65 protein-coding genes and 2 rRNA genes (2 of these 67 cut by a window edge) are annotated in these 57173 nt (G+C 41.6%); 61 read left to right on the top strand and 6 right to left on the bottom strand.

Going from position 1 to position 57173, the window contains the following annotated elements:
* The 54 genes from QE429_RS00685 to nhaC form a co-directional block, all read left to right on the top strand.
* On the top strand, positions 1-248 hold the 3' portion of the coding sequence (locus QE429_RS00685) for a class I SAM-dependent methyltransferase (protein ID WP_307282844.1). The gene continues 352 nt to the left of window position 1, outside the view; 248 of the gene's 600 nt are visible here — the last part of the coding sequence; its start codon lies beyond the left edge, outside the window; its stop codon occupies positions 246-248.
* Between the two features lie 258 nt (positions 249-506).
* A complete protein-coding gene (gene rpoB / locus QE429_RS00680) occupies positions 507-4067 on the top strand; it encodes a DNA-directed RNA polymerase subunit beta (RefSeq protein ID WP_307282841.1) in 3561 nt (1186 codons plus the stop codon).
* A 107-nt stretch (positions 4068-4174) separates the two neighbouring features.
* On the top strand, positions 4175-7774 hold the full coding sequence (gene rpoC, locus QE429_RS00675; protein WP_307282838.1) for a DNA-directed RNA polymerase subunit beta': 3600 nt from the start codon (positions 4175-4177) through the stop codon (positions 7772-7774).
* Between the two features lie 248 nt (positions 7775-8022).
* Positions 8023-8271: a 50S ribosomal protein L7ae-like protein gene (locus tag QE429_RS00670; RefSeq protein ID WP_307282836.1), complete on the top strand. Its 249-nt coding sequence runs from the start codon at positions 8023-8025 to the stop codon at positions 8269-8271.
* 103 nt (positions 8272-8374) lie between these two features.
* On the top strand, positions 8375-8797 hold the full coding sequence (gene rpsL, locus QE429_RS00665) for a 30S ribosomal protein S12 (protein WP_026565517.1): 423 nt from the start codon (positions 8375-8377) through the stop codon (positions 8795-8797).
* 41 nt (positions 8798-8838) lie between these two features.
* The gene (gene rpsG, locus QE429_RS00660) at positions 8839-9309 is read left to right on the top strand and encodes a 30S ribosomal protein S7 (RefSeq protein WP_307282828.1); all 471 of its coding nucleotides are present in this window, start codon (positions 8839-8841) and stop codon (positions 9307-9309) included.
* Between the two features lie 53 nt (positions 9310-9362).
* Complete coding sequence (fusA, locus tag QE429_RS00655) at positions 9363-11444, top strand: elongation factor G (RefSeq protein ID WP_307282825.1); 2082 nt, start codon at positions 9363-9365, stop codon at positions 11442-11444.
* Between the two features lie 129 nt (positions 11445-11573).
* Positions 11574-12761 (top strand): elongation factor Tu, encoded by a 1188-nt coding sequence (gene tuf, locus QE429_RS00650; RefSeq protein WP_307282823.1) that lies wholly within the window; start codon positions 11574-11576, stop codon positions 12759-12761.
* 582 nt (positions 12762-13343) lie between these two features.
* Complete coding sequence (rpsJ, locus tag QE429_RS00645; protein WP_003156464.1) at positions 13344-13652, top strand: 30S ribosomal protein S10; 309 nt, start codon at positions 13344-13346, stop codon at positions 13650-13652.
* Between the two features lie 37 nt (positions 13653-13689).
* Positions 13690-14316, top strand: coding sequence for a 50S ribosomal protein L3 (gene rplC / locus QE429_RS00640; RefSeq protein WP_307282820.1), 627 nt, complete (start codon positions 13690-13692; stop codon positions 14314-14316).
* Between the two features lie 28 nt (positions 14317-14344).
* Positions 14345-14968 (top strand): 50S ribosomal protein L4, encoded by a 624-nt coding sequence (gene rplD, locus QE429_RS00635; RefSeq protein WP_307282817.1) that lies wholly within the window; start codon positions 14345-14347, stop codon positions 14966-14968.
* On the top strand, positions 14965-15252 hold the full coding sequence (gene rplW / locus QE429_RS00630; protein WP_307290695.1) for a 50S ribosomal protein L23: 288 nt from the start codon (positions 14965-14967) through the stop codon (positions 15250-15252). Before rplD ends, rplW begins: the two co-directional genes overlap by 4 nt.
* Positions 15253-15281: 29 nt before the next feature.
* Positions 15282-16112 (top strand): 50S ribosomal protein L2, encoded by an 831-nt coding sequence (rplB, locus tag QE429_RS00625; RefSeq protein WP_307282815.1) that lies wholly within the window; start codon positions 15282-15284, stop codon positions 16110-16112.
* A 60-nt stretch (positions 16113-16172) separates the two neighbouring features.
* A complete protein-coding gene (rpsS, locus tag QE429_RS00620) occupies positions 16173-16451 on the top strand; it encodes a 30S ribosomal protein S19 (protein ID WP_098573673.1) in 279 nt (92 codons plus the stop codon).
* A gap of 17 nt (positions 16452-16468) precedes the next feature.
* Positions 16469-16810, top strand: coding sequence for a 50S ribosomal protein L22 (gene rplV / locus QE429_RS00615; RefSeq protein WP_042453964.1), 342 nt, complete (start codon positions 16469-16471; stop codon positions 16808-16810).
* A gap of 3 nt (positions 16811-16813) precedes the next feature.
* Complete coding sequence (gene rpsC / locus QE429_RS00610; protein ID WP_307282805.1) at positions 16814-17470, top strand: 30S ribosomal protein S3; 657 nt, start codon at positions 16814-16816, stop codon at positions 17468-17470.
* Positions 17471-17472: 2 nt separating this feature from the next.
* Positions 17473-17907: a 50S ribosomal protein L16 gene (gene rplP, locus QE429_RS00605; protein ID WP_307282803.1), complete on the top strand. Its 435-nt coding sequence runs from the start codon at positions 17473-17475 to the stop codon at positions 17905-17907.
* Positions 17897-18097 (top strand): 50S ribosomal protein L29, encoded by a 201-nt coding sequence (gene rpmC, locus QE429_RS00600; RefSeq protein ID WP_040203247.1) that lies wholly within the window; start codon positions 17897-17899, stop codon positions 18095-18097. The genes rplP and rpmC overlap by 11 nt, the downstream gene beginning before the upstream one ends.
* Before the next feature lie 23 nt (positions 18098-18120).
* Entirely contained in the window at positions 18121-18384 is a 264-nt protein-coding gene (gene rpsQ, locus QE429_RS00595; RefSeq protein ID WP_023626421.1) for a 30S ribosomal protein S17, read from the top strand.
* 39 nt (positions 18385-18423) lie between these two features.
* Entirely contained in the window at positions 18424-18792 is a 369-nt protein-coding gene (gene rplN / locus QE429_RS00590; RefSeq protein WP_149868112.1) for a 50S ribosomal protein L14, read from the top strand.
* Positions 18793-18828: 36 nt separating this feature from the next.
* Entirely contained in the window at positions 18829-19137 is a 309-nt protein-coding gene (rplX, locus tag QE429_RS00585; RefSeq protein WP_307282796.1) for a 50S ribosomal protein L24, read from the top strand.
* A gap of 27 nt (positions 19138-19164) precedes the next feature.
* Positions 19165-19704, top strand: a complete 540-nt coding sequence (gene rplE, locus QE429_RS00580) for a 50S ribosomal protein L5 (RefSeq protein ID WP_307282794.1) — start codon at positions 19165-19167, stop codon at positions 19702-19704.
* Positions 19705-19728: 24 nt separating this feature from the next.
* Positions 19729-19914, top strand: a complete 186-nt coding sequence (locus QE429_RS00575; RefSeq protein WP_034676107.1) for a type Z 30S ribosomal protein S14 — start codon at positions 19729-19731, stop codon at positions 19912-19914.
* A gap of 31 nt (positions 19915-19945) precedes the next feature.
* Positions 19946-20344, top strand: a complete 399-nt coding sequence (gene rpsH / locus QE429_RS00570; protein ID WP_307282791.1) for a 30S ribosomal protein S8 — start codon at positions 19946-19948, stop codon at positions 20342-20344.
* A 31-nt stretch (positions 20345-20375) separates the two neighbouring features.
* A complete protein-coding gene (gene rplF, locus QE429_RS00565; protein ID WP_307282789.1) occupies positions 20376-20912 on the top strand; it encodes a 50S ribosomal protein L6 in 537 nt (178 codons plus the stop codon).
* 32 nt (positions 20913-20944) lie between these two features.
* Positions 20945-21307 carry a 50S ribosomal protein L18 gene (gene rplR / locus QE429_RS00560; protein WP_307282786.1) on the top strand — a complete coding sequence of 121 codons (363 nt, stop codon included), beginning with the start codon at positions 20945-20947 and terminating at the stop codon, positions 21305-21307.
* Between the two features lie 24 nt (positions 21308-21331).
* Complete coding sequence (gene rpsE, locus QE429_RS00555; RefSeq protein WP_307282783.1) at positions 21332-21832, top strand: 30S ribosomal protein S5; 501 nt, start codon at positions 21332-21334, stop codon at positions 21830-21832.
* Between the two features lie 13 nt (positions 21833-21845).
* The gene (gene rpmD / locus QE429_RS00550) at positions 21846-22028 is read left to right on the top strand and encodes a 50S ribosomal protein L30 (protein ID WP_307282778.1); all 183 of its coding nucleotides are present in this window, start codon (positions 21846-21848) and stop codon (positions 22026-22028) included.
* Positions 22029-22060: 32 nt separating this feature from the next.
* Positions 22061-22501 carry a 50S ribosomal protein L15 gene (gene rplO / locus QE429_RS00545; protein ID WP_307282775.1) on the top strand — a complete coding sequence of 147 codons (441 nt, stop codon included), beginning with the start codon at positions 22061-22063 and terminating at the stop codon, positions 22499-22501.
* Positions 22501-23796: a preprotein translocase subunit SecY gene (gene secY, locus QE429_RS00540; RefSeq protein ID WP_307282773.1), complete on the top strand. Its 1296-nt coding sequence runs from the start codon at positions 22501-22503 to the stop codon at positions 23794-23796. Before rplO ends, secY begins: the two co-directional genes overlap by 1 nt.
* Positions 23797-23853: 57 nt before the next feature.
* Positions 23854-24504, top strand: coding sequence for an adenylate kinase (locus QE429_RS00535; protein ID WP_307282770.1), 651 nt, complete (start codon positions 23854-23856; stop codon positions 24502-24504).
* The gene (map, locus tag QE429_RS00530) at positions 24504-25250 is read left to right on the top strand and encodes a type I methionyl aminopeptidase (protein WP_307282767.1); all 747 of its coding nucleotides are present in this window, start codon (positions 24504-24506) and stop codon (positions 25248-25250) included. Before QE429_RS00535 ends, map begins: the two co-directional genes overlap by 1 nt.
* A gap of 191 nt (positions 25251-25441) precedes the next feature.
* Entirely contained in the window at positions 25442-25660 is a 219-nt protein-coding gene (gene infA, locus QE429_RS00525; protein ID WP_034676129.1) for a translation initiation factor IF-1, read from the top strand.
* Positions 25661-25697: 37 nt separating this feature from the next.
* A complete protein-coding gene (gene rpmJ / locus QE429_RS00520; RefSeq protein WP_000868344.1) occupies positions 25698-25811 on the top strand; it encodes a 50S ribosomal protein L36 in 114 nt (37 codons plus the stop codon).
* A 23-nt stretch (positions 25812-25834) separates the two neighbouring features.
* Positions 25835-26200 carry a 30S ribosomal protein S13 gene (rpsM, locus tag QE429_RS00515; RefSeq protein ID WP_307282761.1) on the top strand — a complete coding sequence of 122 codons (366 nt, stop codon included), beginning with the start codon at positions 25835-25837 and terminating at the stop codon, positions 26198-26200.
* A gap of 21 nt (positions 26201-26221) precedes the next feature.
* On the top strand, positions 26222-26611 hold the full coding sequence (rpsK, locus tag QE429_RS00510; protein WP_026574109.1) for a 30S ribosomal protein S11: 390 nt from the start codon (positions 26222-26224) through the stop codon (positions 26609-26611).
* Positions 26612-26787: 176 nt separating this feature from the next.
* Positions 26788-27732, top strand: a complete 945-nt coding sequence (locus tag QE429_RS00505) for a DNA-directed RNA polymerase subunit alpha (protein WP_307282759.1) — start codon at positions 26788-26790, stop codon at positions 27730-27732.
* A gap of 55 nt (positions 27733-27787) precedes the next feature.
* Positions 27788-28150, top strand: a complete 363-nt coding sequence (gene rplQ, locus QE429_RS00500) for a 50S ribosomal protein L17 (RefSeq protein WP_307282758.1) — start codon at positions 27788-27790, stop codon at positions 28148-28150.
* 351 nt (positions 28151-28501) lie between these two features.
* Positions 28502-29341 carry an energy-coupling factor ABC transporter ATP-binding protein gene (locus QE429_RS00495; protein ID WP_307282754.1) on the top strand — a complete coding sequence of 280 codons (840 nt, stop codon included), beginning with the start codon at positions 28502-28504 and terminating at the stop codon, positions 29339-29341.
* A complete protein-coding gene (locus tag QE429_RS00490) occupies positions 29317-30186 on the top strand; it encodes an energy-coupling factor ABC transporter ATP-binding protein (protein ID WP_307282752.1) in 870 nt (289 codons plus the stop codon). The genes QE429_RS00495 and QE429_RS00490 overlap by 25 nt, the downstream gene beginning before the upstream one ends.
* Positions 30183-30980: an energy-coupling factor transporter transmembrane component T family protein gene (locus QE429_RS00485; RefSeq protein WP_307282750.1), complete on the top strand. Its 798-nt coding sequence runs from the start codon at positions 30183-30185 to the stop codon at positions 30978-30980. The genes QE429_RS00490 and QE429_RS00485 overlap by 4 nt, the downstream gene beginning before the upstream one ends.
* A gap of 12 nt (positions 30981-30992) precedes the next feature.
* Positions 30993-31733, top strand: a complete 741-nt coding sequence (gene truA / locus QE429_RS00480; RefSeq protein WP_307282748.1) for a tRNA pseudouridine(38-40) synthase TruA — start codon at positions 30993-30995, stop codon at positions 31731-31733.
* Between the two features lie 251 nt (positions 31734-31984).
* Positions 31985-32422 carry a 50S ribosomal protein L13 gene (rplM, locus tag QE429_RS00475; protein ID WP_307282747.1) on the top strand — a complete coding sequence of 146 codons (438 nt, stop codon included), beginning with the start codon at positions 31985-31987 and terminating at the stop codon, positions 32420-32422.
* Positions 32423-32442: 20 nt separating this feature from the next.
* A complete protein-coding gene (rpsI, locus tag QE429_RS00470) occupies positions 32443-32835 on the top strand; it encodes a 30S ribosomal protein S9 (protein ID WP_098533175.1) in 393 nt (130 codons plus the stop codon).
* 315 nt (positions 32836-33150) lie between these two features.
* The gene (locus QE429_RS00465; protein ID WP_307282745.1) at positions 33151-35067 is read left to right on the top strand and encodes an outer membrane protein assembly factor BamB family protein; all 1917 of its coding nucleotides are present in this window, start codon (positions 33151-33153) and stop codon (positions 35065-35067) included.
* A gap of 42 nt (positions 35068-35109) precedes the next feature.
* Positions 35110-35574: a hypothetical protein gene (locus tag QE429_RS00460; protein WP_307282743.1), complete on the top strand. Its 465-nt coding sequence runs from the start codon at positions 35110-35112 to the stop codon at positions 35572-35574.
* Between the two features lie 262 nt (positions 35575-35836).
* Entirely contained in the window at positions 35837-35911 is a 75-nt protein-coding gene (gene pqqA / locus QE429_RS24400; RefSeq protein WP_373463227.1) for a pyrroloquinoline quinone precursor peptide PqqA, read from the top strand.
* 56 nt (positions 35912-35967) lie between these two features.
* Complete coding sequence (locus tag QE429_RS00455; protein ID WP_307282741.1) at positions 35968-36216, top strand: hypothetical protein; 249 nt, start codon at positions 35968-35970, stop codon at positions 36214-36216.
* Complete coding sequence (gene pqqB, locus QE429_RS00450) at positions 36198-37130, top strand: pyrroloquinoline quinone biosynthesis protein PqqB (RefSeq protein ID WP_307290693.1); 933 nt, start codon at positions 36198-36200, stop codon at positions 37128-37130. Before QE429_RS00455 ends, pqqB begins: the two co-directional genes overlap by 19 nt.
* A complete protein-coding gene (pqqC, locus tag QE429_RS00445) occupies positions 37130-37870 on the top strand; it encodes a pyrroloquinoline-quinone synthase PqqC (protein ID WP_307282739.1) in 741 nt (246 codons plus the stop codon). The genes pqqB and pqqC overlap by 1 nt, the downstream gene beginning before the upstream one ends.
* Positions 37871-37891: 21 nt before the next feature.
* Positions 37892-38230, top strand: a complete 339-nt coding sequence (gene pqqD / locus QE429_RS00440) for a pyrroloquinoline quinone biosynthesis peptide chaperone PqqD (protein ID WP_307290692.1) — start codon at positions 37892-37894, stop codon at positions 38228-38230.
* On the top strand, positions 38211-39353 hold the full coding sequence (gene pqqE, locus QE429_RS00435) for a pyrroloquinoline quinone biosynthesis protein PqqE (protein WP_307282737.1): 1143 nt from the start codon (positions 38211-38213) through the stop codon (positions 39351-39353). The genes pqqD and pqqE overlap by 20 nt, the downstream gene beginning before the upstream one ends.
* Before the next feature lie 336 nt (positions 39354-39689).
* On the top strand, positions 39690-40934 hold the full coding sequence (locus QE429_RS00430; protein ID WP_307282735.1) for an MFS transporter: 1245 nt from the start codon (positions 39690-39692) through the stop codon (positions 40932-40934).
* A gap of 547 nt (positions 40935-41481) precedes the next feature.
* Positions 41482-42912: a Na+/H+ antiporter NhaC gene (gene nhaC / locus QE429_RS00425; protein ID WP_373463167.1), complete on the top strand. Its 1431-nt coding sequence runs from the start codon at positions 41482-41484 to the stop codon at positions 42910-42912.
* A 42-nt stretch (positions 42913-42954) separates the two neighbouring features.
* On the opposite strand, the gene QE429_RS00420 is transcribed toward nhaC, so the two are convergent.
* The 4 genes from QE429_RS00420 to QE429_RS00405 form a co-directional block, all read right to left on the bottom strand.
* Positions 42955-44016, bottom strand: a complete 1062-nt coding sequence (locus QE429_RS00420) for a Ger(x)C family spore germination protein (protein ID WP_307282733.1) — start codon at positions 44014-44016, stop codon at positions 42955-42957.
* The gene (locus tag QE429_RS00415) at positions 44013-45101 is read right to left on the bottom strand and encodes a GerAB/ArcD/ProY family transporter (protein WP_307282731.1); all 1089 of its coding nucleotides are present in this window, start codon (positions 45099-45101) and stop codon (positions 44013-44015) included. Before QE429_RS00415 ends, QE429_RS00420 begins: the two co-directional genes overlap by 4 nt.
* A 16-nt stretch (positions 45102-45117) precedes the next feature.
* A complete protein-coding gene (locus tag QE429_RS00410; protein WP_307282729.1) occupies positions 45118-46605 on the bottom strand; it encodes a spore germination protein in 1488 nt (495 codons plus the stop codon).
* Positions 46606-46738: 133 nt separating this feature from the next.
* Positions 46739-48121, bottom strand: coding sequence for an N-acetylmuramoyl-L-alanine amidase (locus tag QE429_RS00405; RefSeq protein WP_307282727.1), 1383 nt, complete (start codon positions 48119-48121; stop codon positions 46739-46741).
* A gap of 159 nt (positions 48122-48280) precedes the next feature.
* Here QE429_RS00405 and QE429_RS00400 point away from each other — a divergent pair, with 159 nt between their 5' ends.
* The 3 genes from QE429_RS00400 (at position 48281) to QE429_RS00390 (ending at position 50991) form a co-directional block, all read left to right on the top strand.
* Positions 48281-48724 carry a YbaK family protein gene (locus QE429_RS00400; RefSeq protein WP_307282725.1) on the top strand — a complete coding sequence of 148 codons (444 nt, stop codon included), beginning with the start codon at positions 48281-48283 and terminating at the stop codon, positions 48722-48724.
* A gap of 167 nt (positions 48725-48891) precedes the next feature.
* Positions 48892-49617 (top strand): N-acetylmuramoyl-L-alanine amidase CwlD, encoded by a 726-nt coding sequence (gene cwlD / locus QE429_RS00395; protein WP_307282723.1) that lies wholly within the window; start codon positions 48892-48894, stop codon positions 49615-49617.
* 321 nt (positions 49618-49938) lie between these two features.
* Positions 49939-50991 carry an Mrp/NBP35 family ATP-binding protein gene (locus tag QE429_RS00390; protein WP_307282720.1) on the top strand — a complete coding sequence of 351 codons (1053 nt, stop codon included), beginning with the start codon at positions 49939-49941 and terminating at the stop codon, positions 50989-50991.
* Positions 50992-51033: 42 nt separating this feature from the next.
* Here the strand turns inward: QE429_RS00390 and gerD are convergent, their stop codons facing one another.
* Positions 51034-51669 carry a spore germination lipoprotein GerD gene (gene gerD, locus QE429_RS00385; protein ID WP_307282716.1) on the bottom strand — a complete coding sequence of 212 codons (636 nt, stop codon included), beginning with the start codon at positions 51667-51669 and terminating at the stop codon, positions 51034-51036.
* Between the two features lie 150 nt (positions 51670-51819).
* On the opposite strand from gerD, the gene QE429_RS00380 reads away from it, so the two are divergent.
* Positions 51820-52497: a KinB-signaling pathway activation protein gene (locus QE429_RS00380; protein WP_307282713.1), complete on the top strand. Its 678-nt coding sequence runs from the start codon at positions 51820-51822 to the stop codon at positions 52495-52497.
* 19 nt (positions 52498-52516) lie between these two features.
* Here QE429_RS00380 and pdaB read toward each other — a convergent pair whose 3' ends face one another.
* Positions 52517-53269, bottom strand: coding sequence for a polysaccharide deacetylase family sporulation protein PdaB (gene pdaB, locus QE429_RS00375; RefSeq protein ID WP_307282710.1), 753 nt, complete (start codon positions 53267-53269; stop codon positions 52517-52519).
* Between the two features lie 138 nt (positions 53270-53407).
* Here pdaB and QE429_RS00370 point away from each other — a divergent pair, with 138 nt between their 5' ends.
* From QE429_RS00370 to QE429_RS00360, 3 genes are all read left to right on the top strand, one after another.
* Positions 53408-53638, top strand: a complete 231-nt coding sequence (locus QE429_RS00370; protein ID WP_307282708.1) for a hypothetical protein — start codon at positions 53408-53410, stop codon at positions 53636-53638.
* 261 nt (positions 53639-53899) lie between these two features.
* A 16S ribosomal RNA gene (locus QE429_RS00365) occupies positions 53900-55437 on the top strand.
* A 200-nt stretch (positions 55438-55637) separates the two neighbouring features.
* Positions 55638-57173, top strand: a 23S ribosomal RNA gene (locus QE429_RS00360); it runs 1400 nt beyond the window's last position.
* Together the 16S and 23S rRNA genes form the textbook arrangement of a ribosomal RNA operon.

Below are 57173 nucleotides of genomic sequence, written 5' to 3'. Positions count from 1 at the left end.
TGTTAAGTGTGAAAGAATCGCAATTTGCTGCCATACTAACCAACCCGCCAATTCGAGCAGGTAAAAAGACTGTGCATGAAATCTTTGAACAAAGCTACAATCATCTTGTTTCAAATGGAGAGCTGTGGGTAGTTATTCAAAAGAAGCAAGGTGCACCATCTGCCATTGAAAAATTAAAGACACTATTTTCCGACGTAGAGACTATTGACAAAACCAAAGGCTATTTTATTATAAAAGCAATAAAGTAGTTGACTTGGTATTTTCGTTGTGTTAGCATTATAAAATGCCATCATAATAATTTCCGAATTATTCCTTAAAAAATACTTATGTTTTAAGTATAAAAAGCGGATAAGAAGGAAATGATGACAAAATAATAGTCAAAATGTGAAAATGTGGTTTTTGAGTAAAAAACCCTTTTTCTTTTTGTCTAATGTGAAGGTATATTTTACCTTCCGCTAGACGTTAATAGATTTAATAAAAAACGCTTGATTTGAGGGGTGAATCAGTTGACAGGTCAACTAGTTCAGTATGGACGACACCGCCAACGAAGAAGTTACGCACGAATCAGTGAAGTTTTAGAATTACCAAATCTTATTGAAATCCAAACCTCTTCATATCAATGGTTTCTGGATGAGGGATTGCGTGAAATCTTCCAAGATATTTCACCAATTGAAGACTTTACTGGTAACCTATCACTGGAATTTATTGATTACAGCCTTGGCGATCCAAAGTATTCTGTAGAAGAATCAAAAGAACGGGACGTTACATATTCTGCTCCATTACGTGTAAAAGTACGTCTTGTAAACAAAGAAACAGGCGAAGTAAAAGATCAAGATGTATTCATGGGTGATTTCCCACTTATGACTGAAACGGGTACGTTCGTCATCAATGGAGCTGAACGCGTTATTGTTTCCCAATTAGTGCGTTCACCGAGCGTTTACTTTAGTGGAAAACTTGATAAAAATGGTAAAAAGGGTTTTACAGCGACTGTAATTCCGAACCGCGGCGCTTGGCTTGAGTATGAAACAGATGCCAAAGATGTCGTATATGTGAGAATAGATCGTACTCGGAAACTGCCCGTTACGGTTCTTTTGCGTGCATTAGGCTTCGGATCTGATCAAGAAATCATTGAATTGATCGGTGACAACGAGTACATTCGTAATACGCTAGAGAAGGATAACACGGAAGGTGTAGATAAAGCGCTCCTTGAAATCTATGAGCGTCTACGTCCAGGTGAACCGCCTACTGTAGAAAATGCGAAGAGTCTATTAGTTTCACGCTTCTTTGATCCAAAGCGCTACGACCTTGCAAATGTAGGACGCTATAAAATTAACAAGAAGCTTCATATTAAAAATCGTCTATTTAACCAACGTTTAGCAGAATCACTTGCTGATCCTGAAACAGGTGAAATTATCGCAGAAAAAGGAACAGTTCTAGATAGAAGAAACCTTGATAGAATTATTCCTGCTCTTGAAAAGAACGTTAATTTCAAAGGCTTTAATCCTGCTGGCGGTGTGGTTGAAGATGAAATCATCCTACAGGGCATCAAGATTTATGCACCTGGTGATGAGAACGAAAAAGTAATTAATGTATTGGGTAATGCCTATGTGGCAGAACCAATTAAAAATATCACTCCTGCAGATATCATTGCATCAATCAGCTATTTCTTCAACTTATTACATGGAGTAGGCGATACTGATGATATCGATCACTTAGGTAACAGACGTCTTCGTTCTGTTGGTGAATTGCTGCAAAACCAATTCCGTATTGGTTTATCCCGTATGGAACGTGTTGTTCGCGAAAGAATGTCCATTCAAGATACGGCAACAATCACACCACAACAGTTAATTAATATTCGTCCTGTTATCGCATCAATTAAAGAGTTCTTCGGAAGCTCTCAGTTATCTCAGTTCATGGATCAAACGAATCCACTTGCTGAGTTAACACATAAGCGTCGTCTATCAGCACTAGGACCTGGTGGTTTAACACGTGAGCGTGCAGGCTTTGAAGTACGTGACGTTCACTACTCTCACTATGGCCGTATGTGTCCGATTGAGACACCGGAAGGTCCGAACATCGGATTGATTAACTCACTTTCATCCTATGCAAAAGTAAACCGTTTCGGCTTTATTGAAACACCTTACCGTCGTGTAGATCCTGACACAGGCAAGGTAACAAGCCGTATCGATTACTTAACAGCGGATGAAGAAGATAACTATGTAGTAGCACAGGCGAATTCCCGTCTTGGTGATGACGGTTCGTTCATTGATGCAGATATTGTTGCACGTTTCCGCGGTGAGAACACAGTGGTAAACCGTGACCGTATCGACTACATGGATGTATCACCTAAACAGGTTGTTTCTGCGGCAACAGCTTGTATTCCATTCCTTGAAAACGATGACTCCAACCGTGCTTTGATGGGTGCGAACATGCAACGTCAAGCAGTACCTCTTATGCAGCCAGAGGCTCCAAGAGTGGGTACAGGTATGGAATATGTATCCGGAAAAGACTCCGGTGCAGCCGTTATTTGTAAGACTGACGGTATCGTGGAGCACGTAGAAGCCCGTGAAGTTTGGGTTCGTGAAATGAAAGAAGTAGATGGCCAAGAAGTAAAAGGCGATCTTAAAAAATATCGATTGTTAAAATTCATTCGTTCTAACCAAGGAACTTGTTACAACCAACGTCCGATTGTGGCTGTTGGCGACCGAGTGAAAAAAGGCGAAATTCTTGCTGATGGTCCTTCTATGGAACTTGGTGAGTTAGCGCTTGGACGTAACGTTCTAGTTGCCTTCATGACTTGGGATGGTTACAACTATGAAGATGCGATCATTATGAGTGAACGTCTTGTAAAAGATGATGTATATACATCCATTCATATTGAAGAATACGAGTCAGAATCTCGTGATACAAAGCTAGGGCCTGAAGAAATAACTCGTGATATTCCAAACGTTGGTGAAGATGCACTTCGTAACTTGGATGAACGCGGTATTATTCGTACAGGTGCGGAAGTAAAAGATGGTGACCTTCTAGTTGGTAAAGTAACACCTAAAGGTGTAACGGAATTAACGGCTGAAGAACGTCTATTACATGCAATCTTTGGAGAAAAAGCTCGTGAAGTACGTGATACATCATTACGTGTGCCACATGGCGGCGGCGGTATTGTTCATGATGTTAAAGTCTTCAATCGTGAAGATGGCGATGAACTGCCACCAGGTGTTAACCAGCTTGTCCGCGTTTATATCGTTCAGAAGCGTAAGATTCATGAAGGAGATAAAATGGCGGGTCGACATGGTAACAAAGGGGTAATCTCAAGAATTTTACCAGAAGAAGATATGCCTTATTTACCAGATGGTACACCAGTTGATATCATGTTAAACCCATTAGGGGTACCTTCACGTATGAACATCGGACAGGTGCTGGAGCTTCACCTTGGTATGGCTGCAAGAGCACTTAATATTCACGTTGCTACACCGGTATTTGATGGAGCGCGTGAGGAAGATGTTTGGGGAACAATTGAAGAAGCAGGTATGGCTCGAGATGCGAAAACTGTCTTATATGATGGCCGCTCCGGAGAACCATTCGATAACCGTGTATCCGTTGGTGTCATGTATATGATCAAACTTGCGCACATGGTTGACGATAAACTTCATGCTCGTTCAACTGGACCATACTCTCTTGTTACGCAGCAGCCACTTGGTGGTAAAGCACAATTTGGTGGACAGCGTTTCGGTGAGATGGAGGTTTGGGCACTTGAAGCTTACGGTGCTGCATATACTCTTCAAGAAATTCTTACAGTTAAGTCTGATGACGTGGTTGGTCGTGTGAAAACGTATGAAGCCATTGTCAAAGGTGAAAATGTTCCGGAACCAGGGGTTCCAGAATCATTCAAAGTATTAATCAAAGAACTTCAAAGCTTAGGTATGGATGTTAAAATCCTATCTGGTGATGAAGAAGAAATAGAAATGCGCGATATGGAAGACGAGGATGACTTACAACAAGTCGATACGTTGAACATTATCCAAGATGCTCCAAGCCTTGAATCTGAAAAAGTAGGTTCGAAAGAGTAATCAAATCAATATCTAAGCTACAGCGCACAACAAATATGTGTGTGCGCTGTATTTTTTTAAAAACGCACTAAGGGTAGAACCTGAAGATCGAAAGGGAGGTAGGCCCCTTGCTTGACGTTAATAATTTTGAGTATATGAAAATTGGTCTTGCTTCACCGGATAAAATCCGTTCATGGTCATTCGGAGAAGTCAAAAAGCCAGAAACCATTAACTATCGTACGTTGAAGCCAGAAAAGGACGGTTTATTCTGTGAGCGCATTTTCGGTCCAACAAAGGATTGGGAATGTCACTGTGGTAAATATAAGCGTGTCCGTTACAAAGGTGTCGTTTGTGACCGTTGTGGAGTTGAAGTAACTCGTGCAAAGGTTCGCCGTGAGCGTATGGGTCACATCGAACTTGCAGCACCAGTATCACATATTTGGTATTTCAAAGGAATCCCAAGCCGAATGGGACTTGTTCTTGATATGTCCCCTCGTGCATTAGAGGAAGTTATTTATTTTGCTTCTTATGTTGTAACTGAATCAGGAGATACAGCTCTTGATAAAAAGCAACTTTTATCAGAGAAAGAATATCGTGCCTATCGTGAAAAGTACGGAAACAAATTCCAAGCTTCCATGGGTGCAGAGGCGATTAAAAAGCTTCTTTCGGATATCGACTTAAATAAAGAAGTAGACATTTTAAAGGAAGAACTTAAAACAGCACAAGGTCAACGCCGTACACGTGCAATTAAACGCCTTGAAGTTTTAGAAGCATTCCGTGGTTCTGGTAATGAGCCTGATTGGATGATTCTTGACGTACTGCCTGTTATTCCTCCTGAACTTCGTCCAATGGTTCAATTGGATGGTGGTAGATTTGCTACTTCTGACTTAAACGATTTGTATCGTCGAGTAATTAACCGTAACAACCGATTAAAGCGTTTATTAGACCTTGGTGCACCTAGCATTATCGTTCAAAACGAAAAGCGTATGCTCCAAGAAGCAGTAGATGCATTGATTGATAACGGTCGTCGTGGCCGTCCTGTTACAGGTCCTGGTAACCGTCCATTAAAATCTCTTTCACATATGTTAAAGGGTAAACAAGGACGTTTCCGTCAAAACTTACTTGGTAAACGTGTTGACTATTCTGGTCGTTCGGTTATCGTAGTAGGTCCAAACTTAAAAATGTACCAATGCGGTCTTCCTAAAGAAATGGCTCTTGAACTTTTCAAACCATTTGTTATGAAGGAGCTTGTTGAAAAAGGCTTAGCGCATAATATTAAATCAGCTAAGCGTAAAATTGAACGAGTATCGCCCGATGTGTGGGATGTCCTTGAAGATGTCATTAGAGAGCATCCAGTTCTCTTAAACCGTGCCCCTACTTTGCATAGATTAGGGATCCAGGCATTTGAACCAACACTTGTTGAAGGAAGAGCAATTCGTCTACACCCTCTTGTATGTACAGCGTACAATGCGGACTTCGATGGTGACCAAATGGCTGTTCACGTACCACTATCATCTGAAGCGCAAGCAGAAGCAAGACTTCTAATGCTTGCTGCACAAAACATCCTAAACCCTAAGGATGGTAAACCGGTTGTTACTCCTTCACAGGATATGGTATTAGGTAATTATTACTTAACACTAGAGCGTGAAGGCGCAGTCGGCGAGGGTATGATTTTCAAAGATACAAATGAAGCTATTCTTGCGTATCAAAACGGTTTCGTACATTTCCATACACGTGTAGCTGTACATGCTGGATCGTTAGGAAATGAGACATTCACTGAAGAACAAAATAATAAGCTATTAATCACTACAGTTGGTAAGCTTATTTTTAACGAGATTCTTCCAAAGTCATTCCCATATATCAATGAGCCTACTCGACATAATCTTGAAGTGGAAACACCTGCGAAATATTTCGTGGAAAAAGGTGAGGACGTTCAAGCTAAGATTAAAGAGATGCCATTGGTAGATCCATTTAAAAAGAAAATCCTTGGTAATATTATTGCTGAAGTATTTAAGCGATTCAAAATCACTGAAACGTCCAAAATGCTTGACCGCATGAAAGACCTTGGATTTAAACATTCAACAAAAGCGGGTATTACTGTTGGTGTTGCTGATATCGTCGTACTTGGTGAGAAACAGCAAATCCTACAAGAAGCTCAAGGTAAAGTAGATAACGTGACGAAGCAATTCAGACGCGGTCTTATCACTGAAGATGAGCGTTATGATCGTGTTATTGCGATTTGGTCTCAAGCAAAGGATGTTATTCAAGGAAAACTGATGAAATCCTTAAATAAGACAAACCCAATCTTCATGATGAGTGACTCTGGTGCCCGTGGTAACGCATCTAACTTTACACAGCTTGCTGGTATGCGTGGTCTGATGGCCAACCCGGCTGGTCGTATCATTGAGTTACCAATCAAATCAAGTTTCCGTGAAGGCTTAACAGTATTAGAGTACTTTATCTCTACACACGGTGCGCGTAAAGGTCTTGCCGATACAGCACTTAAAACAGCTGACTCTGGTTACTTAACACGTCGTCTTGTTGACGTTGCTCAAGATGTTATTGTTCGTGAAGATGATTGTGGAACTGACCGTGGCTTTACAATCAGCGCATTAAAGGATGGTACAGAAATCATCGAAGGTCTGGATGAACGTTTAATTGGACGTTATGCACGTAATGCTATTAAACACCCAGAAACAAAAGAAGTACTTGTTCCTGAAAATGGCTTGATTACTGAAGACCTAGCGGAAATCATCGTCGGAGCAGGAATTGATACAGTAAAAATTCGTTCAGCATTTACTTGTAATACACGCCATGGTGTATGTAAGAAGTGTTATGGCCGTAACTTAGCGACTGGTCAAGAGGTTGAAGTGGGTGAAGCAGTAGGTATTATTGCAGCCCAATCTATCGGTGAACCAGGAACACAGTTAACCATGCGTACTTTCCATACCGGTGGTGTTGCTGGAGACGATATTACCCAAGGTTTACCGCGTATTCAAGAGATCTTCGAAGCGCGTAACCCTAAAGGTCAAGCTGTTATCTCTGAAATCGATGGTGTGGTTGTTGGAATTAATGAAGGACGTGACCGTCAACATGAAATCGTCGTTCAAGGCGAAGTTGAATCACGTACTTACAATGCTCCATATACAGCACGCTTAAAAGTAGCGATCAACGACCAGGTTGCTCGTGGTCAAGAACTAACTGAAGGTTCTATTGATCCAAAAGAGTTAATCAAAGTGAAAGACGTGACGTCTGTTCAAGAATACCTATTGCGAGAAGTACAAAAAGTATACCGTATGCAAGGGGTAGAAATTGGCGATAAGCACGTTGAAGTTATGGTTCGTCAGATGCTACGTAAAATCCGTGTAAGTGATGCAGGTGAAACAGATGTACTTCCAGGTACACTTCTTGATATTCACCAATTTACTGATGCAAATGAAAAGGCGTTACTTGAAGGCAAGATGCCGGCAACAGGACGTCCAGTATTGCTTGGTATTACAAAAGCATCTCTTGAAACTGATTCATTCTTGTCTGCAGCATCCTTCCAAGAAACAACAAGAGTTCTTACAGATGCAGCGATCAAAGGCAAGCGCGATGAATTACTCGGCTTGAAGGAAAATGTTATCATCGGTAAGCTTGTTCCTGCTGGTACAGGTATGCAACGCTACCGTAAAGCGGAGCCAGTCCTTCGTGATACCACTTCTGAAGAGACCGTTGCAATTGATTAATTAACATAGTGGTACCTGCATACTGCAGGTACCCTATTTTAAGAATATGCTGTGTTAAAGAAGATTTTTATTATATATCTCCTATTGATTGGAGCGGAAATCAACAGACAATTTAACAGAGCATAAGAATAAAATTTACCAATTGCTGTCTTGAATAAAATATCGAAACATTTGTTGACATCTATTTGGTAAGATGATACTATATCAAAGGTGCTCCTATTCACCTGATACTTTGGAGGATATACTCTATGTCTTATGAAAAAGTATTACAGGCACATAAGTTTGTAATAGGAACGAAACAAGCAGTTAAAGCACTTAAGGAAGGTAATGTACAAGAGTTAATCGTTGCAAGCGATGCTGAAACAAAGGTTACAGCAAAAGTCGTTGAAGTAGCTCTTGGCATGGAAGTTCCGGTTCTACATGTAGATTCGATGAAAAAACTCGGAAGATCATGTGGAATTGAAGTTGGTGCGGCAGCTGTTGCAATTATCCGTTAAAAACTGTTTTTGTAGATAGAGTAGTCTGCAAAAACTTTGTTTTTGCAAAAAAATGAACCACCTGGATGTGTGGGCTTACAAATAATGAAGGGAGGAAAATGAAATGCCTACTATTAACCAATTAGTGCGCAAGCCTCGTCAATCTAAAGAGGAAAAGTCAAAATCACCTGCGTTAAACAAAGGTTATAACAGCTTCAAGAAATCACAAACAAATGTATCTTCACCACAAAAACGCGGAGTATGTACTCGTGTTGGTACAATGACTCCAAAGAAACCAAACTCAGCGTTACGTAAATATGCGCGTGTACGTTTGACAAATGGTATCGAGGTGACTGCATACATTCCTGGTATCGGCCACAACCTTCAAGAGCACAGTGTTGTTCTTATCCGCGGAGGACGTGTAAAAGACTTACCAGGGGTACGTTATCACATCGTACGTGGGGCACTTGATACTGCTGGTGTAAACAACCGTATGCAAGGTCGCTCTAAATATGGTACTAAGAGACCAAAAGCTGCTAAGAAATAATAATTACATTAATAAAAGCTTCTTTGAAAGGAGGAAAAAATATGCCACGTAAAGGTCCTGTAGCAAAAAGAGACGTGTTACCAGATCCACTTTACAATTCAAAATTAGTTACTCGTTTAATCAACAAAATGATGGTTGACGGTAAAAGAGGTAAATCTCAAGAAATTCTTTACTCTGCGTTCGATACTATTCGCGAACGTACTGGCAAAGAGCCAATGGAAACTTTTGAAGCAGCTATGAAAAACATCATGCCTGTATTAGAAGTTAGAGCTCGCCGTGTAGGTGGTGCAAACTACCAAGTACCAGTTGAGGTGCGTCCTGATCGCCGTACAACACTTGGTCTTCGTTGGTTAGTAAACTACGCTCGTCTTCGTGGAGAAAAAACGATGGAAGAGCGTTTAGCTAATGAAATCATGGATGCAGCTAACAACACTGGTGCATCTGTTAAGAAGCGTGAAGATACACACAAAATGGCTGAAGCAAATAAAGCATTTGCTCACTATCGTTGGTAATCTAACCTTCAATATAAAAAATTTCATTCCAAACTAGGAAGGAGAAAGACCCAATGGCAAGAGAGTTCTCCTTAGCAAACACACGTAATATCGGTATCATGGCTCACATCGATGCCGGTAAAACGACTACCACTGAGCGTGTTCTTTATTACACTGGTAAGATTCATAAAATCGGTGAAACACATGAAGGCGCTTCTCAGATGGACTGGATGGAGCAGGAGCAAGAACGCGGAATCACAATCACTTCCGCAGCAACAACTGCACAATGGAAAGGCCACCGCGTAAACATCATCGATACACCAGGACACGTAGACTTCACGGTTGAAGTTGAACGTTCCCTACGTGTACTTGATGGTGCGGTAGCTGTACTAGATGCACAGTCTGGTGTTGAGCCTCAAACTGAAACAGTTTGGCGCCAAGCAACAACTTACGGTGTACCACGTGTAGTATTCGTAAACAAAATGGACAAAATTGGTGCTGATTTCTTATACTCAGTAGGTACAATTCATGACCGTTTACAAGCGAATGCACACCCAATTCAGTTACCAATCGGTGCTGAAGATCAATTCGAAGCTATCATTGACCTTGTGGAAATGAATGCAGTATTCTACGGTAACGATTTAGGAACTGATATTGAAGTTCGTGAAATCCCTGAAGAATTCATGGCGCAAGCTGAAGAATATCGTGAAAAGCTAGTTGAAGCAGTAGCTGAATTAGATGAAGAGTTAATGGAAAAATACCTTGGCGGAGAAGAAATCTCTAAAGAAGAGATTAAAGCTGCAATTCGTAAAGGTACTGTTAACGTTGAATTCTATCCAGTAATCTGTGGATCAGCTTTCAAAAACAAAGGTGTTCAGTTAATGTTAGATGCTGTTATTGATTACCTTCCATCTCCACTAGATGTACCTGCAATCAAAGGTCATGCAGTTGATGATGAAGAAGATGTAATTGAACGTCATTCTAGCGATGAAGAGCCATTCTCAGCTCTTGCATTTAAAGTTATGACTGACCCTTATGTTGGTAAATTAACGTTCTTCCGCGTTTACTCTGGTACTTTAGAATCTGGATCATACGTTCAGAACTCAACTAAAGGCAAGCGTGAGCGTATCGGACGTATCCTACAAATGCACGCGAATAGCCGTCAAGAAATCTCTAAGGTTTATGCTGGTGACATCGCTGCTGCAGTAGGTTTGAAAGATACAACTACTGGTGATACTCTATGTGATGACAAAAACCCTGTTATCCTTGAGTCTATGCAATTCCCAGAGCCAGTAATTCAACTTTCTGTTGAACCTAAGTCAAAAGCTGACCAAGACAAGATGACTACTGCACTACAAAAGCTACAAGAAGAAGATCCAACATTCCGTGCGCACACTGACCAGGAAACTGGACAAGTTATCATCGCTGGTATGGGTGAACTTCACCTAGATATCATCGTTGACCGTATGCGTCGTGAATTCAAAGTTGAAGCTAATGTAGGTGCTCCACAGGTTGCTTACCGCGAAACTTTCCGTGCTTCTGCACAAGTTGAAGGTAAATTCGCTAGACAATCTGGTGGTCGTGGACAATACGGTCACGTTTGGATTGAATTCTCACCTAACGAAGAAGGTAAAGGATTCGAGTTCGAAAACGGTATCGTCGGTGGTGTGGTTCCTCGTGAATACATCCCTGCTGTTCAAGCTGGTCTTGAAGATGCTCTAGATCGTGGAGTTCTTGCTGGATTCCCGTTAGTAGACATCAAAGCTCGTCTATTTGACGGTTCTTACCATGATGTTGACTCATCTGAAATGGCGTTTAAGATTGCCGCTTCTATGGCACTTAAGAATGCTGCGTCTAAGTGTAGCCCAGTAATCCTTGAACCTATGATGAGGGTTGAAGTTGTTATCCCTGAAGAATATTTAGGTGATATCATGGGTCAAATCACTGCACGTCGTGGCCGCGTTGAAGGTATGGAAGCTCGTGGTAATGCTCAAGTAGTTCGTGCAATGGTTCCACTTTCAGAAATGTTTGGTTATGCAACTGCACTTCGTTCAAGTACACAAGGACGTGGAGTATTCTCTATGCACTTCGATCACTACGAAGAAGTTCCAAAATCAGTTTCTGAAGAAATTATCAAAAAAAATAAAGGTGAATAATTGATTTTCACCTTTGTTTAAAGTATAACTACTTATGTAAGAATAGAAACTGTGAAATATGGATACATATATTCACAGTTTCTACCTAATATACTTAAATTTTTATAATCCAAAGGAGGATTTTCCAAAATGGCAAAAGCTAAATTCGACCGTTCAAAGCCACACGTTAACATTGGTACAATCGGACACGTTGACCATGGTAAAACTACTTTAACTGCTGCAATCACTTCTGTACTTGCGAAATCAGGTAAAGCAGAAGCTCGTGCATACGATCAAATCGATGGTGCTCCAGAAGAAAAAGAGCGTGGTATCACAATCTCTACTGCGCACGTTGAATACGAAACTGACGCTCGTCACTACGCACACGTAGACTGCCCAGGACACGCTGACTATGTTAAAAACATGATCACTGGTGCTGCACAAATGGACGGCGGTATCTTAGTAGTATCTGCTACTGATGGTCCAATGCCACAAACTCGTGAGCACATCCTTCTTTCTCGTCAGGTAGGCGTACCTTACCTTGTTGTATTCATGAACAAGTGTGATATGGTTGATGACGAAGAACTACTTGAATTAGTAGAAATGGAAATTCGTGACCTATTATCAGAATACGATTTCCCTGGCGATGACACTCCAGTTATCAAAGGTTCTGCTCTTAAAGCATTAGAAGGTGAAGCAGCATGGGAAGAAAAAGTTCTTGAACTTATGGCTGCTGTTGACGAATTCATCCCAACTCCAACTCGTGACACTGACAAGCCTTTCATGATGCCAGTTGAGGACGTATTCTCAATCACTGGTCGTGGAACAGTTGCTACAGGACGTGTTGAGCGTGGTGTAGTTAAAGTTGGTGACGTAGTTGAAATCGTAGGTTTCACTGAAGAGCCAAAATCTACTACTGTAACAGGTGTAGAAATGTTCCGTAAGCTTCTTGATTACGCTGAAGCTGGTGACAACATTGGTGCCCTTCTTCGTGGTGTTGCTCGTGAAGAAATCGAGCGTGGACAAGTTTTGGCTAAGCCAAAATCAATCACTCCACACACAAAGTTCAAAGCACAAGTTTACGTTTTAACTAAAGAAGAAGGTGGACGTCACACTCCATTCTTCTCAAACTACCGTCCACAATTCTATTTCCGTACTTCTGATATCACTGGTATCTGTAACCTTCCAGAAGGTACTGAAATGGTAATGCCTGGTGACCACATCGAAATGACTGTTGAGCTTATCGCTCCAGTTGCGATCGAAGAAGGAACTAAGTTCTCTATTCGTGAAGGTGGCCGTACAGTAGGTTCAGGTTCAATCACTTCAATCACTGAGTAATTTTAATATAGAAAAGCAGATGGGTGACGATCCATCTGCTTTTTTGTGTCTTCATATCTAGAAAAATTCGAGTTTCTTCTATATAAATAGAATAAAACTTAAACTATGAAAATTGTCCAGCTCCAACGCCTAGCCAGTTTTCCTCCTGGATAATCTCCCGTGAGTATCTTGTAACAATCATGGCTTGATAAAGCGATGATTGTTACACCTCGGGTCAAATGTTCTTCAGCAATAAAAGTCAAAGTGCGGACTTTTCTTGCTGAAGAACATTTTCCTATCGGGGCTGACCAAGGCGTTTCCGCATTTCAAATTAGGATATTATTGGAGATTGATATTAATAGTTGAAAAAGTATTTTTCAGCCGCTATAATAGGAAAAGTGTTCGATACAAAAACATAATTAAAAAAATCGTAATTAATGTTGCGTTTGTTTTATGTTTTATGTATAATAGACAATGTTGGTCTTTGACTGCGATGAGGTGGAAGGTTGCTGACACACCCGGCCGCTTTGCCATGGCGAGTGTGTGGGAAATTTTCACTGAGAATGTCTATTTTTAAAATAGGCGAATAAAGGAGGGAAAATAATGGCAAAACAAAAGATTCGTATCCGTTTAAAAGCTTATGATCACAGAATTCTTGATCAATCTGCAGAAAAAATCGTTGAAACAGCAAAACGTTCTGGTGCGTCAGTATCTGGTCCGATTCCGTTACCAACTGAAAAGTCTGTTTACACGATCCTTCGTGCGGTGCATAAGTACAAAGATTCTCGTGAGCAGTTCGAAATGAGAACTCATAAGCGTCTAATCGATATCGTTAACCCAACTCCACAAACAGTTGATGCGTTAATGCGTTTAGACTTACCATCTGGCGTTGATATTGAAATTAAACTTTAATCAAATAAACATATAATTTACAGGAGGTGTGACTTAAATGACCAAAGGAATCTTAGGAAGAAAGATTGGTATGACTCAAGTATTTGCAGAAAACGGCAACTTAATCCCTGTAACTGTAGTTGAGGTAGCTCCAAACGTTGTTCTTCAAAAGAAATCAGTTGATACTGATGGATACACAGCTGTTCAAGTTGGTTTTGAAGACAAGCGTGAGAAGTTAGCTAACAAACCTGAAAAAGGACATGTTGCTAAAGCAAGTACTGCTCCTAAGCGCTTCATTCGCGAATTCCGCGGAGACGACTTAGCAGCATATGAAGTTGGTCAAGAAGTCAAAGTTGATATTTTCGCAGCAGGCGATATCGTAGATGTAACAGGAATCTCAAAGGGTAAAGGTTTCCAAGGCTCAATCAAGCGCCACGGACAATCACGCGGCCCAATGGCTCACGGTTCTCGTTATCACCGTCGTCCTGGTTCAATGGGACCTGTTGCTCCAAACCGTGTATTCAAAGGTAAATTATTACCAGGACGCATGGGTGGAGAGCAAGTTACTGTTCAAAACCTTGAAATCGTAAAAGTTGATGCTGAACGCAACTTACTTTTAATCAAAGGTAACGTCCCAGGTGCGAGAAAAGCATTATTAAAAATTAAAGGTGCGGTAAAAGCATAAATAGTTCTTAAGAAAGGAGGAACAAGGAATGCCTAAAGTAGCATTATTAAACCAAAACGGTTCACAAGTTGGTGAAATCGAACTTAATGAAACAGTTTTTGGTATTGAGCCTAACCAACACGTATTATTTGAAGCAATTGTTATGCAAAGAGCTTCATTACGTCAAGGTACTCATAAAACTAAAATTCGTTCTGAAGTACGCGGCGGTGGTCGTAAACCATGGCGTCAAAAAGGAACTGGCCGTGCACGTCAAGGGTCAATTCGTTCTCCACAATGGCGCGGAGGTGGTACTGTATTCGGTCCAACACCACGCAGCTACAGCTATTCATTACCAAAGAAAGTACGTCGCTTAGCGATTAAATCTGCATTATCTTCTAAAGTACAAGAAGAAAATATCTTAGTATTAGAAAGCTTAGCATTCGAAGCTCCAAAAACAAAAGAATTCAAGGCTGTATTAGCTGGTCTTTCTGTTGAAAAGAAAGCTTTGATTGTAACTGCTGACCTAGATGAGAATGTAGCACTTTCTGCACGTAACATTCCTGGTGTAACAGTAGTAACAGCTAATGGAATTAACGTATTAGATGTTGTTAATCATGATCAATTAATCATGACTAAAGCAGCGGTTGAAAAAGTAGAGGAGGTGCTTGCATAATGGATGCACGCGATATCATTAAGCGCCCCGTTATCACTGAGCGTTCTACTGACCTAATGGCTGAAAAGAAATATACGTTTGAAGTAGATGTTAGAGCTAACAAAACTCAAGTCAAAGATGCAATTAAAGAAATCTTCGGCGTTGAAGTTGAGAAAGTAAACATCATGAACTACAAAGGTAAGTTCAAGCGTATGGGTAAATTCGGCGGATACACAAACAAACGTCGTAAAGCAATCGTAAAATTAACTGCTGATAGCAAAGAAATCGAATTCTTTGAAGCATAAGAACCTATCAAGAAGAGGAGGGAAATAAAATGGCGATTAAAAAGTACAAACCTACCTCTAATGGTCGTCGCGGAATGACAGTTTCTGATTTCGCTGAAATCACAACTAGCACTCCAGAAAAGTCTCTTTTAGCTCCGTTAACGAGAAAAGGCGGCCGTAATAACCAAGGTAAGTTAACTGTTCGTCATCAAGGTGGCGGCCATAAGCGTCAATATCGTATTATCGATTTTAAACGTAACAAAGATGGCATTCCAGGACGCGTTGCCACTATCGAGTACGATCCAAACCGTTCTGCAAATATTGCATTAATCAATTACGTAGATGGAGAAAAGCGTTATATCTTAGCTCCTAAAAATCTACAAGTTGGCATGGAAGTAATGTCAGGTCCTGAAGCTGATATTAAAGTGGGTAACGCACTTCCACTAGCTAACATTCCTGTTGGTACGGTAGTACACAACATCGAATTAAAACCAGGTAAAGGTGGTCAGTTAGTTCGTTCTGCTGGTACATCTGCTCAAGTACTTGGTAAAGAAGGTAAATACGTACTAGTACGTTTAACTTCTGGTGAAGTTCGTATGATCCTTTCTGAGTGCCGTGCATCTATCGGTCAAGTAGGTAACGAACAACACGAACTTATTAACATTGGTAAAGCTGGTCGTTCTCGTTGGTTAGGCAAACGCCCAACTGTACGTGGATCAGTTATGAACCCTAACGATCACCCACACGGTGGTGGTGAAGGACGTTCACCAATCGGACGTAAGTCTCCAATGACTCCTTGGGGTAAACCAACTCTTGGTTACAAAACTCGCAAGAAGAAAAACAAATCAGATAAGTTTATTGTACGTCGTCGTAAAAAATAACGGGACTTTACTACGGTTCAAAGAACGAACCGTAGAACAGTCACGAAGGGAGGTTCCTTCATGGGTCGCAGCTTAAAAAAAGGACCATTTGTTGATGATCATTTAATGGTTAAGGTCGAAAAGTTAAATGAAACTGACAGTAAACAAGTTATTAAAACTTGGTCTCGTCGTTCTACGATCTTCCCACAATTTATCGGCCACACAATCGCTGTTTATGATGGTCGCAAACACGTGCCTGTATATGTTACTGAAGACATGGTAGGACACAAGCTTGGAGAATTCGCTCCAACACGTGCTTACAAAGGCCACGGTAACGATGATAAGAAAACAAGACGTTAAGAGAGGAGGGCATCCAAATGCAAGCTAAAGCTGTTGCAAGAACAGTTCGTATTGCTCCTCGTAAAGCACGTTTAGTCGTTGATTTAATCCGAGGAAAGCAAGTTGGTGAAGCGGTGGCGATTTTAAATCTCACTCCTAAGGCTGCTTCTCCAATCGTAGAAAAAGTATTAAAATCAGCTATGGCAAATGCTGAGCACAACTATGAAATGGACGTTAACAATCTAGTTGTTGCACAAGCATTCGTTGATGAAGGACCGACACTTAAACGTTTCCGTCCTCGCGCTATGGGCCGTGCAAGCCAAATCAACAAGCGCACTAGCCACATTACAATCGTTTTATCAGAAAAGAAGGAGGGATAAGCTGTGGGTCAAAAAGTAAATCCAGTCGGTTTGCGTATCGGAATCATCCGTGATTGGGAATCTAAATGGTACGCAGGTAAAGACTTCGCTACTCTTTTACACGAAGACCTTAAAATTCGTGAGTATATCACGAAACGTTTAAAAGATGCTTCTGTTTCTAAAGTTGAAATCGAACGTGCTGCTAACCGTGTGAATGTTACAATCCATACAGCTAAGCCTGGTATGGTTATCGGTAAAGGCGGTACTGAAGTTGAAGCACTTCGTAAAGCTTTAAATCAACTAACTGGCAAACGTGTTCACATCAACATTCTTGAAATCAAGAGAGCTGATCTTGATGCGAAACTAGTTGCTGAAAATATTGCTCGTCAATTAGAAAACCGTGTATCTTTCCGTCGTGCACAAAAGCAAGTTATTCAACGTGCTATGCGTGCTGGTGCGAAAGGTATCAAAACAATGGTATCTGGTCGTCTTGGCGGCGCTGATATCGCTCGTTCTGAACAATACAGCGAGGGCACTGTTCCACTTCATACTCTTCGCGCTGATATTGACTATGCTACAGCTGAAGCTGATACAACATATGGTAAGCTTGGCGTAAAAGTATGGATCTATAAGGGAGAAGTCCTTCCTACTAAGAAGAAAAATGCGGAAGGAGGCAAATAATCATGTTATTGCCAAAACGCGTAAAATATCGCCGTCAACACCGTGGTAACATGCGTGGGAACGCTAAAGGCGGTACTGAAGTAACATTCGGTGAATATGGCCTACAAGCTCTTGAAGCTTCTTGGATCACAAACCGTCAAATCGAAGCAGCTCGTATTGCGATGACACGTTACATGAAACGTGGCGGTAAAGTTTGGATTAAAATTTTCCCTCACAAGCCATACACTGCTAAGCCATTAGAAGTCCGAATGGGTTCCGGTAAAGGTGCTCCTGAAGGCTGGGTAGCTGTTGTTAAGCCTGGAAAAATCATGTTCGAAATTGCTGGCGTTTCTGAAGAAATCGCTCGTGAAGCACTTCGACTTGCAATGCACAAACTTCCAGTTAAATGTAAGTTTGTAAAACGAGAAGAAATTGGTGGTGAATCAAGTGAAAGCTAATGAACTACGTGACCTTACCACTGCAGAAATTGAACAAAAAGTAAAATCTTTAAAAGAAGAGCTTTTCAACCTTCGCTTTCAATTGGCGACAGGACAACTTGAAAATACAGCTCGTATTCGTGAAGTACGCAAATCGATTGCTCGCATGAAGACTGTTGTTCGTGAAAGAGAAATCAGCGTTAATAAGTAATTACCTGAGAGGAGGTTCACAGAATGAGTGAACGTAACCAACGTAAGGTTTACACTGGACGCGTAGTTTCTGACAAGATGGATAAGACTGTTACTGTTCTTGTTGAAACTTACAAAAAGCATCCATTATACGGTAAACGCGTTAAGTACTCTAAAAAGTTCAAAGCTCATGATGAGCAAAACGAGGCAAAGATCGGCGATGTAGTTCGTATCATGGAAACTCGCCCACTTTCAGCTACTAAACGCTTCCGTTTAGTCGAAGTAGTAGAAAAAGCCGTTATTATTTAATTGTTCGGATAAGCTTCATTCCGAAGGGAGGTTACACACATGATTCAACAAGAATCACGTTTGAAAGTTGCTGACAACTCTGGTGCTCGTGAAGTACTTACGATTAAAGTTCTAGGTGGTTCAGGTCGCAAAACTGCTAATATTGGTGATGTGATCGTTTGTACAGTAAAACAAGCAACACCTGGTGGCGTTGTTAAAAAAGGTGACGTTGTCAAGGCTGTTATTGTTCGTACAAAGAGCGGTGCTCGCCGTCCAGATGGTTCTTACATCCGTTTTGATGAAAACGCATGTGTAATTATCAAAGATGATAAGAGCCCACGCGGAACTCGTATCTTCGGACCAGTTGCACGTGAACTTCGTGACAACAACTTTATGAAAATCGTTTCTCTAGCTCCAGAAGTATTATAATTTTAAAATCAATTGCCTTTAAGGAGGTGCGCACAGATGCATGTAAAAAAAGGTGATAAAGTAAAGGTCATCTCTGGCAAGGATAAAGGCAAAACAGGTGTAATCCTAGCTGCTTATCCTAAAGAAAGCCGTGTACTAGTAGAAGGTGTTAACATCGTGAAAAAACACGCTAAACCTTCTCAAGCGAATCCACAAGGCGGAATTTTAAGCTTTGAGGCTCCTATTCATGTATCAAACGTAATGCCTATCGATCCTAAATCAGGTAACCCAACTCGTGTAGGTTACAAAACGGTTGATGGAAAGAAAGTACGCGTAGCAAAATCCGGTGAAGTTTTAGATAAATAGTTTAAATTAAGAAGGGAGGTACAATAAGTGAACCGCCTAAAAGAAAAATTTGTTAAAGAAGTTACTCCTGCTCTAATGAGCAAGTTCAACTATAAATCAGTTATGGAAGTTCCTAAACTTGAAAAAATCGTTGTGAACATGGGTGTTGGTGATGCAGTTGCAAACGCAAAAGCACTTGATAATGCTGTTGAAGAGCTTACAACTATCACAGGTCAAAAACCATTAGTAACTCGTGCGAAAAAATCTATCGCTGGCTTCCGTCTTCGTGAAGGTATGCCTATCGGTGCAAAAGTTACCCTTCGCGGTGAGCGTATGTACGAATTCTTGGATAAATTAGTTTCAGTATCGTTACCTCGTGTTCGTGACTTCCGTGGAGTTTCTAAAAAGGCTTTCGATGGCCGCGGTAACTATACATTAGGGATTAAAGAACAATTAATCTTCCCTGAAATTGATTATGATAAAGTAACCAAGGTTCGCGGTATGGACATCGTTATCGTAACGACTGCTAAGACCGACGAAGAATCTCGTGAACTTTTAACTCAATTTGGAATGCCATTCCAAAAGTAATCGTTAAATAATGGAGGCGAAAACGTGGCTAAAAAGTCAATGATTGCGAAACAAAAGCGCACGCCTAAATATGCAGTACAAGAGTATACACGCTGCGAACGTTGTGGCCGTCCACACTCTGTATACCGTAAATTTAAGCTTTGTCGTATTTGTTTCCGCGAATTAGCGTACAAAGGACAAATTCCTGGTGTTAAGAAAGCTAGCTGGTAAAACCCAAAGTCTGGGAAGGAGGTAAAATACAATGGTCATGACAGATCCAATTGCAGATATGCTTACTCGCATTCGTAATGCGAACATGGTACGTCACGAAAAATTAGAAGTACCTGCTTCTAATCTTAAAAAAGAAATCGCTGAAATCCTAAAGCGCGAAGGTTTCGTACGTGACGTTGAGTATATTGAAGACAACAAACAAGGTATTATCCGTATCTTCTTAAAGTACGGTGCGAATAACGAACGTGTTATTACTGGTCTTAAGCGCATAAGCAAGCCTGGACTTCGTGTTTACGCTAAGTCAAACGAAGTACCTCGTGTACTTAACGGTCTTGGTATCGCATTAGTATCAACATCACAAGGTGTTATTACAGATAAAGAAGCTCGTGCAAAGCAAGTCGGCGGAGAAGTTTTAGCTTACGTTTGGTAATCGAGTTTTTGAATGAATGGAGGTGCACTAAATGTCTCGCGTAGGAAAAAAACCAATTGAAATTCCAGCAGGAGTTACTGTTACTTTAAACGGTAGTACTGTTACTGTAAAAGGACCTAAAGGCGAATTAACTCGTACTTTTAATCCTGATATCACAATCAACGTTGAAGAGAACGTTGTATCGATCACTCGTCCATCTGACGTTAAAGAACACCGCGCATTGCACGGTACTACTCGTGCAGTGATCGCGAACATGGTTGAGGGTGTATCCAACGGATTCACAAGAAGCCTAGAACTAATCGGGGTTGGATATCGTGCGCAAAAGCAAGGTAACAAACTTGTATTAAACGTAGGTTATTCTCACCCAGTTGAAATTGAACCTGAAGCTGGCCTTGAAATCGAAGTACCTGCTAATACAAAAGTTATTGTAAAAGGTACTGATAAGGAACGTGTTGGTGCTCTTGCAGCCAATATCCGTCAAGTTCGTCCTCCAGAGCCTTATAAAGGTAAAGGAATTCGTTACGAAGGCGAAAACGTTCGTCGTAAAGAAGGTAAAACAGGTAAGTAATGCCGCATAGGTAAACGAAAGGAGTGACGTAAATGATTACGAAGCAAGATAAAAACGCTACTCGCAAGAAGAGACATGCTCGTGTTCGTGCGAAACTTAGCGGTACTGCTGCTCGTCCACGTCTAAATGTGTTTCGTTCAAATAAGCATATTTATGCTCAATTAATCGATGACATGGCTGGAGTAACTTTAGCAAGTGCTTCTACTAAAGAAAAAGATTTCGGTCTTGAATCTACTAGTAACGTTGAAGCAGCGAAAAAGGTCGGAGAATTAGTCGCTAAACGTGCGGTAGAAAAAGGTATCACTTCTATTGTCTTTGATCGTGGAGGATACCTATACCACGGACGTGTGCAAGCATTAGCTGATGCTGCTCGCGAAAACGGCTTACAATTTTAATAGACAAAGGAGGGACACAAAAAGATGCGTCGTATTGATCCAAACAAACTTGAACTAGAAGAACGCGTAGTAACGGTTAACCGTGTTGCGAAAGTTGTTAAAGGTGGACGTCGTTTCCGTTTCTCTGCTCTTGTAGTAGTTGGGGATAAAAACGGTCATGTAGGATTTGGTACTGGTAAAGCCCAAGAGGTTCCAGATGCAATCCGTAAAGCCATCGAAGATGCAAAGAAAAACTTAGTGGAAGTACCAATGGTTGGAACTTCAATTCCTCACCAAGTACTAGGACGTTTTGGTGCTGGCGAAATTCTTCTAAAGCCTGCTTCTGAAGGTACAGGAGTTATCGCTGGTGGCCCAGTTCGTGCGGTTCTTGAATTAGGTGGAGTTGCTGATATCCTTTCAAAATCATTAGGAACTAACACACCAATCAATATGGTTCGTGCAACTATTGACGGATTAAAACAACTAAAACGTGCTGAAGACGTAGCGAAATTACGTGGTAAATCAGTAGAAGAACTGTTAGGATAAGGAGGGAAATCAAATGGCGAATAAACTATTAGTTACCCTCAGCCGTAGTGTAATTGGTCGCCCTGAGGACCAACGCGCGACAGTTACTGCACTAGGTTTACGTAAATTAAATCAAACAGTTGAGCATCAAGATAACGCTGCGATTCGCGGTATGATTAACAAAGTTGCTCACCTTGTAACAGTTAAAGAACAATAATTGATTCTTTTCTTTAATAAGGAGGTGCCAATATGAAACTTCATGAATTAAAACCTGCCGAAGGTTCTCGTAAAGAGCGTAAGCGTCTTGGACGTGGTATCGGTTCTGGTCAAGGGAAGACTGCGGGTAAAGGTCATAAAGGACAAAACGCTCGTTCAGGCGGTGGTGTACGTGTAGGTTTTGAAGGTGGTCAAACACCTTTATACCGTCGTTTACCAAAGCGCGGATTTACAAATATCAGCCGCAAAGAATATGCAATTGTCAATCTTGATGTATTAAATCGCTTTGAGGAAGGTACAGAAGTTACTCCAGAACTTCTTATCGAAACAGGCGTTGTAAGTAACGAAAAAGCAGGAATCAAAGTTCTTGCTAAAGGGAACGTAGAGAAAAAGTTGACTGTAAAAGCTCACAAATTCTCCTCTGCTGCTAAGGAAGCGATCGAAGCTGCTGGCGGAACTACTGAGGTGATCTAATGTTCCAGACAATCTCCAATTTTATGCGCGTGGGTGATATACGTCGAAAGATTTTATTCACCCTCTTAATGCTAGTCGTATTTCGACTAGGCACATTCATTCCTGTACCGAATGTTAATGCTGATGTGCTTGCTAGTCAGGATAAGCTGAGTGTTTTCGGTATTTTAAATACCTTTGGTGGTGGAGCGTTGAAACAATTCTCCATCTTTGCAATGGGTATTATGCCTTACATTACAGCTTCCATTATCATTCAGTTACTTCAAATGGACGTTGTTCCTAAATTTACGGAATGGTCCAAACAAGGTGAATCTGGTCGTCGTAAGATTGCTCAGTTCACTCGTTATTTCACTGTTGTGCTTGGTTTTATCCAAGCATTAGGTATGTCTTATGGCTTTAACAATTTAGCAAGCGGCCGTTTGATTGAAAACCCTGGTATTGGTACGTATCTACTGATTGCCGTTACTCTAACAGCTGGTACATCATTCTTGATGTGGTTAGGTGAGCAGATCACTGAGAAGGGTGTAGGAAATGGAATTTCCATCATCATCTTTGCAGGGATCGTTGCTGGTATGCCTTCAACTATCAATCAAATTTATGTTCAGCAGTTTGAGAACGCAGGAGAAGCATTATTTTTACGTATTGTAACGGTTGTATTAATCGCACTTGCTATTATTGCAATTGTTGTTGGTGTTATCTTCATCCAACAAGCAAACCGTAAAATTCCAATCCAATATGCTAAACGTGTTGTTGCAGGAAGAAATCCTGTTGGAGGACAGTCCACTCACATGCCGTTAAAAGTTAACGCTGCGGGTGTTATCCCTGTTATCTTTGCAGTTTCATTCATTGTAACACCAAGAACCATTGCATCATTCTTTCCAACAAATGATGTAACACTGTGGATTAACAGAAATCTTGATTATTCTCATCCAATTGGGATGACGTTATATGCAGTACTAATTATCGCGTTCACTTATTTCTATGCTTTTATCCAAGTTAACCCTGAACAAGCGGCGGAAAACTTACAGAAGCAATGCGGCTATATTCCAGGAATTCGTCCTGGTAAGAGCACACAGGAATACTTAACTCGCGTTTTATATCGATTAACTTTTGTTGGTGCGATCTTCTTAACAGTCATTGCTGTACTTCCAACTATTTTTATTAAAATAGCGAATTTACCGCAATCGGCTCAAATCGGAGGAACAAGCTTGTTAATCGTAGTCGGTGTTGCACTTGACACGTATAAACAACTTGAAGCACAACTGGTTAAACGTCATTATAAAGGTTTTATTAAGTAAAGGTTTAGGGGACTATTGTTCCCTAAAACCCATTTATAGCACGAGGGGGGAACACGTGTGAATTTAGTTTTAATGGGGCTACCGGGTGCTGGTAAAGGCACTCAAGCTGAAAGAATCGTCGAAAAATACGGCATCCCTCATATCTCTACTGGAGATATGTTCCGTGCAGCGATGAAAGAAGGAACTGAACTAGGTTTACAAGCAAAATCATTCATGGACAAGGGTGAACTTGTTCCTGATGAAGTAACAATTGGCATTGTTCGTGAACGTTTAAGCAAAGAAGACTGCCAAATGGGCTTCTTACTTGACGGTTTTCCTAGAACAGTACCTCAAGCTGAAGCGTTAGAAAATCTATTAGCTGATCTTCAGAAGAAAATCGACTATGTGATTAATATTAACGTGGATAAAAGTATTTTAATGGATCGGTTGACTGGCAGACGTATTTGTAAGGATTGTGGCTCAACTTATCATTTAGTCTTTAATCCTCCTGCAAAAGAGGGTGTATGTGACCGCTGCGGTGGAGAGCTATACCAAAGAGCAGATGATAATGCTGAAACAGTTCAAAATCGTCTAGATGTCAACATCAAACAATCTGCACCATTATTAGCTTTTTATGAGGATAAGGGATATTTACGCACGATTGATGGTCAACAAGATATTAATAAAGTTTTTATTGATATCGAGGTATTACTTGGGGGCTTAGCTTAATGATCATTTGTAAAACCCCTAAGGAAATTGAGATCATGCGTGAAGCTGGTCGAATTGTGGCTTTGACTCATCAAGAGTTAAAAAAACATATCGCGCCAGGTATCACAACGCGTGAATTGGACAGAATTGCTGAAGAGTTTATTCTCAGCAAGGATGCAATTCCTTCATTTAAAGGGTATAATGGTTTTCGCGGCAGTATCTGTACAAGTGTGAACAACGAACTTGTTCACGGAATACCTGGTGACCGAGTCCTAAATGAGGGCGACATCATTAGTATCGATATCGGTGCTAAGTATAACGGCTACCATGGAGATTCAGCTTGGACATATGCTGTAGGAACGATTGATGAAAATTCCCAGAAACTTTTAGAAGTGACTGAGGAATCACTTTATCAAGGCTTAAAGGAAGCTAAACCGGGCGAGCGACTCTCGAACATCTCCCATGCGATACAAAAGTATGTGGAAGCAAATGGTTTTTCTATTGTACGTGAGTATGTAGGGCACGGAGTAGGGCAAGACTTACATGAGGACCCAGATATTCCTCATTTTGGTCCACCTAATAAAGGTCCTGTATTAAAGCCTGGTATGGTACTTGCAATTGAACCGATGGTGAATGCCGGAACCCGGTATGTAAATACATTGGCTGACGATTGGACGGTTGTAACAGTTGATGGCAAAATGTGTGCTCATTTTGAACATACAATTGCGATCACTGAAACAGGTTTTGAAATTTTAACTAAGATTTAGTATCTATTTCTTAACCAAACCCATTCTAATCCAAAAAAAATGTAATTTGTTAATAGTTACTAGAGGACAGAATGCTGCTCATTATGTTAGAATTGTAAGGTTGCAGGATGACGTATGAAGAAAAGACCCAATGCATACACAAATTTTGTATTGGCGAACGCTATTCTGAATAGAGAAGGGAGACGAGACCGATGGCCAAAGATGATGTAATTGAAATTGAAGGTAAAGTACTTGAAACTTTGCCAAATGCAATGTTTAAGGTAGAATTAGAAAATGGTCATACTGTGCTAGCTCATGTTTCTGGCAAAATTCGAATGCACTTCATTCGAATCCTTCCGGGTGACAAGGTGACTGTTGAGCTTTCTCCATATGACTTAACACGCGGAAGAATTACTTACCGCTTTAAATAATCAGCTTGCACTCCGTACCATTAAGGAGGTTAGGATAATGAAAGTAAGACCATCTGTTAAACCGATCTGCGAAAAGTGCAAAGTTATCCGTAGACGCGGAAAAGTTATGGTTATCTGTGAAAACCCTAAACATAAACAAAAACAAGGTTAATACTGAAGGAGGTGCGCTAAAATATGGCACGTATTGCTGGTGTAGATATTCCACGTGAAAAGCGTGTAGTTATCTCTTTGACTTACATTTATGGTATTGGTAAAACTACTGCACAAAAAGTTCTTGCAGAAGCTGGTGTTTCTGAAGATACTCGTGTACGTGATTTAACTGAAGACGAATTAAACAAAATCCGTGACATCATCGACAAACTAAAAGTTGAAGGTGATCTTCGCCGTGAAATTTCTCTTAACATTAAGCGTTTAATGGAAATCGGCTGCTACCGCGGATTACGCCATCGTCGTGGTTTACCGGTTCGTGGACAAAATACGAAAAACAACGCTCGTACACGCAAAGGTCCTCGTAAGACTGTTGCGAACAAGAAGAAGTAATCGGCAAAGGAGGTTATTTAAATGGCACGTAAAACTAATACACGTAAGCGTCGTGTTAAAAAGAATATTGAATCAGGGATCGCTCATATCCGTTCAACATTTAACAATACGATTGTAACTATTACTGATGTACATGGTAATGCAATTTCTTGGTCAAGTGCTGGTGCGCTTGGATTTAAAGGTTCTCGTAAATCTACTCCATTCGCAGCTCAAATGGCGGCTGAAACTGCAGCTAAGACATCTATCGAACATGGTATGAAAACTTTAGAAGTTACTGTTAAAGGACCTGGTGCAGGCCGTGAAGCTGCTATCCGTGCTCTTCAAGCTGCTGGTCTAGAAGTAACTGCAATCAAAGACGTTACACCTGTTCCTCATAACGGATGCCGTCCACCAAAACGCCGTCGCGTTTAATTTCTTTGTATAGAAGTTGTATCATGCGTCTATAATGGATATGATACTAATTTTTTAGAGTTCATACAGAGAATTTATTCCAGTTGTTGTGCACAAAACGGGAACGTATACATGGGGGAATTTCAGTTAGTTATTAAACTAATTGAGGTTTCGACGTTTTGAAGGAGGGTTATTTGATGATCGAAATAGAAAAACCAAAAATCGAAACGGTTGAGATCAACGATGATGCCAAGTACGGTAAGTTCGTCGTAGAGCCACTTGAGCGTGGATATGGTACCACTTTGGGTAACTCCTTACGTCGTATCCTACTATCTTCACTCCCAGGTGCCGCTGTTACATCGATTCAGGTCGATGGGGTACTTCATGAGTTCTCAACAATTGAAGGCGTCGTAGAGGATGTAACATCCATCATTTTAAACATTAAGAAATTAGCTTTAAAAATCTACTCTGACGAAGAGAAAACCCTTGAAATTGATGTACAGGGTGAAGGACCTGTAAAGGCTAGCAATATCACACATGATAGTGATGTTGAAATCTTAAATCCAGACCTTCATATTGCTACATTAGCTACAAATGGTCACCTTCGCATGCGTTTAACAGCTAGACGCGGTCGTGGTTATACACCGGCTGATCTGAACAAAAGAGAAGATCAACCAATCGGTGTTATTCCAATCGACTCAATCTTTACACCTGTTTCACGTGTGTCCTATCAAGTAGAAAATACTCGCGTAGGTCAAATGACAAATTATGATAAGCTAACGCTAGATGTTTGGACAGATGGAAGCACTGGGCCAAAAGAGGCGATTGCTCTTGGTTCGAAAATTTTGACCGAGCATTTGAACATTTTCGTTGGGTTAACCGATGAAGCTCAAAATGCTGAAATCATGATTGAAAAAGAAGAAGACCAAAAAGAAAAAGTTCTAGAAATGACTATCGAAGAACTAGATCTTTCTGTTCGTTCTTATAACTGCTTAAAGCGTGCTGGAATCAACACTGTTCAGGAATTAGCTAATAAGACTGAAGAAGATATGATGAAGGTTCGTAACTTAGGCCGCAAATCACTCGAAGAAGTGAAGGCGAAACTAGAAGAGCTTGGATTAGGTTTGCGTAAGGACGACTAGTCTAAACGCGGCTATAAAATCCGTTTAATGACTTCAACAAAGGAGGGAACCCTTCATGGCATACAGAAAGTTAGGACGCACAAGCGCACAGCGTAAAGCTATGCTTCGTGATTTAACTACAGATTTAATTATCAACGAGCGCATCGAAACAACAGAAACTCGCGCGAAAGAACTTCGTGTGACTGTTGAAAAAATGATCACTTTAGGTAAGCGCGGCGATTTACATGCTCGTCGTCAAGCCGCTTCTTACGTTCGTAATGAAGTTGCTAATGCTGAAAACGGTCAAGATGCAGTACAAAAACTTTTCGCTGATATCGCTCCACGTTACCAAGAGCGTCAAGGTGGATATACTCGTATTATGAAACTTGGACCTCGCCGCGGTGACGGTGCGCCAATGGTTATCATCGAGTTAGTTTAATACCTTTTAACAGACAACAAGGGCGCTGGACAGTTTACAAACAAACTTGTTCTTTGCCCTTTTTCTGTAAGAATATAATTTCCGACCCAAGCCAAACGAGTGTTATGATGAGCGTGACTCCTATTGTAGGAGCATGAAGGGTGTTAAACCCTGGGATTGAAAACGGTTCATCCATAACCATTTGTTTTCTTTTTCACGTCTCGTCTAGCTCATGCACCTCCTCCCATTTCTTTATAGAAATCCTTTGCAGTCATGTTGCTGCCAGGGACGAGGTGCGGGCTTTTTTTATATGTAAAAATATTTGCAAAAGCGGAGCTTAGTTTAGTATGTTAGTCGAGAGGAGGAATAACAATGAAAGATTCCCTTGTTTCACTTAAGGGTGTTTCCTTTCAATACGAGGGACAAGAGCGCAATGCCCTTAATAATGTTTCGTTTGATATCTTTGAAGGAGAATGGTTGGCAATTGTTGGTCATAATGGCTCAGGCAAATCTACTACGGCAAAGCTTCTGAATGGTTTGCAGTTCCCACAACAAGGCGAAATCACTGTTTGTGGCATTCCTCTGAATGAACAGACCATTTGGGATGTACGAAAAAAGTTGGGGATGGTATTCCAAAACCCAGATAACCAGTTTGTCGGTACAACCGTTCAGGATGATGTGGCTTTTGGTCTAGAAAATCACGGTATACCAAGAGATGAAATGGTAGAGCGAGTAGAAGATTCATTAAAGAAAGTGAAAATGGATAAGTTTCTATATCAAGAGCCCCACCATCTTTCCGGTGGACAGAAGCAGCGGGTAGCTATTGCCGGCGTCCTTGCGCTGAGACCTTCTATTATTATTCTAGACGAGGCGACCTCTATGCTGGATCCAAGAGGCCGTGAAGAGGTTTTAGAGACTGTGAGAGTTCTAAAACAAGAAAAGGCATTAACGGTTATTTCTATTACTCATGATTTAGAAGAGGCGGCAAAAGCCGATCGCATAATAGTTATGAATAAAGGTGAGGTTTTCCGTGAAGGCGTACCTGAAGAGATTTTTTCAATGGACGAGCAGTTGATTCAATTAGGATTGGATATTCCGTTCTCGGTTAAAATGACAAAAGCATTCCGTCAAAAAGGGTTCGAGTTATCCAAGCATTATTTATCGGAAGAAGAGTTGGTGACAGAGCTATGGACATCTCGCTTCAACATATAGATTATAGGTATCAAGCAAATACTCCATTTGAGCACTTAGCGATCGAGGATGTTTCGATTGATATTCCTTCTGGAACATATATGGCTATTATCGGTCATACAGGCTCTGGCAAGTCAACGGTCCTGCAACATCTAAATGCACTTCTCCAACCCACCAAAGGAACGGTTAAAATTGGAGCTCATGAAATTAAAGCACAGCAGAAGCATAAAAACCTAAAACCTGTACGACAAAAGGTAGGTATTGTTTTTCAATTTCCTGAACATCAGCTTTTTGAAGAAACAGTTGAAAAAGATATTATTTTTGGCCCGCTTAATTTCGGTGTATCTGAAGCAGAGGCAAAAAAACGGGCACGTATTGCATTAAAACAGGTAGGATTAGGGGAAGAAGTCTTAGAAAAGTCTCCTTTTGATTTATCTGGCGGACAGATGCGCCGGGTAGCGATAGCGGGTGTTCTAGCCATGGAACCAGATGTCATCGTTCTCGATGAACCTACCGCTGGATTGGATCCCCGTGGACGGAAAGAAATTATGGATATGTTTTATGCCCTCCATAAGGAAAGAAACCTATCTACCATACTAGTGACACACAGTATGGAAGACGCGGCACATTATGCGGATCAAATTGTTATTATGCAGCAAGGTAGAGTCGTGAAAAAAGGAACACCTGAAGAGATATTCTCATCCCCTGTAGAGCTGATGCATATGGGACTAGATGTTCCCGAAGTGGTCCGCTTTCAATTGAAGCTAGAGGAGAAATTAGGCTTTAAGCTGGACAGAATGTATTTGTCGATTGATGAGCTGTCCACAGCGGTTACCGAAGCGTTAAAAAGAGGTGTTCACTCATGATGGAAAAAATGATTTTTGGCCGTTATGTTCCGGCTGATTCTCTCATTCATAAAATGGACCCTCGATCTAAAATATTGGTTATTTTCTTATTTGTCTGTGTGATTTTTCTTGCAAACAACGCAGTCACATATGCACTTATTGGAATTTATACATTTTTTATGCTTGGGTTAGCACGAATTCCCATTCGCTTTTTATATGGGGGCTTGAAACCCGTTTTATGGCTTGTCCTTTTTACATTAGTGTTGCAGCTGTTCTTTACGAAACAAGGCGACCTTTTATATCAATTGGGACCGATTAAGATATACGAAGAAGGTGTCAGACAGGGGATCTTTATCTCCTTACGATTCTTCTTCTTAATCTTAATGACTTCCTTACTAACATTAACAACTACACCGATTGAAATAACCGATGGATTGGAAACCCTATTACACCCGTTAAAAAAGGTTCATTTTCCAGTCCATGAAATGGCACTGATGATGTCTATTTCCTTACGATTCATTCCGACGTTAATGCAGGAAACAGATAAGATCATGAAGGCACAAATCGCCCGTGGAGTTGAATTTTCCAGCGGTCCCTTTAAGGAGCGGATCAAGGCGGTTATTCCCCTACTTATTCCGTTGTTTGTCAGCTCGTTTAAACGGGCGGAGGAGCTAGCTATAGCGATGGAAGCGAGAGGTTATCGCGGCGGCGAAGGGAGAACGAAATATCGGCAGCTGGAATGGCAAGGGGCCGATACTCTGCAATTAGTACTCCTTGGTGTTGTAACGATCTTTTTAATATTATTACGTTCATAATGGGGCGAAATCATGCAACGATACAAATGCATTATATCCTATGATGGCTCGGGGTTCTCCGGGTATCAAGTCCAACCGAATAAGCGGACGGTACAACTGGAGCTTGAAGCTGTCTTAGCAAAGATGCATAAAGGCACCACCATTAAAGTGTCTGGTTCTGGGCGAACAGATGCAGGGGTTCATGCATTGGGGCAGGTGATTCATTTTGATTCCCCACTTCCTATCACTGAAGAAAGGTGGGAAATTGCTCTGAATTCGATGCTCCCTGAGGATATTTCAGTACTTTCAGTTGAAAAAGTAGCCAAAGACTTTCACTCCCGGTTTGGTGCCAAAGGGAAAGAATACCGTTATAAGCTGTATTTATCAGTGAAAAGGGACCCCTTCCAGCGGAAATTTGCCTATCGCTATTCTTATCCGCTAAACCTAGAAGCAATGAAGGAAGCAAGTAAATATTTCCTTGGCACCCATGACTTTACTAGCTTTTGTTCAGCAAAAACAGAAGTGGAGGATAAAGTACGGACCATTCAGGCAATCGATTTTTTGCTCGAAGGCGACCAACTTACCATTCGCTTTGTGGGAAATGGCTTTTTGTATAACATGGTCCGGATTTTAGTCGGGACTTTACTAGAGGTAGGTGCAGGTGATCGAAGGCCAGAGGATATATCGGCCATTCTAGAAAAAAAAGATCGCCGCTTCGCTGGAAAGACAGCGCCAGCCCACGGTCTATACCTTTGGGGAGTTTTTTATCAATAATTTTTGTATAAAACAACCTAACCAGGTGTAACATTCCCTTGACATATAGACCCAATGTATTTATTATATTATATGTGTGTGTTTTTAATCCCACGATAAAGCCCCGGAAAGTCTTCATCGTGATTGAAAATATATGAAATGAAACTTAGCCGCACAAGGGCATGGGTGAATGATTCCCGGAACAGAATTGATCATTCATTGCTTTGAAGGTGCGAAAAATAATCTTTAGGATTTAATTAGGAGGGAAACTCATGCGTACAACGTTTATGGCAAATGCCAACAATATCGAGCGTAAATGGTACGTGATTGATGCTGAGGGCAAAACTCTTGGTCGTCTTGCTTCTGAAGTAGCGTCAATTTTACGTGGTAAAAACAAACCAACTTTTACACCAAATGTTGACACTGGTGATCATGTAATCATTCTTAATGCTTCTAAAGTAGAACTTACAGGAAAGAAATTAACTGACAAGATCTACTACCGTCACAGCTTACACCCAGGTGGTTTAAAGCAAAGAACGGCTCTAGAAATGCGTACAAACTATGCTGAGAAAATGATCGAGCTTGCTGTTAAAGGTATGCTTCCAAAGAATTCTCTTGGCCGTCAAATGTTCAAAAAGTTACACGTATATGCTGGTAGCGAACATCCACACCAAGCACAAAAACCTGAAGTTTACGAACTTCGCGGATAATTTAGAGGGAGGGAATTAACTTGGCACAAGTTCAATATATTGGTACTGGTCGTCGTAAGAGCTCAGTCGCACGTGTGCGTCTAGTTCCAGGCACAGGTAAAATTGTAGTTAACGGTCGTGAAATCGAAGATTATATCCCATTCGAAGCTTTACGTGTTGTTGTAAGACAACCATTAGTAGCAACTGAAACAGTTGGTAGCTACGATGTTCTTGTAAACGTAAGCGGCGGTGGTTACACTGGTCAAGCTGGCGCAATCCGCCACGGTATTGCTCGCGCATTACTTCAAGCTGACCCTGAGTTCCGTCCAACATTAAAGCGCGCTGGTTTATTAACTCGTGATGCACGTATGAAAGAGCGTAAGAAATACGGTCTTAAAGGTGCTCGTCGTGCGCCTCAGTTCTCAAAGCGTTAATCTTTGCGAACTTTCAAAGACTCTCAACCATTTGGTTGGGGGTCTTTTTTACGTTTAGGCTGTGTTAAAGAACAATGTTGATTTTTAAACCCTGTTGATTGAAGCGTCTGGAGCGGAAATCAACAGACAAGTTTAACAAAGCCTCAAACAAAAGGGAAGGAAGGGTTAGTCATAAATTGCATAATTTATAATGTTTTAGGTAAATATACCATTGTTCTTATAAAAGTAAGATTGTCTTAAGGAGGAAATAACAAAGCAGAATAGTAGTTATCAGAATTCACCAATTATACTTCATAATGTAAGGAGGCTATTTTCGTGAGGCAACTTTTAAAAGCAACAGGTTCGGTTTTGCTTGCCAGTATTATCATTGTTGGCTGTCAAACGAACAATAACCAGAACAATGCAAAAAACGAAAAAAACAAGAAATCAGACCAGGTAAATGAGACAGGATTCCCAAATTGGGGGTATGACCTTCAACATACCCGACATGTGCCCTATAAACAGATTACAAAAGATAATGTAAAAAAAATGGGGATTGCATGGCAGCAGGATATCTTAGATTGGAATAAGGATGTTCCAAATTTACAAGAAGATTTCCCTGTCGTTCATGACGGGGTCATGTATGTGACTAGTGCGAAAAATCATGTGTTTGCCATCGACGCGGCAAGTGGGAAGAAGCTTTGGGCATGGACACCACCCAAGGAAGTACTTGATCATATTAATGGTTTGCCATGGCAGTCCAATGTGGCAAGTAGGGGCGTCGCAGTAGTCAATGGGAATGTATTTGTCTTGATGATAGATAATCGGTTGGCTAAACTTGATGCGAAGAACGGAAAACTGTTAAAAATGGTTAACTTTTGGGATCATGAACCTACTATTAAATTAGAAAACAGATACTATGAATCATCAGCTCCGATGTATTATGATGGCAACGTTTACGTTGGAAGCAGCGGCGGTGATAATGGTACACGAGGTTTTGTTTGGGCGTTTAAAGCAGACACCTTGGAACCGCTATGGAAAGAGCCGTTTTGGACAGTTCCTAAAAGAGGAACTGGCTGGGCGAAGGGTAAATATACGGGCGGAGGATCCGTATGGACACCGATGTCGTTTGACCCAGAAACTGATATGATGTATTTTGCAGTAGGGAATCCTGCTCCGGACTTTTACGATGCAGATAGAAAAGGAAAAAATCCATATACCGATTCTATTGTTGCTTTAGATAGTAAAACAGGGGAATTTAAGTGGTCTTCCAATCAAGTTGAACATGATATATGGGATTATGATGCTGCAGCAACACCGATGATTCTAAATGCAAAGGTTGACGGGAAAAAGCAAAAGGTTGTGGTTGAAGGCGGTAAGAATGGAAAGTGGTATGCGTGGGATGCAAAAACGGGGAAAACCATTTATGATGGGGTACCTTTTGTAAAAATTCAACACTCGGACGTACCAAGCGATGAGAGTAAAGCTGTACTTCAATGGCCAGGGACTCCAGGTGGAGAAAGCTATGCTCCACAGACATATGACCCTGACACCAACTATGTGCTTATTCCAGGTATTAATAGTCCTAATTTAATGGTAGCCGCTAAAGATGCAGAAGAGATTGCAAAAGATAATAATACCTTCCCAGGAACAAAGATTCTTCCTTTACCAAAGGATGTTGATGTTTCTGGTACCATTACAGCAATTGATATGAATACAGGGAAAAAAGTATATCAAAATGAAACGGACGATCCGATGTATGGAGGATTCACAAGTACTGCTGCCGGTCTTGCTTTCTACGGGGAATTGGATGGAAACGTAAATGCTCTTGATATTAAAACAGGTAAAGTATTATGGAAAATGCAAAGTGGAGGAAAACAAATCAAAATGGCTCCTTCCATATATACCGTTGACGGCCATGAATATGTTGCAGTCATTACTGGTGGTACGAAGGTTGTTGTTTATGGTCTCGGAGGCAAGTTGAAACCTGGAGCTATAAATAAAAATGCAAAATTACAAGGGCAAGCAGACGTTGTTATCGATCCGGAAAAGGTTTACAAAAGAAGTTGTATTTCCTGTCACGGGGATAATCTTCAAGGCGCAACAGCTCCAAATCTTCAACACATAGGTAAAACTATGTCTAAAGAGGACATATTGAATCAAATTCTTAATGGTGGCGACCGTATGCCAGCAGGCTTGGCTAAAGGTGCAGAGGCTGAAGCACTAGCGGATTGGCTATCCAAAAAGAAATGATTTTTACTTTAGATATACATGAAAAATAAGGATGGTGGTAAAATGAGAAAATTACCGATTTATACCGTGCGATTCATTGGTGCCGCCTTATGTATTTCCTTACTCTTTGGATTTGCCTACCCAAAATCGACCAATGCTCAATCAAGTAATGGCTTAGGTTCATCCGAGAGTAACGGAATCAGGTTAACCATCAATGACTATTCGATCATAAACCACGGCCAAGACATTCAGCTGCATTATACGATAACCTCAAATTCAAATATACAAGTTAGTCCGAATACCAAAAGTTTGATTGGAAACCCGTATATTTGGATTGGGAATACGTTAGTTCGTGAGGAATCGGAATCGTTTAAGAAAATAAGTAATAATGAGTATAAAGGAACGATAATAGCACAGATGCACCATTACAGATCAGATAATTCCGAATTGTCATTTCACACACATGGAATAATGAATCAAAAGGGACAATGGACAGTTAATTTTATGTTAAAAAGTAGTCAGTACTGAAGTAAAGGTGAAAAACAATGGCAGTCCCAGAAGAAGTAATTTAAAAGAACAAAGGCAACCTGAGTTTACGGACTCAGGTTGTTTTTTTTTGTGAGGTAAATTTGCAGCATTTTGCAAAATACGGGCTTACTATTGGACAACTTCATGTTGAAATTTTAGTTATTTTGGAGTTTCCGCCAACATATGATTGTTTTGAAAGGTAAATCAGACACTCCTTTAATAAATAATTATTATTGAAAGTGTTTTGAAAGGGGGGGATCACATGTGGATAAAGCCTGAGTATGAAATAATCAACACTTCTAGCGAGGTGACGATGTATTCCTACATCGGCAAGTAGCGCATACTGCTTGCCTCTTGTTTATGATTTTATCCAAAACATGGAGGGGGTGCCAAATGAATCGTTACTTAAAATCAGTGATGGGTTTGATGATCGGGGGTGCAACAGCAGGTGGCTGGCTGCTTGTCGATCTTCTGCTTCCTGATCCAATAGGGGATTATTTGTTATTTATCCTGATGGCTGTGGTGAATATGGCGATAGGGTGGCAGGTTGGAAGGTTATTAGGAAAACCACGGAAGATTGAAAAAAAACATTGCCCGACTCTCCGGGAAAGGAATGAAACCAAATTAAAATTAGAGTATTAGGAGCGGCGGCCGGAGGAGGCTTTCCGCAGTGGAACTGTGCCTGTCCAAACTGTAGGGCAGTCCGCTCAGGAAATCCTTCACTCAGGCCGTTATTACAATCTTCGCTTGCGGTAACTGCCAATGAAAAGGACTGGTACCTCATCAATGCAGGACCGGATATTCTCAGGCAAATTGAATTGTTTGCTTCACTAAATGCAGGTCCAGGCATAAGAGAGACCCCTCTTGCCGGTGTTTTTTTAACCGATGCAGAGCTCGACCATACGATCGGCCTATTGTCACTGCGGGAGGGCTCCAGTATGACGATTTATGGGACCAAGATGGTACGAAGCTGCTTGCAATCCGCTTTTCCGGTGTTTCCAATGCTAAAGAACTATTGTTCATGGAAATGGCAGTCTCTAGATCCAGGAATTCGACAAAGGGTGGGACCCTTACGTGAAGGAGCAGAAGGAGCCATCATCGTTGAGGCGGTTCCCGTTTCAAAAAAACCGCCGCTCTATGCCAAGTCGACCCAGGAGCTGGACTGTCAAGAAGATATTTGGGAGGTTGGACTGGTTCTTCATAATGAAGATTCGGGCAGGTGTCTTGCTTTCTTCCCTACATTAGAAAAGATTACTCCGGCTATAGAAGATTGTTTAAAGAAAGCCGATATCCTGATGGTAGATGGAACCTTTTGGTCGGAAGATGAATTAACCGTGATGGGGGCAGCAACTCGTAACGCAAGCAGCATGGGCCACTTACCGATTAGCGGACCATCTGGCACCTTAGAGTTATTGGCCTCTTTCCCGGCAGAGAGAAAAATTCTAATCCACATTAATAACAGCAACCCTATTTTGAAAAAGGACTCAATGGAGAGGTATACATTGGAGCGGCTTGGTATTGAAGTTGCCTATGATGGCATGGAATTGGAGGTGTGATGATGCTGGAGCAAAGAGGGTTCGTAAGCCGAGGTATAAAAAGGGAAGAGCTTTGGTCGGCGGATGAATTTACGGGGCAGTTAAGGAATGTAGGGCGTTCTTCCTATCATGACAAACATCCATTTCATATAGCAATGCACCAAGGAAACTTAAGCAAAGAGCAGATCCGCGGCTGGGTGGCCAACCGATACTACTACCAGAAATCAGTCCCAATTAAAGATGCAGCCATCCTGTCCAATCTGCCATCAAGGGAACTGAGGCGAGAGTGGATTGGCCGTATTCTTGATCATGACGGAAGGCCTGGAGAAGATGGTGGTATTGAAGCATGGCTGCGGTTGGGAGAATCGGTAGGATTGTCTCGGGAAGAAGTCATACAAGAGGAGCATGTTGTCCCAGGCGTTCGATTTGCTGTGGATGCCTATGTGAACTTCGCCCGGACAAAACCGTGGATTGAAGCTGTTGCCTCAAGCTTGACGGAATTGTTTTCACCTGACCTTATCTCAAAAAGGATAAAAGTTTTTGAGCAGCTGTATCCTTGGATTGACCGTTCAGGGCTTGATTATTTCCAAAGTCGCTTGACTCAGGCACCTTGTGATTCGGATGTGGCCCTCAGACTTGTTTTAACCCAATGTCGAACACCGGAAGCACAGCAGCGGGCTGTCAACGCATTAAGGTTCAAATGTGATGTATTATGGGCACAGCTTGATGCTATCGAAAAGGCCTATCCCTCTAAAGCGTGAATTAGGAAGAATAAATGATTGGTGGTGGAGTCTATTTTTGTAGCTGGCAGTCTTCCAAAACTCGCTGCAAAGGCGCGATTAAAATTCGATAAGGTGAGAGAAAAACATCTCCTTTTGCTACCGGAAAAGGTTGTAGTCCTAAACGAAACTGCAGCATCGATCCTTCGTTTATGTGACGGGAACCGGCCCATAAACACCATCACTGAATACATCAGTACTTCTCTAATGGCAGGCTCAGAAACAAGGAGTTCAGATGCATTGCCCGATTTGAAAACAATGGAGGCAGACATTTTCGAATTTTTACAGGAGATGGCGGATCAGGGATGGGTGGTGATTCAGCATGAAAAAGAAGAGCCATAGTGCGGTTCACCCCCCTTATTCGCTGCTTGCTGAGTTAACCCATCGCTGCCCTTTGAATTGTCCGTATTGTTCAAACCCTATTGAACTGGCTAAGGAAGCCATGGAACTATCAACGGAGGAATGGAGCCGGGTCTTGTCCGAGGCCGCCGAGTTGGGAGTAGTAGAAGTACATTTTTCTGGTGGCGAACCGCTTTTCCGGGATGATTTGGAATCTCTTATCAGCCACGCTACTGCATTAGAGATGTATGTCAATCTCATTACGAGCGGCATTGGCTTAACAACGGAAAAAGCGATTCGGCTTAAGGAAGCCGGTTTAGCAAATGTGCAGGTGAGCTTTCAAGCGGCAGAAGCAAAGCTTTCCGATCTTATCGGCGGATACAAAGCCTTTGAGAAAAAGCGGGAAGCGGTCACTGCTGTAAAACAGGCAGAATTGCATTTGTCATTAAATGTGGTGTTACACCGAATGAATATTGATCAGGTGGAGGAGATCATTCAGCTTGCGGAAGAAATGGGAGCCGAGCGATTGGAGCTGGCGAACACCCAGTATTATAACTGGGCCCTGCTGAATCGGGAGAAACTGCTACCAAGCAGGGAACAGATTGAGCGTGCAAGTGCAGTCTATGAAGCCGCAAAAGCAAGACTTAAGCAGAAAATGGAAATTATTTGGGTTATTCCTGATTATTATGCATCTGCACCTAAGCCTTGCATGGGGGGATGGGGAGCTATTGGTCTCACGATAGCGCCGAATGGAATTGCCCTTCCGTGTCCAACCGCCGGGATGATAAAAGGGTTATCTTTTGAAGATGCCCGTAAGTCATCGCTAGGATATATTTGGTATGAATCAGAATCTTTTAACCGTTTTCGCGGGGAAGAATGGATGCCCAAAGCTTGTCTCACCTGTGATTTGAGGCACCAGGATGGTGGAGGGTGTCGCTGTCAGGCCTTTGCCTTAACGGGAGATGAATATGCGATAGACCCAGTCTGCCAATGGGCACCAGAACATCATTTAATTGAAAAGGCTGTACAGGATGCCAACAGCAAACCGGTTAATTCATCTGCACCCCTAATCTATCGGAGGTATTCTCAGGAACGATCTGCAATAAAACGGTTATTAAAAAAATAGCTATTGCCAAAGTGGTGCTAAAGGGGACACGTACATACCCTTTAGCACTTTTTTTTGACTATGGTCAACTTTAAGTCCCTTACACTAGTTTCCGTGATGGGGGAAATATTCGGGCTAAGGGAACTAGTCCGCTTTACCTGCCCTATCGAACCCTTTCCTCTCCAGTCTTTAAGATTATCCCTCCATTTACTATAAATCTCATGTAAACGCGATATGCCACGGAAACTTTGTTTATGCCTATGAATAAATGAAATTGAGAATTGGCACCCTGTTAAGTAGAAACTTGGTAACTGTAACCAAAATCTTACCGATAAAAATGAAAAGGTAGGGATCAAAATGAAGTTTACAGGAATTAGTCAAATTCATTCGGTGGTCAAGCGGCTCATGCTGGTAAATTTTATTCGCAGTATTGGACAAGGCTTGATGGTAGTGGAATTGGCTTTGTATCTCGATGCGTTGGGATGGAGCACGGCAGCGATTGGCAGTGTGCTAGCTGCAGGAGGATTGCTCGGTGTTGTCCTTGCACCCGTTATAGGAGTTTATAGTGACAGACTTGGCAGAAGACCGTTTGTCCTTATTTCTGAACTAGTTACCGCTGGATGTGCACTGGTCGGGGTATTAACCACTAACCCAATTTTCTTGTCTATTGCGATTACACTTTCCGGATTTGGAAAAGCAGACGCGGGTTCCCCTAGTCCATGTGCCCCTGCAGAGCAGGCCTGGATGGCATCCTATGTCCCAACAGCAGAACGCGGAAGAGTATACAGTTTGAATAATGCTCTCAGTTTTTTCGGAATGGGGGTGGGAGCAGTACTAGCGGGGGCTGCATCCTTTTTGAATACTGGAGGATCTCCTTATCGCCTTCTATTCTGCTATATTCTCGGTGCATCGTTGATCACAGCCTCCATCCTTTTTACTATTCCAGGAGGAGAAGCCGAAAACCGCCTAGGAAACAAAAAAGAGGGAGGGAGGATTGAAGAAAAGAAAATCTTGCATGAAGAAAATGCAGCGGTATTGAAGCTTGCAGCTATTAACATACTGAATGGGATTGCTATAGGGCTGACCGGGCCGATGATGTCCTATTGGTTTTCGGCTAAATTTGGGGCAAGCCATGCACAAATTGGCAGCACATTGGCTATTACTTTCTTCATGACCGGAGTTACCTCCATTTTACAAGCAAGATTATCTCATAAACATGGGACAATACGCTCTATTGTTTTCCTCCGTTTTATCGGAAGTCTGCTTTTGATTTTGATGCCTTTACTATCATCATACGCACTCGTTTCCGTCATTTATATGCTTCGAACGTCTTTAAATCGAGGTACGCAGGGGGCACAGCAGGCGCTGAGTGTGAGTTTAACACGTAACCAGCGGAGCGGCTTTGCATCAAGCATTAATCTTTTTTCAATGAGGCTGCCTACCTCCATTGGACCGTATATTACAGGCTATCTTTTTGGATTGGGTTCCCTATCCCTGCCTTTTTACATAGCCTCATGTCTACAACTCAGTTTTACTTATTTATACGGCAGACTTTTTTCTTCTTACGATATTCGCATGAAATCACATGCTTCATCGGGCTGAGAGTCTTAGGTTAAAGAATTACAAAGACTCTCAACCATTTTGGTTGGGGGGTCTTTTTTATACGTTAAAAGTATTTATGATATTCAACTAGAGAATTGTCCAGCTCCAGCGCCTAGCCCCTCGGGTCAAATAACCTTCGGCAATAAAAGTCAAAAGGCGGACTTTTCTTGCCGAAGAACATTTGCCTGTCGGGGCTGACCGAGGCGCCTCCGCTTTTCTTTTAAAAAAACTTTTGACAAATGGAGAATGGCGTTGTATATTATTTACGCACACACTTTAACGCTTAAAAGCGTTTTAGCGAAAAAGTAAATAATGCAGCCTGCAGTTTTAGTAGAATTATCAGTAGCAGCAAGTAGAGACCAGATGGAAGGTGAAAATCTGGGCGCTGACATTTTGAAATACAGCTGTTCTATACGGGCATATTTTTTAAGAGGGTAAGGAATTAATCATGAACCTTGCCAATTAGGGTGGTAACGCGGAGTCCTTTCGTCCCTAGACGAAGGGGCTTTTTTGCGTTTATTTATATCTTTTTATAGGAGGAAGTATGATGGAACAGGAACAAAAAGCACTATCAATTAAACCAGCAGAAGCCACTATCGTTTTAGCGGCATTAATGGGGCTGGTCGGTTATCTTATCATCGGTCTTCAGGTAATTCCACACGTTGCGATTATTTCAGGCATAGCCCTTTTACTCGGATATGGTGTCATCAAAAGAGTAAGCTTTAAAGAGTTGGAAGATTCCATGGTCTCCGGTGCTAAATCAGGTATAGCTGCGGTGATGATTTTCTTTTTTATCGGAATGTTAATTAGCAGCTGGATGGCCAGCGGCACCATTCCAACATTTATTTATCTAGCGCTTGATTTGGTTTCAGGAAAGTTTTACTATGCGATTGTTTTTGTTGTAACAGCTATCATCGGGCTAAGCATTGGGAGCTCTCTAACAACGGCTGCAACAGTGGGTGTGGCATTTGTATCTGCCAGTACAGCGTTAGGGATTTCTCCTGTGATTACGGCGGGGGCAGTTGTTTCAGGTGCGTTCTTTGGTGATAAAATGTCACCTTTATCGGATACAACGAACCTTGCTTCGAGTGTGGCAGGAGCGGATTTATTTGAACATATTAAAAATATGGCTTGGACTACAATTCCAGCTTTCATCCTCTCCTTTGTGGTTTACCTACTTCTGTCTCCTGCGGAAACAGAACAGAGTATGAAACAAATGCTACTTGTAAAAGAGGGTTTACTAAAAATGAACCTCGTACACTGGTACTCATTACTTCCATTTGTAATACTCACGGTTTTGGCCGCTAAAAAGGTACCTGCTATTGCGACTCTTTCTTGTGGAGTTATCTCTGCTATTATCATCACCATCTGGATAAATGGTGGGTTAGACAGTAAAGGATTGTTGGATCTCCTATATTCCGGATTCAAATCTGAAAGTGGGATAAAGGAAGTTGACTCAATGCTGACTAGAGGCGGAATGGAAAGCATGATGTTTAGTATTTCAGTGATACTCCTTGCACTAAGCATGGGCGGTCTTCTTTTCAGATTGGGAATTATCCCTGCCGTATTATCAATGCTTCAATCCATTTTAAGCCGAGTATCCCTATTAATTAGTGCAACAGCTGGAATGGCCATCGCAGTTAATTTTATTCTTGGTGAACAATATTTATCGATCCTATTACCCGGCAATGCATTTAAAGACCATTTTAAGAAAGCGGGCTTAAAACCTAAGCATCTTTCTCGCGTATTAGAAGATGCAGGGACAGTTGTTAATCCGCTAGTACCATGGAGTGTGTGTGGTGTATTTTTGACGTCAGTACTAGGAGTACCTGTAATAGAATATTTCCCATTTGCATTATTCTGCCTCTTTTCACCTTTGTTAACTGTTTTTTATGGTTTTACGGGGATTACTCTCCCAAAGCAAACAAAAATCGAAAAGTTGCAATCTGTACGAAGCATGACTCAGGTTTCAAAATAAACATAAAAGACTCCCGCCCATTCAGGCTAGGAGTCTTAGTTTTTATTCAATAACCCCTGACTCTACAATGCTTACCCGTGCATGGATATTTACCTTTAAATATTGATAATCCGTATTCCACTTATTAAAATTAAAATGCCTTGTTCTGCTTTTGATAAAATGACCGTATCCGATGGGGTCAATTTGTTTTTGCTGAAACTGTTTTGTAAGTTTCATGCATTCTTTTTCAATATCCTTTTCAAGTTTTTGTTCAATCTTCCTTAAGTCTTTTGATGTGACACTCACGCCGGTGTATTCGTTTAACATTGCTTTCACATTAATATATACGTTTACCGCATTAGGATTGGTCGCTGACAGTTTCATTTTGAATTTTGAGCGAATACTTTCAATGGATGCGATTTGTTTTTCGACATTTACTTTTAAGGTTCCCTCGCTATAGTTGTCCACAAGAAGCTTAAAATAAAACATCTCTGAGGCTGGTATGGAATCCACTACCTTGCCATATCGAAAAAAACTGATTCCGCTAATTTCAATTTGATCTTTATTTAATCTGCGTATCTGAGGCAGATAAGGGGATTTGCCCTTTTGGTGAAAATCAAATAAAAAACGTTGTAAATTTGTTTTTGGTAAATCTTTTGTCTGCATATTATGACGAATCAGATTGGTTAAATAGACTGAATTTCCTCTCTTTCCATATGAGCCTTCTATCACTTTCTTTGCTTCACCTTCAGTAACACCAAGATAAATGCCGGCACCTATGCTGGGGTCCCGTTGGAAGGAATCGATGAGAGCAAGAATTCCCCTTTCTTTTGCAAGCTTTTCTCCGAAAAGAACCACTTTCAGAGCGCCTGTTACAAGAGGATCTGAAGATTGACGTTGAATGTCTCGTAGAAAGTCTCTGCTTAGACTTGAAGAGGCACTGAAGGTTTTATTTTCTACTGACTTATCAGGTAAGTAAACAGGGATTAGAGCTGTGCCACGTATCTGATTATCAATATAATCATAGGCACTTCCAGTTTCTAAATTCACATCATCCAAAATTTCCTTCCGAACACACCCAGTAAGACTAAGCGTTACGATAAAAAAGGTAAGGAACCTTCTCACTTTTTCTTCACCTTCTTCACAATTAACACAAGAACAAAGAGCAGGGGAATATAACCATAATTAAGAAAAAAGGAAATTTTACCTGTATAATCGATCAAGGTATTGATCTGCTCACGTGTCTTGAAAAAGTTAATCAGGGTTAACGTCATCATCGCTAATAGAAAAACCCCGTATTTTTGTTTCATGTGGGTTACTCTTTTAACAATGCGGCTGCCGCACCATAGGGCAATGCAGAAGTTAGGCAGAATGATAATATTCCAGTTAGCGATGCCGATATATTCAAATCGTTCAACAAATGGCATTTCGACTACTTTCCACATGGTCAAGGTGGCCCAAATATTCTTCTGTAGCTGTCCCTCGGAAAAATAAACAAACGTTACTACCGTTAAAAGGGTATAAAGAATGGTGGTATATAGTACGCCTAGATGTGCCCATTTTTTTGATTTTTGTGGATCCTTAATATACGGATAGAAAAATAAAAGCACCTCATAGCCAAGATAGGTAAATGACATCTGATAGGCTGCCTTTAGCATATCCATGACGGAATGGTCAAATAGCGGCAACAAATTTTTCGCATCGGCATATGGAATCGTAAATAAAAAAGTTAAGATTAGATAAGCAGGGAGTACCACGCCAAAGAAGGCCACTCCTGTTACCGTTCTAAATCCCCCGAAGACAATATAAATGCCCAATAAACAAAAGCCCAGAGAAAACCAAAAGGTGCCCATATCCTGGAACATCCATACTTGGATGACTTCAATAAAGGTCCTAAGAAGGGTCAAACAAACCATTACAAAATATAGTATGAATGGCAATGTTAGGAGTTTTCCGATTTTATTTCCGAATATATAGGAATGGGCAGTGACCATATCTCCGTCAACGGTTTCAAGGATTTTGAACATCATCCATATGATGATATGAATACTCAAACCAGCGATGATGACGGAAATCCATGCATCATATCCTGCTGTCATTGCGATAATTCTTTGAAATCCCAGGACCCCGACCCCAAATTGCATCGCATGGATTAGAAAGAATACTAAAAAAGGCGATATTTTTGCTTTTTCCGGCACTAACTGTTCCATAGCGCTCCTCCACATTCTATTCGTCAATATCTCCTTTTTTCACCTTTTTACTAGGAGTAAAACGAATAGGGTTTTGAGTCCTTAATGTTTGCGGCCTTAAGGATTGTTTTGAAAAGGGAAGTCTAATCAAAGAATCTTTCAGGTCCGTCAATCTCGGTGGATAGATTGGTTCCAAGAATGGTCTATTAAGGGACGTTAGGCGAATTAGGTGTGCCATTAATAGACAAAAACAAAAAACGATTCCAAGTAGGCCCCATAGCTCAGCGAAAAACAAAAAGGGAAAGCGAAGTAAACGAATCGCGTTACCCATCTTATATACAGGCGTAGTAAAAGACGCCAGTGCTGCTAGTGCCACGATAATTAAAAGAACATTACTAGTTAAACCTGCTTCAACGGAAGCAGTTCCGATAACGATCCCTCCCACGATACCGATTGTCTGACCGACCTTGGTGGGAAGGCGTGCTCCGGCCTCGCGGAGCAGCTCAATGGTTAGCTCTAGAAAGAGGGCTTCCAAGATGGGGGGAAGCGGTATTTCACGGCGAGACGTCACTAATGTATTCATTAAGTCCTTTGGAATGAGCTCGTAATGATAGGACAAGGTCGCTACATATACGGGTGTAATTAAAATGGAGAATGCAACAGCAAACAGCCGGATTAACCGGAAGAAAGAAGATAACATCCAATTTAAAAAATAATCCTCAAACGAGCCAAAAAATTCAACCAGTGTTGTTGGCGTAATCAGTACATGCGGAGACCCATCAACAAATATGGCGATTTTCCCCTCTGCCAAGATCGCTGTTACCCTGTCTGGCCTTTCCGTATCAAGCAATTGGGGAAAGGGGGAATTTTTGTTATCTGAGATTAATTGAACAATATATGAGCTATCGGTGATTGCATCAAAGTCAACGTTTTTCAAACGGTTCATAACCTCTTGAACATTAGCTGGATCGACAATTCCATCTAAGTACATGACGGCAATTTTCGTTTTAGAGATCGAGCCCAGCGTTAATTCTTCATAGATTAGCTCCTTAACAGATAATCGTTTACGAATGAGGTTGATATTTTGCTGAAGAGATTCGACAAATGCTTCCTTCGGACCAATAACACTAAACTCAACCTCAGGCTGTGTAATTCCGCGTACGATTTCCTTTTGGGCTGCAATAAAGGCAAATTGATCAGGATCTGAATCAAGGGTTAAGAGCACATAACCATTGAATAACTTCTGTTCGATTTGACTTTCGTCACTGCAAATCTGTATGTCCGCAATAGGGACAATTTTTTTTATTTCATCAATTTTTACAAATGGCTTTTCTAATAATGACGGTAGTGCATTTTCTTCTAAAATACTTTCGTCAACTAGAGTTGACATAAAGGAAAAATAAAACCGGTTATTGGTTGGCTGATTTATATAATGAACTCTTGTAAAATCACTTGAACGTTGGAGGTATTGCTCTAATTCCTCTCGTTGGTTTTTTTGGGCTTTTCTTTTAGTAAACCAATTCATGCTAACATTTCACCGCCGTTTTTTTACATATAGAAATAGTATTTCCTTTAGTGGAAGGATTATGTAATGGATGGAATGGAGCAATGGAATAAGAAAAAGGCAGACCCCTTAATTAGGAGTCTGCCTCCGTTGTTCATTTGTTGATTTCATTCAGGATTGTATCTAAATTTTGTTTGGCGAATGCTACCATTTTTCCATATAGACTTAAAATGGATTGTCCGTAGGTTGTGCCAGGAACGGCCCATTTCCCATTTAAAGCAATCCAAGTTGGAGCAGATCCGCGCTTAACTAGATTAAAACGGGGGTCGACGAGCGGGTATTGCGTAGGCAGAGCTTGAGTCGAAGCGTAAGCAAAAAGGTGCTGAAGATGTGCAAGCACGCCCTCTTTCGGTGTAGCAAAACGGGCGCCGGGATTATCAGGTCCTGTTGTACCAATGCCTGCAAAGTTATTTTGCTCCGGCTTTACGATTCCGGTAAAGCGGAAATAGTTTGTTTCGTGTAGTGCCTGGACAAACGCAATGTCTCCGCGAATTCCATAATACTCTCCAAGTGTCAAATAGTACTGGCCAAGTTCAATAGCACTTGGATTCATGATTTTTACAAACAGATTCATGTGTTCGGGGGACAAATAGGTTGGTCCAAAAATGGAATAGCCGGTAGGAGTTGGTTCTGGTGAAGGAGTGGGTGAGGTAAGAGTTAGATTTGGATTCGTTCCTTCAGCCAAAATGAAGGCATCTGTTATTCCAATCGCTTGGATTTCCTTCAGACGAACTTTTGCATTCGGTCGATTTGAAAAAGCACCTGCTTGCACTCTATACCACATCTCACCAGAGATAATTGTCGAGACAATAAACGCTTCTATACCCTTTAATTGGAGGAATACTACTCGGCTGTCTGCATTTTCCTGTTGTTTAAATGAACCTGCAATGACTTTGTACATGATTCCGGATGGATCTGATGGTTGTGTTTTGGGCTTTAAATTAAACGCTTTTGCAAGTCCATTCGCATGCCCTTGTGCAGCCTTTTGTCGCCATGAAACTTGTTTCATTAAAGCCGCATCATGTGACTGATCAATAAAGCCATTTTCAGATAACATGGCTGGCATGTTTGATTCACGTAGAACATGAAAATTAGCTTTCTTCTTCCCTCGGTCCACTAATTGATTAAGTTTGATTACTTCTACATGGATGATATCGCGGTATTTCGCAGTCGTTGAAGAATCAGACAGGCCATTGTAAATATAATCTTCATATCCTTGGGCTGTGCCATTAAAGGCATTGATATGAATAGCCAAATAAAAATCAGCACCCCACGCATTTGCTTCATTTGTCCGCTGGCTTAAGCTTTTTGTTAGGTCACTCGTACGACTCATTTTGATTTCAATATTCTCATAATCACTTGTTAGGATTGTCCTAATTTGAAGCGCAATATCTAGTGTCACATCTTTTTCTTTTAGTCCATTCCCTTGGGCACCGGGGTCATTTCCACCATGACCTGGATCTAAGTAGAGTTTCATGTCATTCTCCTCAATTTTAAAAATGGTCTTATATATATATTGTATGATTAATGAGGGTATTCGTTTGGATGCCTGTTCACACTCTAAAAAATTGGAAAAAGTGTCTTTGCATTTCTTATGAACGAGGGATAAAGAATAGTTCTAAGAGGTGAATACGAAGTGACAGTAATAACTACCTTTAAAGAAAAACGACGTGAGAAACAGATCAAATATGAACGTTCCGTACTTCGGGACTTATCCATTAATACGCTAAAAGAGAGAGTAAAACAATATTTTGGTTCCACAAAAATTGCGTCTAGTTTTGTTATGAATACAGGTATTGAGGAAGCTTGTTATGACGTTGCCTTAGAGGCCTTCTTATTAGGGGCTAAATTCAGTAAGTTTGGCTATCATGGTGAAGATCTAGAAGCGGTTCGTCTACGGTGTTATAAGCAAGAAAAACATCTTATTGATACGTTATATAATTTTTTACTCTACTGGGGTAATGGTGAGGAAGGCACTATGAGTGAATCCCTTTATTATCTTTGTGAGCAATATATCCATGTTTGGTGGAGAGAAGGCTTTGAAAAAGGCCAAAGACGTCACAAACTCCGCCTGCATTAGAAAGGGAAGCGGAGGTGCTGATAGAGGTGCTTCCGCATTTCTTCATGGCTAGCTCCAGCGCCTAGCCCCTCGGGGCTGAACGAGGCGCTTCTGCATTTCAATGTTCTAAATTTCCCCCTTGTCCCATATAGTTTATTGAACAGGGACAGGCGGGAAGGATGATAGGGGTGTCAAAGCGGAGAGTAAAAATAATCAGTTTTATTGCAGGGTTGGTTGTTTTATTTCTCATCCTACAACATGACTTTATCGAGAATGATTCGTGGAATACATGGAATCTTCCGTTGTCAGGTAAAATCATTTTGTTGGATGCGGGTCACGGGGGCCCAGATGGCGGAGCAGGAACAGGGAAAACCCTTGAAAAGGACATTGCATTAGATATCACCTTAAAAGTAAGGGATTATCTTCAACAGCAAGGAGCTCTTGTCATCATGACAAGGGAAACCGATACGGATTTGGCCGATCCAGACACAAGAGGATATAGTAGAAGAAAAGTGGAAGACTTGAAAAAAAGATTAAAAATGATAAATGGCACAGATAACGACCTTTTTATTAGCATTCACTTAAATGCGATACCATCTTCTAGATGGAGCGGAGCACAAACCTTCTTTGCCCCACACCATCAGGAAAACGCGAGAGCAGCAAAGTTCATTCAAGAAGAGCTGCGTAAAAATTTAGAAAATACAACAAGAAAAGCAAAGCCATTAAATCAAGTGTTCATCTTAAAACATGCTAAAAAGCCAGGAGCCCTTGTTGAAGTTGGCTTTCTTTCTAATCCAGGAGAAAAGGCGATGCTAAAAAAAGATACGTATCAAGAAAAAGTAGCCATTTCCATTTATAAAGGAATAATGCGTTACTTTACAAATGAAAAGGAAATTATAGAAAAAGAAGAGTAAGAAGAGATGGTGGATGATTCCATCTCTTTTTTGTTAGTTAAAGAACATTGTTAATTTTTATCCCCTGTTGATTGGAGCGGAAGGCACGAAGGCTCCTGTGGGAGTAAGGTTCAGGGGAGACCCCGCAGGCGCGTTTCTCCGAGGAGGCTCGCCGAAACACCCACGAATCGCTCGTGCCTGAAGCGGAAATCAACAGACAAGTTTAACAAAGCCTTTTTATTATATTTTATTAGGAGTAACGTGTGATTCATTTAACTGTATTACCTAGCGATTATGGTATACTAAGAGATGGAAACGAATTCATAAGGTGAGGTGCTTTTCATGTTAACAGAGGGTAAGATCCTAGAGGTTCTTGGTAGCCTTAAAGAGCCATTTTTACATAAAACATTAGCAGAATTACATGCAATCGAAGAAGTAAAAATCAAAGAAGAGAAAAATCACGTTAGCGTGAAAATAGCTATCGCAAGAACAGGCACGGCTGAACAGCTGCAACTGCAGACACAAATCGTCAACCTTTTAAAAGAAGCAGGTGCTGCGACTGTAGGGATCCGTTTTAGTGAGCTCCCTGAAGAAGTGTTGGCAGCCAATCGTCAGGCTGAACCAGAAAAGGACAAGAACCTGCTTAATTCCAATAGCACGACGTTTATCGCTATCGCCAGCGGTAAAGGGGGCGTAGGGAAATCGACGGTTTCTGTAAACTTAGCGGTAGCATTAGCACGTCTAGGCAAAAAAGTGGGCCTTATCGATGCGGATATTTATGGATTTAGTGTGCCTGATATGATGGGAATCACAAAAAGACCGGTTGTCAGAGGAGAGAAAATTATCCCTGTAGAACGCTTTGGTGTTCAGGTTATTTCAATGGGCTTCTTCGTTGAAGATAATGCCCCAATTATTTGGCGTGGTCCAATGTTAGGAAAAATGTTAAATAGTTTCTTTAATGAAGTTGAATGGGGAGAAATTGATTATCTACTTTTAGATTTACCACCAGGAACAGGGGATGTAGCATTGGATGTTCATACGATGCTTCCTGCTTGTAAAGAGATTATCGTTACTACTCCACATCCAACAGCTGCCTTTGTTGCAGCGCGTGCGGGAGCTATGGCAATCCGTACCGAGCATGAGGTATTGGGTGTTATCGAAAATATGGCTTATTTCGAAAGCAAGCTAACAGGTGAAAAGGAATATGTGTTCGGAAAGGGCGGCGGAGACAAATTAGCCGACGAATTGAATACAGAAGTCCTTGGAAGACTGCCATTAAGTCAGCCGGACTGGAATGATGCAGACTTCGCTCCATCTATCTACCAAGAGGATCATCAGATCGGAAAAATTTATTTAGAAATTGCTGAAAAAGTAACCAGCTTACTTAAGAAATAAAAAGAAGCCTCTTCGTTTTAAACGAAGAGGCTTTTGCTTGTTTTACTGTCCACCGCTGCCTCCACCTTGCCCACCTCCGGAGCCTTGTTCGCCGCTAGATTGGCCTCCGCCTTGCTTCGAGCTCGATTTTCCTTGTGTTTCTTCTGCTGCTTTTAGGAGCAGTTCCTGCATCTTTGCTTTAAACAACGGGCTTTCGATTGTCTCAGAGATGACTGACTGAAGGTGTGCACGGTATTCCTTGCTCTTCAATGCATCTGCCATTTCTTTTTGAATTTCCGGCTCCTTGAAAACCTGAATCATCATACCGCGATATTCCGGATCGTTCATCAATTCTTTTAGCAGCTTTTCGTTTTCGCTTCTCATATTCTTGGCAACGCCCTTTGCGAATTTAGGATCACTGAAGGTCTTTTTCCAAAACTCTGTTGCCTTATCCGAGGTAAGTGTTTGTTCAATGGTATCAGAGACCACCTTTTGGTCCATTACCAGCTTTTCTTTCATTTTATCATCAGCCATTACATCTTGAATTGCCTTCTTACCATCATCTGTTTTTAAAATATCCACAACCATTTTTTTCGTTTGTTCGTAATCAACTTGCCCTCCGCTACTTGCTTCACCAGAAGAACAGCTTGTTAGCAACAACGTGATGGGTAGGAGGAGCAACATATTTTTTATATTCATTTTCAAGCTCCTTTCACATATGAATCCTTAATTTTAGAATGAATAAAAAGGGGACGGATTATTCGTATGTAAATGAAATTATGGATTTTTCAAATTTTGCTTGGTACAATCAGTATGGTGTTCATTATTTGGTATATGGAGGTTTATAGTGTGACTAGCCGTAATTGGGTAAGACTTTTTATGACCACATTATTAATAGGCGGGATCACAACGGCCATTGTGGGTTTCATTGTTCGCTGGAACGAATTTCAGCCTTATTTTGTCGAATTTAGAATAATTGATATTTTATCTACGTTAGTATGGTTAATTGTTATGGGCTTCCTTTTTAGTGTTATTAGTCAAATGGGCTTTTTTGCTTATTTAACGGTTCACCGTTTTGGTTTAGGAATATTTAAATCCGCTTCTCTCTGGAACGCGGTACAAATGGTTCTCATTCTTTTTGCTCTTTTTGATTTGGTCTATTTACGATACGAGAACTTTGCTGAAAAAGGGGAATCTATTTTATCCTATCTTGGACTTGCTATTCTCCTTCTTGTTATAAGTCTAATCGTTGCATGGTATAAAACAAAGCAGACAAATCGAGAGGCATTTATCCCTGCCCTATTCTTTATGATTGTCGTAACACTGGTGGAATGGGTTCCTGTGCTTCGCGTGAACGAAAGAAGCTGGCTTTATCTCATGATGTTTGCCTTAATCGCTTGTAATGCCTATCAGTTGTTAATTCTTCATAAATTAAATACACAATCAGCACAAGAACGTCAAAGGCGTGTACAAACCGTTCGTCCTAATGAGAAAAATAAAAGTAAAAAAGTAAAACCGTCCAATTAGTGGACGGTTTTTTTGCTAATCATCTGATCTCTTTTGAATGTGCATCCCCGTTAGCGATCATTTCTGTAACAGAGACAACCTTCAGTCCTTTTTGACGGATATCTGCTAGAATGAGCGGCAATGCTTTTGCTGTTTGTTTTGCAGAGTCTGATGCATGAAGTAGAACGATATCGCCTTTTTTCGCTTTTTTTGTATTATCGACAATAGCGGCTATACCTGGATTTTGCCAATCCTTAGAATCGATGCTCCAATGAACGACCGTATAGCCATATCTCTTGGCGATTTTTAAGGTGCGTTCATCAAAATGGCCAGTTGGTGCACGGAGCAATTTGATATCTTTCACATTTAATTTAGTGAAGACTTCTTGTGCTTTAGAAATATCTTTAGCGATCTTCACATCTTCTAAGTCAGTGTAGTCTTCATAATTGTAACCAAGAATACCGATTTCATATCCTTCCTTTACAATACGACTAACAAGATCAGGGTGTCGCTCTGCCCATGAACCTGCTAAGAAAAAGGTAGCTGATTTCACATTTTCTTTTTTTAAAGTGTCTAAAATGGGTTCAGCCTTTTCGTCCCCCCAGCCAATATTAAAGGTTAGAGCAAGATCCCTTTCCCCACGATAGACTGCTTTTGGACCGTCTTTCGTAGAAAAGACAGGAATTTGTGCGTGGTTTTCCATATACAGGAACCACGCGGTAAAGAATGCAGCAATCAAAACCAATGAAACACTTTTTAATGATTTTCCATTCAATACAAAGAAGAAATTCATCATACCCCACCTCGTCCAATACCATCCTTGTCTCAACCTATGCTTGTTTTTTTAAAAATATGATTAAAAAATAAGATTATAAAATCTCAGAATTTGGAAATGACTACTATAACTAGATAATTTGCTGGAGGTTATTCAATGTTTGGACTTCTGATTAATGAAAAAGAAGTAAAAGAAATGGAATACCTTATTAAAAGAGAGATGGATGAAATCTTATTTGATTTAAAAGATGAGAGAATTGATCATATAGTAAAAAGAGCAATGGAAGAAAGATATAAAGTATTATTCACCTTGTTTAGAAGGTTCGCTTCTCCACATGAATGCTTGAAGTATATGAGAAGGGGAAGGAAAGATAGAAAAAAAGGATAACGAATATTTTTTTATAAAAATATCGTTGACATATGAAACTGAAGTTGGTATATTAATAAACGTCGCTGCTGACATAAAAACAACTTAACAAAAGAAAAAAAGTTGTTGACACTATGTTGGACAGATGATATATTAATAAAGTCGCTTTTGGGCGACGTTGAGATTGTTCTTTGAAAACTAAACAAACAAAAACGTCAACAAACAATAACATTTAACTTCTTAAATGAAGTTAGCCAACGTAACAAAATGAGCTAATCAACTTTCTTGGAGAGTTTGATCCTGGCTCAGGACGAACGCTGGCGGCGTGCCTAATACATGCAAGTCGAGCGAACCACTTCGGTGGTTAGCGGCGGACGGGTGAGTAACACGTGGGCAACCTGCCTGTAAGACTGGGATAACACCGGGAAACCGGTGCTAATACCGGATAATCCTTTTCCTCACATGAGGGAAAGCTGAAAGTCGGTTTCGGCTGACACTTACAGATGGGCCCGCGGCGCATTAGCTAGTTGGTGAGGTAACGGCTCACCAAGGCGACGATGCGTAGCCGACCTGAGAGGGTGATCGGCCACACTGGGACTGAGACACGGCCCAGACTCCTACGGGAGGCAGCAGTAGGGAATCTTCCACAATGGACGAAAGTCTGATGGAGCAACGCCGCGTGAGCGATGAAGGCCTTCGGGTCGTAAAGCTCTGTTGTTAGGGAAGAACAAGTACCGGAGTAACTGCCGGTACCTTGACGGTACCTAACCAGAAAGCCACGGCTAACTACGTGCCAGCAGCCGCGGTAATACGTAGGTGGCAAGCGTTGTCCGGAATTATTGGGCGTAAAGCGCGCGCAGGCGGTCCTTTAAGTCTGATGTGAAAGCCCACGGCTCAACCGTGGAGGGTCATTGGAAACTGGGGGACTTGAGTGCAGAAGAGGAAAGCGGAATTCCACGTGTAGCGGTGAAATGCGTAGAGATGTGGAGGAACACCAGTGGCGAAGGCGGCTTTCTGGTCTGTAACTGACGCTGAGGCGCGAAAGCGTGGGGAGCAAACAGGATTAGATACCCTGGTAGTCCACGCCGTAAACGATGAGTGCTAAGTGTTAGGGGGTTTCCGCCCCTTAGTGCTGCAGCTAACGCATTAAGCACTCCGCCTGGGGAGTACGGCCGCAAGGCTGAAACTCAAAGGAATTGACGGGGGCCCGCACAAGCGGTGGAGCATGTGGTTTAATTCGAAGCAACGCGAAGAACCTTACCAGGTCTTGACATCCTCTGACACTCCTAGAGATAGGACTTTCCCCTTCGGGGGACAGAGTGACAGGTGGTGCATGGTTGTCGTCAGCTCGTGTCGTGAGATGTTGGGTTAAGTCCCGCAACGAGCGCAACCCTTGATCTTAGTTGCCAGCATTCAGTTGGGCACTCTAAGGTGACTGCCGGTGACAAACCGGAGGAAGGTGGGGATGACGTCAAATCATCATGCCCCTTATGACCTGGGCTACACACGTGCTACAATGGATGGTACAAAGGGCTGCAAGACCGCGAGGTTTAGCCAATCCCATAAAACCATTCTCAGTTCGGATTGTAGGCTGCAACTCGCCTACATGAAGCCGGAATCGCTAGTAATCGCGGATCAGCATGCCGCGGTGAATACGTTCCCGGGCCTTGTACACACCGCCCGTCACACCACGAGAGTTTGTAACACCCGAAGTCGGTGGGGTAACCGTAAGGAGCCAGCCGCCTAAGGTGGGACAGATGATTGGGGTGAAGTCGTAACAAGGTAGCCGTATCGGAAGGTGCGGCTGGATCACCTCCTTTCTAAGGATATAAGCTGGACCTATGAGCCAGACAAAACATGTTTGTTTGATTGTTTTCTGTTTGTTTAGTTTTGAGAGTGCAATTTCTCTCAGAACTTCGTTCTTTGAAAACTAGATAATCGTAAAGAAGAAAGTCAAGAAACATCGAGTAATCGCCATTTTAGTTTTCTCTCTATTATATATAGAGTAATAAACCTTTTAGGTTAAGTTAGAAAGGGCGCACGGTGAATGCCTTGGCACTAGGAGCCGATGAAGGACGGGACTAACACCGATATGCTTTGGGGAGCTGTAAGTAAGCTTTGATCCAGAGATTTCCGAATGGGGAAACCCACTGTTCGTAATGGAACAGTATCTTTACCTGAATACATAGGGTATTGAAGGCATACCCGGGGAACTGAAACATCTAAGTACCCGGAGGAAGAGAAAGCAAACGCGATTCCCTGAGTAGCGGCGAGCGAAATGGGACATAGCCCAAACCAAGAGGCTTGCCTCTTGGGGTTGTAGGACACTCTATATGGAGTTACAAAGGAACGGGGTAGATGAAGCGGCCTGGAAAGGCCCGTCAGAGAAGGTAAAAACCCTGTAGTCGAAACTTCGTTCCCTCTTGAGTGGATCCTGAGTACGGCCGGACACGTGAAATCCGGTCGGAAGCAGGGAGGACCATCTCCCAAGGCTAAATACTCCCTAGTGACCGATAGTGAACCAGTACCGTGAGGGAAAGGTGAAAAGCACCCCGGAAGGGGAGTGAAATAGTTCCTGAAACCGTGTGCCTACAAGTAGTTAGAGCCCGTTAATGGGTGATAGCGTGCCTTTTGTAGAATGAACCGGCGAGTTACGATCCCATGCAAGGTTAAGTTGAAGAGACGGAGCCGCAGCGAAAGCGAGTCTGAATAGGGCGAATGAGTATGTGGTCGTAGACCCGAAACCAGGTGATCTACCCATGTCCAGGGTGAAGTCCAGGTAACACTGGATGGAGGCCCGAACCCACGCACGTTGAAAAGTGCGGGGATGAGGTGTGGGTAGCGGAGAAATTCCAATCGAACTTGGAGATAGCTGGTTCTCTCCGAAATAGCTTTAGGGCTAGCCTCACGTTGTTAGAGTCTTGGAGGTAGAGCACTGTTTGGACTAGGGGCCCTCATCGGGTTACCGAATTCAGACAAACTCCGAATGCCAAAGACTTATCCGTGGGAGTCAGACTGCGAGTGATAAGATCCGTAGTCAAAAGGGAAACAGCCCAGACCACCAGCTAAGGTCCCAAAGTTTACGTTAAGTGGAAAAGGATGTGGAGTTGCTTAGACAACCAGGATGTTGGCTTAGAAGCAGCCACCATTTAAAGAGTGCGTAATAGCTCACTGGTCGAGTGACTCTGCGCCGAAAATGTACCGGGGCTAAACGTAACACCGAAGCTGTGGATTGACATCGTAGATGTCAGTGGTAGGAGAGCGTTCTAAGGGCGTTGAAGCTAGACCGTAAGGACTGGTGGAGCGCTTAGAAGTGAGAATGCCGGTATGAGTAGCGAAAGATGAGTGAGAATCTCATCCACCGTATGCCTAAGGTTTCCTGAGGAAGGCTCGTCCGCTCAGGGTTAGTCGGGACCTAAGCCGAGGCCGAAAGGCGTAGGCGATGGACAACAGGTTGATATTCCTGTACCACCTCTTTATCGTTTGAGTGATGGGGGGACGCAGGAGGATAGGGTAAGCGCGCTGTTGGATATGCGCGTCTAAGCAGTTAGGCTGG

The organism is Bacillus sp. SORGH_AS_0510 (assembly GCF_030818775.1).
Lineage (GTDB): Bacteria > Bacillota > Bacilli > Bacillales > Cytobacillaceae > Neobacillus.
This window is presented reverse-complemented; position numbering and strand designations above follow the sequence as displayed.

What these genes read in the sequence shown, in the direction of transcription:
- QE429_RS00670 (WP_307282836.1), top strand. Translation starts at nt 8,023, where the DNA reads ATGTCTTATGAAAAAGTATTACAGGCACATAAGTTTGTAATAGGAACG.
- rpsL (WP_026565517.1), top strand. Translation starts at nt 8,375, where the DNA reads ATGCCTACTATTAACCAATTAGTGCGCAAGCCTCGTCAATCTAAAGAG.
- rpsG (WP_307282828.1), top strand. Translation starts at nt 8,839, where the DNA reads ATGCCACGTAAAGGTCCTGTAGCAAAAAGAGACGTGTTACCAGATCCA.
- fusA (WP_307282825.1), top strand. Translation starts at nt 9,363, where the DNA reads ATGGCAAGAGAGTTCTCCTTAGCAAACACACGTAATATCGGTATCATG.
- tuf (WP_307282823.1), top strand. Translation starts at nt 11,574, where the DNA reads ATGGCAAAAGCTAAATTCGACCGTTCAAAGCCACACGTTAACATTGGT.
- rpsJ (WP_003156464.1), top strand. Translation starts at nt 13,344, where the DNA reads ATGGCAAAACAAAAGATTCGTATCCGTTTAAAAGCTTATGATCACAGA.
- rplC (WP_307282820.1), top strand. Translation starts at nt 13,690, where the DNA reads ATGACCAAAGGAATCTTAGGAAGAAAGATTGGTATGACTCAAGTATTT.
- rplD (WP_307282817.1), top strand. Translation starts at nt 14,345, where the DNA reads ATGCCTAAAGTAGCATTATTAAACCAAAACGGTTCACAAGTTGGTGAA.
- rplB (WP_307282815.1), top strand. Translation starts at nt 15,282, where the DNA reads ATGGCGATTAAAAAGTACAAACCTACCTCTAATGGTCGTCGCGGAATG.
- rpsS (WP_098573673.1), top strand. Translation starts at nt 16,173, where the DNA reads ATGGGTCGCAGCTTAAAAAAAGGACCATTTGTTGATGATCATTTAATG.
- rplV (WP_042453964.1), top strand. Translation starts at nt 16,469, where the DNA reads ATGCAAGCTAAAGCTGTTGCAAGAACAGTTCGTATTGCTCCTCGTAAA.
- rplP (WP_307282803.1), top strand. Translation starts at nt 17,473, where the DNA reads ATGTTATTGCCAAAACGCGTAAAATATCGCCGTCAACACCGTGGTAAC.
- rpsQ (WP_023626421.1), top strand. Translation starts at nt 18,121, where the DNA reads ATGAGTGAACGTAACCAACGTAAGGTTTACACTGGACGCGTAGTTTCT.
- rplN (WP_149868112.1), top strand. Translation starts at nt 18,424, where the DNA reads ATGATTCAACAAGAATCACGTTTGAAAGTTGCTGACAACTCTGGTGCT.
- rplX (WP_307282796.1), top strand. Translation starts at nt 18,829, where the DNA reads ATGCATGTAAAAAAAGGTGATAAAGTAAAGGTCATCTCTGGCAAGGAT.
- rpsH (WP_307282791.1), top strand. Translation starts at nt 19,946, where the DNA reads ATGGTCATGACAGATCCAATTGCAGATATGCTTACTCGCATTCGTAAT.
- rplF (WP_307282789.1), top strand. Translation starts at nt 20,376, where the DNA reads ATGTCTCGCGTAGGAAAAAAACCAATTGAAATTCCAGCAGGAGTTACT.
- rplR (WP_307282786.1), top strand. Translation starts at nt 20,945, where the DNA reads ATGATTACGAAGCAAGATAAAAACGCTACTCGCAAGAAGAGACATGCT.
- rpsE (WP_307282783.1), top strand. Translation starts at nt 21,332, where the DNA reads ATGCGTCGTATTGATCCAAACAAACTTGAACTAGAAGAACGCGTAGTA.
- rpmD (WP_307282778.1), top strand. Translation starts at nt 21,846, where the DNA reads ATGGCGAATAAACTATTAGTTACCCTCAGCCGTAGTGTAATTGGTCGC.
- rplO (WP_307282775.1), top strand. Translation starts at nt 22,061, where the DNA reads ATGAAACTTCATGAATTAAAACCTGCCGAAGGTTCTCGTAAAGAGCGT.
- secY (WP_307282773.1), top strand. Translation starts at nt 22,501, where the DNA reads ATGTTCCAGACAATCTCCAATTTTATGCGCGTGGGTGATATACGTCGA.
- map (WP_307282767.1), top strand. Translation starts at nt 24,504, where the DNA reads ATGATCATTTGTAAAACCCCTAAGGAAATTGAGATCATGCGTGAAGCT.
- infA (WP_034676129.1), top strand. Translation starts at nt 25,442, where the DNA reads ATGGCCAAAGATGATGTAATTGAAATTGAAGGTAAAGTACTTGAAACT.
- rpmJ (WP_000868344.1), top strand. Translation starts at nt 25,698, where the DNA reads ATGAAAGTAAGACCATCTGTTAAACCGATCTGCGAAAAGTGCAAAGTT.
- rpsM (WP_307282761.1), top strand. Translation starts at nt 25,835, where the DNA reads ATGGCACGTATTGCTGGTGTAGATATTCCACGTGAAAAGCGTGTAGTT.
- rpsK (WP_026574109.1), top strand. Translation starts at nt 26,222, where the DNA reads ATGGCACGTAAAACTAATACACGTAAGCGTCGTGTTAAAAAGAATATT.
- QE429_RS00505 (WP_307282759.1), top strand. Translation starts at nt 26,788, where the DNA reads ATGATCGAAATAGAAAAACCAAAAATCGAAACGGTTGAGATCAACGAT.
- rplQ (WP_307282758.1), top strand. Translation starts at nt 27,788, where the DNA reads ATGGCATACAGAAAGTTAGGACGCACAAGCGCACAGCGTAAAGCTATG.
- QE429_RS00495 (WP_307282754.1), top strand. Translation starts at nt 28,502, where the DNA reads ATGAAAGATTCCCTTGTTTCACTTAAGGGTGTTTCCTTTCAATACGAG.
- QE429_RS00490 (WP_307282752.1), top strand. Translation starts at nt 29,317, where the DNA reads ATGGACATCTCGCTTCAACATATAGATTATAGGTATCAAGCAAATACT.
- QE429_RS00485 (WP_307282750.1), top strand. Translation starts at nt 30,183, where the DNA reads ATGATGGAAAAAATGATTTTTGGCCGTTATGTTCCGGCTGATTCTCTC.
- truA (WP_307282748.1), top strand. Translation starts at nt 30,993, where the DNA reads ATGCAACGATACAAATGCATTATATCCTATGATGGCTCGGGGTTCTCC.
- rplM (WP_307282747.1), top strand. Translation starts at nt 31,985, where the DNA reads ATGCGTACAACGTTTATGGCAAATGCCAACAATATCGAGCGTAAATGG.
- QE429_RS00460 (WP_307282743.1), top strand. Translation starts at nt 35,110, where the DNA reads ATGAGAAAATTACCGATTTATACCGTGCGATTCATTGGTGCCGCCTTA.
- QE429_RS00455 (WP_307282741.1), top strand. Translation starts at nt 35,968, where the DNA reads ATGAATCGTTACTTAAAATCAGTGATGGGTTTGATGATCGGGGGTGCA.
- pqqC (WP_307282739.1), top strand. Translation starts at nt 37,130, where the DNA reads ATGATGCTGGAGCAAAGAGGGTTCGTAAGCCGAGGTATAAAAAGGGAA.
- pqqE (WP_307282737.1), top strand. Translation starts at nt 38,211, where the DNA reads ATGAAAAAGAAGAGCCATAGTGCGGTTCACCCCCCTTATTCGCTGCTT.
- QE429_RS00430 (WP_307282735.1), top strand. Translation starts at nt 39,690, where the DNA reads ATGAAGTTTACAGGAATTAGTCAAATTCATTCGGTGGTCAAGCGGCTC.
- nhaC (WP_373463167.1), top strand. Translation starts at nt 41,482, where the DNA reads ATGGAACAGGAACAAAAAGCACTATCAATTAAACCAGCAGAAGCCACT.
- QE429_RS00415 (WP_307282731.1), bottom strand. Translation starts at nt 45,101, where the DNA reads ATGGAACAGTTAGTGCCGGAAAAAGCAAAAATATCGCCTTTTTTAGTA.
- QE429_RS00410 (WP_307282729.1), bottom strand. Translation starts at nt 46,605, where the DNA reads ATGAATTGGTTTACTAAAAGAAAAGCCCAAAAAAACCAACGAGAGGAA.
- QE429_RS00405 (WP_307282727.1), bottom strand. Translation starts at nt 48,121, where the DNA reads ATGAAACTCTACTTAGATCCAGGTCATGGTGGAAATGACCCCGGTGCC.
- QE429_RS00390 (WP_307282720.1), top strand. Translation starts at nt 49,939, where the DNA reads ATGTTAACAGAGGGTAAGATCCTAGAGGTTCTTGGTAGCCTTAAAGAG.
- gerD (WP_307282716.1), bottom strand. Translation starts at nt 51,669, where the DNA reads ATGAATATAAAAAATATGTTGCTCCTCCTACCCATCACGTTGTTGCTA.
- pdaB (WP_307282710.1), bottom strand. Translation starts at nt 53,269, where the DNA reads ATGAATTTCTTCTTTGTATTGAATGGAAAATCATTAAAAAGTGTTTCA.
- QE429_RS00370 (WP_307282708.1), top strand. Translation starts at nt 53,408, where the DNA reads ATGTTTGGACTTCTGATTAATGAAAAAGAAGTAAAAGAAATGGAATAC.